51 protein-coding genes and 1 tRNA gene (1 of these 52 running past the window's edge) are annotated in these 56858 nt (G+C 65.1%); 30 read left to right on the top strand and 22 right to left on the bottom strand.

Translation table 11 applies throughout. The features are described from left to right. Positions 1-1045, bottom strand: the 5' portion of a protein-coding gene (locus tag KVP70_RS30155; RefSeq protein WP_217946075.1) for a KamA family radical SAM protein. Its footprint begins 437 nt before the window's first position; 1045 of the gene's 1482 nt are visible here — the first part of the coding sequence; the start codon lies at positions 1043-1045; its stop codon lies off the left edge, out of view. Between the two features lie 229 nt (positions 1046-1274). On the opposite strand from KVP70_RS30155, the gene KVP70_RS30150 reads away from it, so the two are divergent. Then, on the top strand, positions 1275-1748 hold the full coding sequence (locus tag KVP70_RS30150; protein WP_217946074.1) for a cache domain-containing protein: 474 nt from the start codon (positions 1275-1277) through the stop codon (positions 1746-1748). A 15-nt stretch (positions 1749-1763) separates the two neighbouring features. Continuing rightward, on the top strand, positions 1764-3422 hold the full coding sequence (locus tag KVP70_RS30145) for a methyl-accepting chemotaxis protein (RefSeq protein WP_217946073.1): 1659 nt from the start codon (positions 1764-1766) through the stop codon (positions 3420-3422). Here KVP70_RS30145 and KVP70_RS30140 read toward each other — a convergent pair. Continuing rightward, positions 3327-3896, bottom strand: coding sequence for a DNA-3-methyladenine glycosylase (locus KVP70_RS30140; RefSeq protein ID WP_217946072.1), 570 nt, complete (start codon positions 3894-3896; stop codon positions 3327-3329). The genes KVP70_RS30145 and KVP70_RS30140 overlap by 96 nt on opposite strands. A 226-nt stretch (positions 3897-4122) precedes the next feature. On the opposite strand from KVP70_RS30140, the gene KVP70_RS30135 reads away from it, so the two are divergent. The 4 genes from KVP70_RS30135 (at position 4123) to KVP70_RS30120 (ending at position 10229) form a co-directional block, all read left to right on the top strand. Next, on the top strand, positions 4123-4989 hold the full coding sequence (locus KVP70_RS30135; protein ID WP_217946071.1) for an HDOD domain-containing protein: 867 nt from the start codon (positions 4123-4125) through the stop codon (positions 4987-4989). Positions 4990-4996: 7 nt separating this feature from the next. After that, a complete protein-coding gene (locus tag KVP70_RS30130; RefSeq protein ID WP_217946070.1) occupies positions 4997-6214 on the top strand; it encodes a DUF2863 family protein in 1218 nt (405 codons plus the stop codon). A 122-nt stretch (positions 6215-6336) separates the two neighbouring features. Further along, the gene (locus tag KVP70_RS30125) at positions 6337-7521 is read left to right on the top strand and encodes a tetratricopeptide repeat protein (protein WP_217946069.1); all 1185 of its coding nucleotides are present in this window, start codon (positions 6337-6339) and stop codon (positions 7519-7521) included. 125 nt (positions 7522-7646) lie between these two features. Beyond that, positions 7647-10229 (top strand): BACON domain-containing protein, encoded by a 2583-nt coding sequence (locus KVP70_RS30120; protein WP_217946068.1) that lies wholly within the window; start codon positions 7647-7649, stop codon positions 10227-10229. A gap of 7 nt (positions 10230-10236) precedes the next feature. Here KVP70_RS30120 and KVP70_RS30115 read toward each other — a convergent pair whose 3' ends face one another. Continuing rightward, the gene (locus KVP70_RS30115) at positions 10237-10614 is read right to left on the bottom strand and encodes a Rossmann-fold NAD(P)-binding domain-containing protein (protein WP_217946067.1); all 378 of its coding nucleotides are present in this window, start codon (positions 10612-10614) and stop codon (positions 10237-10239) included. A 109-nt stretch (positions 10615-10723) separates the two neighbouring features. Between KVP70_RS30115 and KVP70_RS30110 the strand changes: the two genes are divergently transcribed. Genes KVP70_RS30110 through KVP70_RS30090 form a run of 5 tightly spaced genes read left to right on the top strand, consistent with a single transcriptional unit; the run spans position 10724 to position 13491 of the window. After that, positions 10724-11410: a GNAT family N-acetyltransferase gene (locus KVP70_RS30110; protein ID WP_217946066.1), complete on the top strand. Its 687-nt coding sequence runs from the start codon at positions 10724-10726 to the stop codon at positions 11408-11410. A 1-nt stretch (position 11411) separates the two neighbouring features. Continuing rightward, positions 11412-11963 carry a cysteine hydrolase family protein gene (locus KVP70_RS30105; protein WP_217946065.1) on the top strand — a complete coding sequence of 184 codons (552 nt, stop codon included), beginning with the start codon at positions 11412-11414 and terminating at the stop codon, positions 11961-11963. Positions 11964-11965: 2 nt separating this feature from the next. Continuing rightward, the gene (locus KVP70_RS30100) at positions 11966-12706 is read left to right on the top strand and encodes a metallophosphoesterase family protein (protein WP_217946064.1); all 741 of its coding nucleotides are present in this window, start codon (positions 11966-11968) and stop codon (positions 12704-12706) included. 54 nt (positions 12707-12760) lie between these two features. Continuing rightward, positions 12761-13063, top strand: coding sequence for a CopG family ribbon-helix-helix protein (locus tag KVP70_RS30095; protein ID WP_217946063.1), 303 nt, complete (start codon positions 12761-12763; stop codon positions 13061-13063). Further along, a complete protein-coding gene (locus tag KVP70_RS30090) occupies positions 13060-13491 on the top strand; it encodes a TA system VapC family ribonuclease toxin (protein ID WP_217946062.1) in 432 nt (143 codons plus the stop codon). Before KVP70_RS30095 ends, KVP70_RS30090 begins: the two co-directional genes overlap by 4 nt. A gap of 6 nt (positions 13492-13497) precedes the next feature. On the opposite strand, the gene KVP70_RS30085 is transcribed toward KVP70_RS30090, so the two are convergent. Further along, positions 13498-14004: a DNA-deoxyinosine glycosylase gene (locus KVP70_RS30085; protein ID WP_217946061.1), complete on the bottom strand. Its 507-nt coding sequence runs from the start codon at positions 14002-14004 to the stop codon at positions 13498-13500. 90 nt (positions 14005-14094) lie between these two features. On the opposite strand from KVP70_RS30085, the gene KVP70_RS30080 reads away from it, so the two are divergent. Beyond that, complete coding sequence (locus KVP70_RS30080) at positions 14095-14532, top strand: Mpo1 family 2-hydroxy fatty acid dioxygenase (protein ID WP_217946060.1); 438 nt, start codon at positions 14095-14097, stop codon at positions 14530-14532. On the opposite strand, the gene KVP70_RS30075 is transcribed toward KVP70_RS30080, so the two are convergent. Continuing rightward, a complete protein-coding gene (locus tag KVP70_RS30075) occupies positions 14529-14666 on the bottom strand; it encodes a hypothetical protein (RefSeq protein WP_217946059.1) in 138 nt (45 codons plus the stop codon). The two genes, KVP70_RS30080 and KVP70_RS30075, sit on opposite strands and share 4 nt — an antisense overlap. Positions 14667-14825: 159 nt before the next feature. Here KVP70_RS30075 and KVP70_RS30070 point away from each other — a divergent pair, with 159 nt between their 5' ends. The 3 genes from KVP70_RS30070 (at position 14826) to KVP70_RS30060 (ending at position 16480) form a co-directional block, all read left to right on the top strand. Continuing rightward, entirely contained in the window at positions 14826-15746 is a 921-nt protein-coding gene (locus KVP70_RS30070) for a DMT family transporter (protein WP_217946058.1), read from the top strand. Continuing rightward, positions 15746-16237 (top strand): GNAT family N-acetyltransferase, encoded by a 492-nt coding sequence (locus KVP70_RS30065; RefSeq protein ID WP_217946057.1) that lies wholly within the window; start codon positions 15746-15748, stop codon positions 16235-16237. The genes KVP70_RS30070 and KVP70_RS30065 overlap by 1 nt, the downstream gene beginning before the upstream one ends. A gap of 66 nt (positions 16238-16303) precedes the next feature. Beyond that, positions 16304-16480 (top strand): hypothetical protein, encoded by a 177-nt coding sequence (locus KVP70_RS30060; protein WP_217946056.1) that lies wholly within the window; start codon positions 16304-16306, stop codon positions 16478-16480. On the opposite strand, the gene KVP70_RS30055 is transcribed toward KVP70_RS30060, so the two are convergent. The 8 genes from KVP70_RS30055 to hutU form a co-directional block, all read right to left on the bottom strand. Continuing rightward, positions 16466-17995: a glycine betaine ABC transporter substrate-binding protein gene (locus KVP70_RS30055; protein WP_262311785.1), complete on the bottom strand. Its 1530-nt coding sequence runs from the start codon at positions 17993-17995 to the stop codon at positions 16466-16468. The two genes, KVP70_RS30060 and KVP70_RS30055, sit on opposite strands and share 15 nt — an antisense overlap. Before the next feature lie 39 nt (positions 17996-18034). Beyond that, complete coding sequence (locus KVP70_RS30050) at positions 18035-20701, bottom strand: zinc-dependent metalloprotease (protein ID WP_217946055.1); 2667 nt, start codon at positions 20699-20701, stop codon at positions 18035-18037. A gap of 84 nt (positions 20702-20785) precedes the next feature. After that, positions 20786-21997 carry an imidazolonepropionase gene (gene hutI / locus KVP70_RS30045; protein WP_217946054.1) on the bottom strand — a complete coding sequence of 404 codons (1212 nt, stop codon included), beginning with the start codon at positions 21995-21997 and terminating at the stop codon, positions 20786-20788. A 14-nt stretch (positions 21998-22011) separates the two neighbouring features. Beyond that, a complete protein-coding gene (locus KVP70_RS30040) occupies positions 22012-22587 on the bottom strand; it encodes a HutD/Ves family protein (protein ID WP_217946053.1) in 576 nt (191 codons plus the stop codon). Next, the gene (locus tag KVP70_RS30035; RefSeq protein WP_217946052.1) at positions 22584-23960 is read right to left on the bottom strand and encodes a formimidoylglutamate deiminase; all 1377 of its coding nucleotides are present in this window, start codon (positions 23958-23960) and stop codon (positions 22584-22586) included. Before KVP70_RS30035 ends, KVP70_RS30040 begins: the two co-directional genes overlap by 4 nt. Further along, entirely contained in the window at positions 23957-24745 is a 789-nt protein-coding gene (hutG, locus tag KVP70_RS30030; RefSeq protein WP_217946051.1) for an N-formylglutamate deformylase, read from the bottom strand. Before hutG ends, KVP70_RS30035 begins: the two co-directional genes overlap by 4 nt. An 11-nt stretch (positions 24746-24756) precedes the next feature. Continuing rightward, the gene (gene hutH, locus KVP70_RS30025; protein ID WP_217946050.1) at positions 24757-26301 is read right to left on the bottom strand and encodes a histidine ammonia-lyase; all 1545 of its coding nucleotides are present in this window, start codon (positions 26299-26301) and stop codon (positions 24757-24759) included. A gap of 13 nt (positions 26302-26314) precedes the next feature. Further along, positions 26315-28018, bottom strand: a complete 1704-nt coding sequence (gene hutU / locus KVP70_RS30020; protein WP_217946049.1) for a urocanate hydratase — start codon at positions 28016-28018, stop codon at positions 26315-26317. A gap of 215 nt (positions 28019-28233) precedes the next feature. On the opposite strand from hutU, the gene KVP70_RS30015 reads away from it, so the two are divergent. Then, positions 28234-29781, top strand: coding sequence for an RNA/DNA-binding domain-containing protein (locus tag KVP70_RS30015; RefSeq protein WP_217946048.1), 1548 nt, complete (start codon positions 28234-28236; stop codon positions 29779-29781). Here the strand turns inward: KVP70_RS30015 and KVP70_RS30010 are convergent. From KVP70_RS30010 to KVP70_RS30000, 3 genes are read right to left on the bottom strand one after another with little or no spacing between them, the layout of a single operon-like run. Beyond that, positions 29778-31472 (bottom strand): amidohydrolase, encoded by a 1695-nt coding sequence (locus KVP70_RS30010; protein ID WP_217946047.1) that lies wholly within the window; start codon positions 31470-31472, stop codon positions 29778-29780. The genes KVP70_RS30015 and KVP70_RS30010 overlap by 4 nt on opposite strands. A gap of 60 nt (positions 31473-31532) precedes the next feature. Then, the gene (locus tag KVP70_RS30005) at positions 31533-32696 is read right to left on the bottom strand and encodes a hypothetical protein (RefSeq protein ID WP_217946046.1); all 1164 of its coding nucleotides are present in this window, start codon (positions 32694-32696) and stop codon (positions 31533-31535) included. Positions 32697-32731: 35 nt separating this feature from the next. Further along, on the bottom strand, positions 32732-33163 hold the full coding sequence (locus KVP70_RS30000) for a type 2 periplasmic-binding domain-containing protein (protein WP_217946045.1): 432 nt from the start codon (positions 33161-33163) through the stop codon (positions 32732-32734). Between the two features lie 201 nt (positions 33164-33364). Between KVP70_RS30000 and msbA the strand changes: the two genes are divergently transcribed. Both msbA and KVP70_RS29990 read left to right on the top strand, forming a co-directional pair. Next, the gene (msbA, locus tag KVP70_RS29995) at positions 33365-35191 is read left to right on the top strand and encodes a lipid A export permease/ATP-binding protein MsbA (protein WP_217946044.1); all 1827 of its coding nucleotides are present in this window, start codon (positions 33365-33367) and stop codon (positions 35189-35191) included. A 241-nt stretch (positions 35192-35432) separates the two neighbouring features. After that, positions 35433-36530: a hypothetical protein gene (locus KVP70_RS29990; RefSeq protein WP_217946043.1), complete on the top strand. Its 1098-nt coding sequence runs from the start codon at positions 35433-35435 to the stop codon at positions 36528-36530. Between the two features lie 24 nt (positions 36531-36554). Here KVP70_RS29990 and KVP70_RS29985 read toward each other — a convergent pair whose 3' ends face one another. After that, positions 36555-37442, bottom strand: a complete 888-nt coding sequence (locus KVP70_RS29985; RefSeq protein ID WP_217946042.1) for a 2OG-Fe(II) oxygenase — start codon at positions 37440-37442, stop codon at positions 36555-36557. Then, entirely contained in the window at positions 37439-38533 is a 1095-nt protein-coding gene (ada, locus tag KVP70_RS29980) for a bifunctional DNA-binding transcriptional regulator/O6-methylguanine-DNA methyltransferase Ada (protein WP_217946041.1), read from the bottom strand. The genes KVP70_RS29985 and ada overlap by 4 nt, the downstream gene beginning before the upstream one ends. 149 nt (positions 38534-38682) lie before the next feature. Here ada and hutC point away from each other — a divergent pair, with 149 nt between their 5' ends. The 7 genes from hutC to KVP70_RS29945 all read left to right on the top strand — a co-directional run bounded on the left by hutC (position 38683) and on the right by KVP70_RS29945 (position 48434). Further along, a complete protein-coding gene (gene hutC / locus KVP70_RS29975) occupies positions 38683-39405 on the top strand; it encodes a histidine utilization transcriptional repressor HutC (RefSeq protein ID WP_217946040.1) in 723 nt (240 codons plus the stop codon). 104 nt (positions 39406-39509) lie between these two features. Beyond that, positions 39510-43796, top strand: a complete 4287-nt coding sequence (locus tag KVP70_RS29970) for a PAS domain S-box protein (protein WP_217946039.1) — start codon at positions 39510-39512, stop codon at positions 43794-43796. 9 nt (positions 43797-43805) lie between these two features. Continuing rightward, positions 43806-44222, top strand: a complete 417-nt coding sequence (locus KVP70_RS29965; RefSeq protein ID WP_217946038.1) for a response regulator — start codon at positions 43806-43808, stop codon at positions 44220-44222. A 215-nt stretch (positions 44223-44437) separates the two neighbouring features. Next, a complete protein-coding gene (trxA, locus tag KVP70_RS29960; protein ID WP_020701014.1) occupies positions 44438-44764 on the top strand; it encodes a thioredoxin TrxA in 327 nt (108 codons plus the stop codon). Between the two features lie 120 nt (positions 44765-44884). After that, a complete protein-coding gene (rho, locus tag KVP70_RS29955) occupies positions 44885-46147 on the top strand; it encodes a transcription termination factor Rho (protein ID WP_026334025.1) in 1263 nt (420 codons plus the stop codon). 178 nt (positions 46148-46325) lie between these two features. Continuing rightward, positions 46326-46595 (top strand): type B 50S ribosomal protein L31, encoded by a 270-nt coding sequence (locus KVP70_RS29950; protein ID WP_116991849.1) that lies wholly within the window; start codon positions 46326-46328, stop codon positions 46593-46595. Between the two features lie 114 nt (positions 46596-46709). Next, on the top strand, positions 46710-48434 hold the full coding sequence (locus KVP70_RS29945; RefSeq protein WP_217946037.1) for an ArnT family glycosyltransferase: 1725 nt from the start codon (positions 46710-46712) through the stop codon (positions 48432-48434). 153 nt (positions 48435-48587) lie between these two features. Here the strand turns inward: KVP70_RS29945 and KVP70_RS29940 are convergent, their stop codons facing one another. Both KVP70_RS29940 and KVP70_RS29935 read right to left on the bottom strand, forming a co-directional pair. Beyond that, positions 48588-48995 carry a hypothetical protein gene (locus tag KVP70_RS29940; RefSeq protein ID WP_217946036.1) on the bottom strand — a complete coding sequence of 136 codons (408 nt, stop codon included), beginning with the start codon at positions 48993-48995 and terminating at the stop codon, positions 48588-48590. Positions 48996-49057: 62 nt separating this feature from the next. Continuing rightward, positions 49058-49441 carry a gel scht gene (locus KVP70_RS29935; protein WP_217946035.1) on the bottom strand — a complete coding sequence of 128 codons (384 nt, stop codon included), beginning with the start codon at positions 49439-49441 and terminating at the stop codon, positions 49058-49060. A 366-nt stretch (positions 49442-49807) separates the two neighbouring features. Between KVP70_RS29935 and KVP70_RS29930 the strand changes: the two genes are divergently transcribed. From KVP70_RS29930 to KVP70_RS29910, 5 genes are all read left to right on the top strand, one after another. Next, on the top strand, positions 49808-51724 hold the full coding sequence (locus tag KVP70_RS29930; protein WP_217946034.1) for an AAA family ATPase: 1917 nt from the start codon (positions 49808-49810) through the stop codon (positions 51722-51724). Positions 51725-51782: 58 nt separating this feature from the next. After that, positions 51783-51867 (top strand) — tRNA-Leu (locus KVP70_RS29925). A 180-nt stretch (positions 51868-52047) separates the two neighbouring features. Further along, complete coding sequence (locus KVP70_RS29920) at positions 52048-53253, top strand: tyrosine-type recombinase/integrase (protein WP_217946033.1); 1206 nt, start codon at positions 52048-52050, stop codon at positions 53251-53253. A 525-nt stretch (positions 53254-53778) separates the two neighbouring features. Continuing rightward, complete coding sequence (locus KVP70_RS29915; RefSeq protein ID WP_217946032.1) at positions 53779-54714, top strand: type IV toxin-antitoxin system AbiEi family antitoxin domain-containing protein; 936 nt, start codon at positions 53779-53781, stop codon at positions 54712-54714. Further along, positions 54707-55594: a nucleotidyl transferase AbiEii/AbiGii toxin family protein gene (locus KVP70_RS29910; RefSeq protein ID WP_217946031.1), complete on the top strand. Its 888-nt coding sequence runs from the start codon at positions 54707-54709 to the stop codon at positions 55592-55594. Before KVP70_RS29915 ends, KVP70_RS29910 begins: the two co-directional genes overlap by 8 nt. A gap of 20 nt (positions 55595-55614) precedes the next feature. On the opposite strand, the gene KVP70_RS29905 is transcribed toward KVP70_RS29910, so the two are convergent. Next, a complete protein-coding gene (locus tag KVP70_RS29905) occupies positions 55615-56094 on the bottom strand; it encodes a DNA-primase RepB domain-containing protein (RefSeq protein ID WP_217946030.1) in 480 nt (159 codons plus the stop codon). A gap of 211 nt (positions 56095-56305) precedes the next feature. Beyond that, a complete protein-coding gene (locus tag KVP70_RS29900) occupies positions 56306-56506 on the bottom strand; it encodes a hypothetical protein (RefSeq protein WP_217946029.1) in 201 nt (66 codons plus the stop codon). Positions 56507-56858: the final 352 nt, after the last annotated feature.

The raw sequence follows: 56858 nt of genomic DNA, 5'->3' as shown, positions 1-56858 counted from the left end.
GCTGGAAATACTCGCGCGGCCCGGTGTCGCGCTCGACGAACATATAGTAGGGGATGGCCCCCAGCCGCACGCCGGTCTGCCACAGCTCGGCCCAGCTGCGCGGGTCTTCGTTGATGTGGCGGATCAGCGGCCCCTGCATGCGCAAGGTGGCGCCGGTGCCGACGATGCGCTTGACCGCCTGCTGCGCGATGGCCGGCCGCAGCTCCACCGCGTGGTTGTAGTGGCCCATGATGGCCATGTTCTTGCCGCTGCCGACCACCCGTTCGAACAGGCGCAGCAGGTCGTCGGCGTCGCGGTCGGTGACGAAGCGCTGCGGCCAGTACGCCACCGACTTGGTGCCGATGCGGATGTTCTGGATGTGCGCCAGGTCCGGCGCTAGCAAGGGCTCGATATACGCCTCCAGCGAGCGGGTGTTCATGATCAGCGGATCGCCGCCGGTGATCAGCACATCGGTCACCTCGGGATGCAGGCGCAGGTAGTCGGCCAGCTGGTGCGATTCCTTGGCGTCGAACTTCATGTCGTCCATGCCGACGAACTGCGGCCAGCGGAAGCAGAAGGTGCAGTAGGCGTGGCAGGTCTGGCCGGCGCTGGGGAAGAACAGCACCGTCTCCTTGTACTTGTGCTGCAAGCCTTTGAGCGGCGCGTCGTTCACGCGCGGCACGTTGTGCGTCATCTGCCCGGCCGGATGGGGGTTCATGCGCAGGCGGATGCGCCGCACCAGCTCCACCAGCGCCGGCTGGTTGGCGCGCCCCAGCACCAGCTCGCGCAGCTGCGCGTAGTCGTCCGGCGCCAGCATGTCGCGGTGCGGGAAAGTCAGGCGGAAGATCGGATCGTCCGGGATATTGCTCCAGTCGATCAGATGGTCCAGCACGTACTCGTTGGTGCGGAACGGCAGCACGTGCGACACCACCTGCACCGCTTCCTGCAAATCGGGCGTCAGCCATTCCCATTGGCGGGAATGGGGGATGGTCTGGCGGATGAAGGGCTTGAACTTGGGCGCCTGGGCGGCGGCGCTGTTCCAGGAGACTATCGGAGTGGAGGTCATCGCAGGTTCCTATCGCAATAAAAGGGGGGGCGGAAACTGCATGCTAGGCTCCCCGCCGAAATGGCGATTGCCGTAAATCAACTGACGCACGGAAATACATTTTTCCTTGACGCCGGACGCGTGCAAAATTGCCACACGGCCAGACTTTGCGCCATCGCAATTCCCGTCCTCTGCGCCGGCGTAAAGTTCATGGGAGCAAGCCTCCCCGCCCCCACCACAAGGACCCGCCATGAAACAGACCGCCACGCTGGCCGCCAGCGCCGCCATTGCCGCGATTGCCGCCACCCTGCTGCACGCCCCGGCCTTCGCCGCCGAGCCCACCGAAAAAGACGCCGTCGCCATCGTCGAGAAGAGCGCCGCCTTCCTCAAGGCCCACGGCAAGGACGAGTTGATCAAGAAGGTGGCCGCCAAGGACCCGGACTTCGTGCAGGGTTCGCTGTACGTCGACCTGCGCGACCTCAACAGCGGCATCGTGCTGGCCCACCCGTTCAACCCCTCCATCGTCGGCAAGGACCTGACCGACGTGCCCGACGCCAGCGGCAAGAAATACCGACGCGAGATCATCGAGCTGGCCGCCAAGAAAGGCCACGGCTGGGTCGACTACCAGTACAAGAATCCCGGCAGCGGCAAGATCGAACCCAAGACCACCTACATCCTGCGCGTCGGCGACGTGGTGCTGGAAGCGGGCATCTACAAAAAATAGCGGCGGGAGAGCACCATGCTGAGCAAACTGCGTATCGGTCCCAAACTGCTGCTGGCGCCCGGCCTGGTGCTGTTGCTGCTGATCGTCACGGCGGCCGCCGCCTACTACGGCATGGTGCGCCAGAACGCCTCGCTGGAAAACCTGGTGCAGGTGCGCGCCGCCCGCCTCAAGACCGCCGCCGACGTCACCGGCGAAACCCGCTACGCCCACGCCCACATCTACCAGCTGCTGGCCTGGGTCAACGGCAGCTTTTCCCAGCCCCGGCTGGACGCGCTGTCCAGGCAGATCAAGGCCGGCCACGCCGCCATCGAGACCCAGCTGCGCCAGCTCGACGCGCTGGCGGCGGCTGACGACAACGCCGCCGAACGCAAGATCGTCGAGCAGACGCTGCAATCGCTGGCGGCCTACCGCAAGGCCGTGCACGACACGATGGAGATGGCCAGCATCGACCAGAGCATCGCCACCAACGCCATGGCCCACGGCGAAAAGCAATTCCTGGCGCTGAACGAACAGCTGGCGCAGCTGTCGGCGCTGGAGAAAAACCTCAGCGAGCAGGCCTACGCGCGCGCGCGCGCCGAGTTCCACACCCTGGGCACCAGCATGGCGCTGATGGTGCTGCTGTCGATCGCGCTGTCGCTGGGGGTGACGATGGCGGTGCGCGGCGCCATGCTGCACGATATCCGCGCCATCGCCGACGTGGTGGTGGCGCTGGCGGCCGGCCGCCTGGTGGCCGGGCGCGGCGACAACCGCGGCCGCGACGAGATCGCCGACACCGCCCGCATGCTGGACCACACCATGCACAAGCTGACCCAGACCCTGACCGCCATCCTGGCGGCGGTGCAGGCGATCGACTGCGCCGCCCACGAAATCGCCAGCGGCAACCTCGACCTGTCGAGCCGCACCGAGATGCAGGCCGGCTCGCTGGAGGAAACCGCCAGCGCCATGGCCAGCCTGACCCGCGCGGTGCAGGACAACGCCGCCGGCGCCCAGCAAGCCTGCCAGCTGGCGGCCGGCGCCGCCGACCTGGCCCAGCACGGCGGCGCGGCGGTGCGCCAGGCGGTGCAGACCATGGCCTCGATCCGCGCCAGCTCGCGCCAGATCGTCGACATCATCGGCGTGATCGACAGCATCTCCTTCCAGACCAACATCCTGGCGCTCAACGCGGCGGTGGAGGCGGCGCGCGCCGGCGAGCAGGGCCGCGGCTTCGCCGTGGTGGCCAGCGAGGTGCGCACCCTGGCGCACCGCTCGGCCGCCGCCGCCAAGGAAATCAAGGCGCTGATCGCGGCCTCGGTGGCCACCATCGACAGCGGCAGCGCCTCGGTGCACCAGGCCGGCGAGCGGATGGAGGCCATCGTCGCCTCGGTGCAGCAGGTCAACGAGGTGATCGCCCGCATCAGCAAGGCCAGCGTCGAGCAGGCCCAGGGCATCGCCGAGGTCAACCAGGCGGTCGGCCAGATGGACGATGTGACGCAGCAGAACGCCGCGCTGGTCGAACAGGCCGCCGCCGCCGCCGCCAGCCTGCAGGAGCAGGCGGTGCAGCTGTCGCAGGCGGTGTCGGTGTTCAAGGTGGAGCCGCCGTCAGCGCATGGGCTTGCTCAAAAAACGCGAGCCGGCCAGGCCGAAGCGCCACGGCAGCTCCATCGCCTTGCGAATGCCGATGCGCGGGCCGGCTAGCACCTCGACCACGCCGCGCTCGGGCGCGAGCAAGGTGAACGGCGCCGCGTCCAGCGCCAGGTTGTTGTGGGCACGCGTGACGCCCAGCGCCTGGCACAGCCGCCCCGGCCCGGCGCACAGCAGGCGCTCGTCGTCCAGCCCGCGCCGTGCGCGCATCTGCGCCAGTCCGGCCAGCGGCTCCAGCGCGCGGATCAGCACGCCGGCGCCGTGGCCCTCCTCGCGGCAGACAAAATTCAAACACCAGTGCAAGCCGTGCGAACGGTAGACATAGCTGCGCCCCGGCGGCCCGAACATGGAAAAATTGCGCGGCGTCGGACCGTTGAAGCTGTGCGCGGCCGGCTCGCTGCGGTCGTAGGCCTCGGCCTCGACGATGCGCCCGCCGACGCCGTCCACCAGCAGGGTGACGCCGATCAAGCGCCGCGCCACCTCGGCCGAGGGCGCGTTGAAATCGATGCCTGCCAGATAGTTGTCCATGGCCATATTGTAAATGCCCGGAAACACATAACAAATGATTATCGAATCGCCGCAGTTAACGGAAATTAGCGACAAAATATGGCGGTCCCGGCAGAAATTCAGGATAAATTCACGCCCGCCGCGCGCGCTTGCGGCGATAATCGGGGTAAGCATGCCCAGCATGAGCGAGCACTCCTGGTTTATAGTGCTGTATTGCATCGCCCACCCCGTATCCCTGAAGAATACAATGACGACAGTTGCAGCCCCAGCCATGCCAGTTGAAAACGCGGTGGAAGAAGCGCTGATGCGCTCCATCCGTATTCCGCCACGGCCCAGCCTGCTCGTCGACCTGCAGCGCGAGCTGGCCCAGTCCGACCCGTCGCCGCGCCGCATCGCCCGCATCATCGGCAACGACGTCGGCATGTCCGGCGCCCTGCTCAAGCTGGCCAACTCGCCGTTCTTCGGCGCCGCGCGCAAGGCCAAGTCGGTCGAACAGGGCATCAATTTCCTCGGCATCAACCAGTGCGCGGCCCTGCTGACCGGCTTGCTGGCGCGCCAGGCCATCGACGGCAAGGAAGCCGACCTGAACGCGTTCTGGGAAATCTCGGCGCGCCGCGCCCAGGCCGTGGTGTTTTTCTCGCGCAAGCTGCGCATCGCCCCGCCGGACATCGCCCACACCTTCGGCCTGTTCTGCGACATCGGCGTGCCGCTGCTGATGAACCGCTTCGCCGACTATGCCGCCACCTACGCCGACGCCTGCGACAACGCCGAGCAAGCCTTCACCGCCATCGAGGACAGCCGCTACAGCACCAACCACGCCGCCATCGGCTGCCTGCTGGCGCGCAACTGGGGGCTGTCGCCGGACGTCTCCTGGGCCATCCTGCTGCACCACGACTACCGCGTGCTGGACGACCCGGCCACCGACGACGCCGTGCGCTCGCTGGTGGCGCTGGCGCTGCTGGCGGAAAAGGGCATCGCCCGCTTCCACGGCAGCAACCTGTCCTACGAGTGGGAAAAAGGCGGCGACCAGGCCTGCCGCCACCTCGGCCTGTCCGAGGATGAAACCGCCGACCTGCTCGACGAACTGCACGAAGCCTTCCACACCGAACGATAAATAAAAAATGCCAAAAAATAAGCGCCCCGTACCGCGCAAATCCGCGAACTCCCCGGAACTGAAAGACGAACAACAAACCACCGAATTGTGCGCGCTGGCGCTGGACCTGGCGGACGGCGAGTTCAACAATGACATCGTGGCCGACAGCACCCGCGCCGAGCTGGCCCAGAAGGCGCTGGACTTCCAGCGCCTGCTGCGCAAGCTGCTCAACCAGAGCAAGGACGAGGTGCTGTACGGCGCCATTGAGCTGGCGCGCGACGAATCGCGCGACGGCTACCGCTACCTGCGCAACGCCGTCGAGGAAGGCGCAGCCAGCGTGACGCTGCGCCGCGAAGGCGCGCCCGAGATGGAGATCGACGCCTTCGCCATTCCGGTGTTCGTCCACAGCCAGGGCGGGCTCGACCCGGCGTTCGACTTCCAGGACGGCGCCGCCTACGAGGCCCTGCTCGACAGCTTCACCGACGCCGGCCTGGAAAGCCCCAAGGCCAAGGTGGTGCTGGTCAGCCACGCCTACGACCTCGAGGAATTCGAACGGGTCAGCTACGGCCAGCTGCACACCATGGTGCGCGAGGCGGCGCAGTCGCTGACCGAGAAAAAGATCAGCGCCGCGCCGGCGCTGGAGCGCAGCATGGCGGCCGGCTGGTCGGCCACCGGCTTCGGCGCCGCCGACACCGCGGTCGAGCTGCGCTTCCTGCTCGGCTTTGCCATGAAGCGCGCCGACGACGCCTTCTACCAGGTGCCGGCCGGCGAGAAGGCGGCCGACGCCTACTTCGCCAAGCGCGCCGAGCGCTACCAGCAATGGACCGGACAGCACGCGCCGCTGGTGGCGCGCTGCCTGGGCCGCGGCCGCGGCGACGGTGAGCTGCGCCTGAACTTCCTGTACCAGGACCTGTTCTTCGGCGCCCGCGAACAGGGCCAGTCCGAATACGCGATGTTGCAACTGCTGTCGGCGCTCAACCAGGCCATCGGCGGCCGCGTGCCGGCCGAACTGAACGCCGTCATCGCGCCGTCCGACGTCGACGACGAGATGGTGCTGCGGGTCCAGCTGCGCGACGGTGAGGCCGTGCTGGCCAGCGGCGACAAGCCGCTCGACCTCGGCGCCGACCTGGAACTGGAGGTCGACGACCTGCGCGACGCCCTGGCCAGCATCGGCGTCAGCGCGCTGCAGGTGGCGCTGCGCTTCGACGCCGACGGCCAGCCGGTGGAGCCGCGCCCGCTGGCTTAAGCCGGCCGCAAATTCCCGTTTGACATCGCCCCACGAGCCGAGGATACTTTCCTCAAGCGGAACACAGAGTCCGCTGCCTGGTGCGGCGCCGGCTTGTGCTCCGCAGCAAAGGGAGACTCGTCATGAAAGCTTGGGCCCTGACCTTGAGCGCCGCGCTGCTGTGCGGCTGCGCCGGGCCGTCGCTGGCGCCGCGCGCCGCCGCGCCGATGGTATTCCACGATCAACTGTTCCAGCCGCCGGCGACGCCGGTCGACACCAGCCACGTGTTCGCCGTCAGCCCGGCGATGCGCGACTACCTGAACCACCAGATCGGCCACAGCCTGACGCGCAAGGACCCCCGCCGCGAGCTGTTCGACGCCCTCTACCGCAAGGACAAGCTGCAGCTCGAATACGATTCGGCCATCACCCGCGACGCCGCGCAAACCTTCGAGGCGCGCGCCGGCAACTGCCTGTCGCTGGCCATCATGACGGCCGCGCTGGCGCACGAGCTCAACCTGGTGGTGCAGTTCCAGCAGGTCGAGGTCGAAGAAAGCTGGAGCCGCGCCGGCAACCTGTATTTCGCCAGCAACCACGTCAACCTGGCGCTGGGCCGGCCGCGCCTGTCCCATGGCGAGATCTACAGCGTCGACATGTCGAGCGCGCTGACGGTGGACTTCATCCCCATCCCGCCCAAGGCGCGCGACAACACCCGGCCGCTGGAAGAGCGCACCATCATCGCCATGTACCTGAACAACCGCGCGGCCGAGCTGCTCTCGCAGGGCAAGCTGGACGAGGCCTACTGGACCGCCCGCAAGGCGGTCGAGCAGGACCCGGGCTTCCTCAACGCCTACAACACGCTGGCCGTGGTCTACCAGCACCACGGCGACCTGTCCGAGGCCGAGCTGGCGCTGCGCTACGCCTTGTCGCAGGCGCCCGACAACACCATCTTCCTGTCCAACCTGGTGCAGGCGCTGGCCGCCCAGGCCGGCCCGGACAAACAGGCCGAGGCGGACAGGCTGCGCCTGCGCCTGGCCCAGCTGGAACCCGACCCGCCCTTCCATTTCTTCAACCTGGGCCAAGCCGCCATGCAGGCCGGCGACTACCGCCGCGCGCGCGACCTGTTCGCGCGCGAGGTCGAGCGGGTGCCGGACTACCACGAGTTCCACTTCTGGCTGGCGCTGGCCAATTACCAGCTGGGCAATCTGCGCGAAGCCGACGCCCACATGGCCAAGGCGCTGGCCAACAGCACCACGCGCGGCGACCACGACCTGTATTCGGCCAAGCTGGACCGCATCCGCGCGTATGAGGCGCACTCGGCCGGCAAATAGGCGCGCGCGATGGTATTCTGGCCGGGGCGCGGCCGTGCGCGCGTGCGATGCTTGACACATAGTTGCAAATACGCAACAATTGTAAAATGTGTAAATCAAGCTGTGCTTACCCCAAGGATACCGCCATGCTGAGACCCAGGTCCGTCTACCTCCTGCCGCTGTTGCTGGCCGCCCTGCTGACCGGATGCGGCGGCGGTGGTGGTGGCGGCGGCGCCGATCCCTCCACCCCGGCCGTCTCGCCCGCCCTCAGCTTCAATCCCGACACCGTCCGCGCCAGCATCAACGCCGGCACCTCGACCACCCTCAACGTCATCGCCACCGTGGCCAGGCCGGCCGACCTGGCCAACGCCGCCGGCGTGCTCGCCAGCGTGGTCGACAACAACGGCGTGCTGCTGCCCAACGCCCAGCTGATACGCGACAGCGACACCCAGTACCACGCCGTGCTGCAGACCGCGCCATCGCTGGCGGCCGGCAGCTACAGCGGCAGCTTCACGGTGCGCCTGTGCCGCGACAGCGCCTGCGCCACGCAATTGCCCGGTTCGCCGATGCAACTGCCCTACAGCTTGCAGGTGGTGGCGGTCGGCCAGCTGGCCTTCAGCGCCACGCCGGCCGTCGCGCTGGGCGCCACCGCCCACATCGGCGCCGCCGCGCCGGCCGCGATCAACGTCGCCATCAGCAGCGAAGGGCGCGGCTGGACCGCCAGCAGCGGCGCCGCCTGGCTCAAGCCGGGCGCCGCGTCCGGCAGCGGCAACGCCACGCTCAGCGTCGCCTTCGACGCCACCGGCCTGGCCGTGGGCGACTACAGCACCACCCTGACCATCAGCGCCAGCGACGGCCAGAGCGCCACCCTGCCGGCCACGCTGTCGGTCCAGCCCAGCGGCCTGGTCACCGCCGGCAGCGTCACCTTCAACGCCATCAACGGCGCCCCGGTGCCGAACCAGGTGATCGCGCTCGACACCGACGACAAGAGCAGCGCCAGCTGGAGCGCCCTGGCCAACGGCGCCTGGCTGCGCGTCTCGCCCACCAGCGGCACCACGCCGTCCACCGCGGTGCTGACGGTCGATCCCACCATCGGCACGCTGGCCAGCGCCAGCTACAGCAGCAGCGTCACGCTGAGCGCCATCGGCCAGGCCAGCCGCTACCTGCCGGTCACGCTCAACCTGAGCCCGGCCACCCTGAGCGCGTCGCTCAACAGCATCACCCTGGGCGGCGCCTACGGCCGCGACTTCAGCGCCAGCCCGAGCCTGGCGCTGAGCCTGAACACCGTCACCAATGCCTGGCCCTGGTCGTTCGGCGCGCTGCCCACCTGGGCCGACGCCAGCGTCCTCGGCGGTGTGGTCAACCAGGCCGCCAGCAACGTCAGCTTCAGCGCGCTGCCGGCCAACGCCCCGGTCGGCGTCAGCTCGACGCTGGTCACCGCCACCGCCCGCGTCAACGGCGACCGCGTGGCGGCGCCGGTGCTGCTGACCATCAACAAGGACCAGCACAAGCTGCTGCCGTCGGAAACCGGGGTCGCCCTCAGCGCCACGCCGTCCTGGACCAGGCTGACCCGCACCCTGACCGTGCGCGACAACTACGGCAGCTTCGGCGGCATGAGCGCCAGCTCCAGCCAGGGCTGGCTGGTGGCCGGCGTCAGCGGCAACAAGCTGACGCTGACGGCCGACCCGACCACGCTGGGCGCGAACACGCTGAGCATCGCCACCGTCGCCCTGACCCCGCTCGATCCGGACGCCGGCGCGCCCGAGCCGATCCGGGTCGCCCTGTGGAAAGGCACGCGCACGCCGCAGGCCAACGCCAGCACCACGCTGAGCTACGCCAACGTGGCCACCGATCCGATCCGGCCCTATGCCTATCTGCACAACGGCGGCGCCTACATCGACATCTACAACCTCTACAACGGACAAAAGACCGGCACCATCACCGGCCTGGGCGCCAGCCTGGGCGACATGGCCACCAGCAGCAACGGCGACTATCTGTACCTGTTGAACCTGAGCAGCCACGCGCTGGTCACCATCGACCTCAACACCCAGACGGTGCTGTCGCAGATCGCGGTCGACGCCGATCAGGCCACCCGCCTCAAGGTGATACGCCCGAACGGCGTGGAGATGGTGGTGCTGAGCAACGGCGCCGCCTACCTGGCCGCCAACAACGCCCGTGTCAACCTGCCGCTCAGCGGCGGCGGCACGCTGGCCGCCAGCGGCGACGGCACCCGCCTGCTGCAGCAGGCCGAGAACGCCGCCGTGGTGGCCATCACCACCCTCAGCGTCGACTATGCCGCGCTCAACGGCGGCACCCTGTACCCGGCCAGGATTCCGGCCGCCAGCCACGCCAACACCGGCACGCTGGGCCAGGACATCGCCGTCAGCCCGGACGGCACGCGGATCTACACCGCCAACAGCGCGCCCAAGCTGTGCAGCATACTCAATCCGGTCGACCTGGGGGTGCTGGGCTATCTGGCGGCCGGCGACGGCACGCCCAATAACATCGAGCTCGGCAGCGATGGCCGCATCTATTGCGGCGCCGCCGTCAAGGCGGCCGCCAGCGATGTGTGGATGTACGATGCCAGCGGCAAGCTGCTGAACCAGTACAAGCTGGTCGGCAGCGGCAAGCTGTTGTTGCCGCGCCAACTGGCGGTGTCCGGCGACGGCCTGCTCTTGATCGGCATCACCGACGATGGCGTGGCCACCATCGTCCCGGTGGGGCCGTAAGGACGGCTCAGTAGCCGGTGCTGCGGCCGGCGATGACCGGCAGCTCGTCGTCGCTGGTCATGGCCCAGATCAGGCGGGCGATGGTTTCCGAGGCGATCACCGTGTGGTGATTGCCCTGCGCCATCAGCTTTTCGCGGATCTCGCGCCGCACGGCGGGGATGCCGGTCAGGTCGAACAGGATGTCGACGCCGCCGCCCAGGGCGACAATCTGGTCCAGCGTCAGCACCGCCAGGCCGGCGTCGAGCGCCAGCTGGCGGCCCGGCGTATCGCCGCTCTCGGCCACGCCCACCAGCTCCACGCCGCGCTCGCGGCGGCCCAGCATATTGCGCAGGAAGGCCGAACCGATACGGCCCAGGCCGATGATGGCGATTTTCTGATTATCCATTGTGTCCCCAGCTAAGTTGAACTGCGATTGATATCCCTGTCAAATCTGTGTTAAAAAGAAAGTGTATTTAAAGCAAGCATAACCACGCTCCCTCGACAAGGCAAGCTGCATGGAACGCAACGACCTGCTGGACCACATTTTTTGGCACACCCTGACCGGCGCCCACGCGCGCCACGCCGACGGCGGCGGCGGCGCGCGCCGCTACACCCAGGGCTTTTCCCCCATCGTCGCCTTCGCCGATCCGGCCCGGCCGGACTTCGCCGCGCTGGCGGCGGTGTGCGATCCGGGCGAGCCGTTCTACTGCGACAGCTGGAACGGCGCCGCCCCGCCCGGCTGGAAGATAGACGCCGAGAGCACCATGTTCCGCATGGTCTGGCGCGGCGCCATGCCGGCCGCCGATCCGGCCCCGGACGCCCAAGCGCTGGGCCCGCGGCACGCGGCGCAGGCGCTGGAGCTGGCCCTGCTCTGCAAGCCGGGCCCGTTCGGCCTGCGCACCATCGAGCTGGGCGACTACTTCGGCTGCTTCGACGGCGAGCGGCTGATGGCCATGGCCGGCGAACGCCTGCGCGCGCCGGGACTGTGCGAAATCAGCGGCGTCTGCACCCATCCCGACTACCAGGGCCGGGGGCTGGCGAAAAAACTGATCCTCAAGCTGGTGCGCCGCCACCTGCAGCGCGGCGACACCTCCTTCCTGCACGTCATGCGCAGCAATGACGCGCACCAACTCTACCTGCGCATGGGCTTCGAGGATTACCTGGAGTCGGTGGTGCGGGTGATCTCCCGCGAGGAATCCTGAGATGCGGGCCTTGATCATCATCGACATGCAGCAAGGCATGGCCAACCCCGCCGCCGGCGCGCGCAACAACCCCGACGCCGAGCGCCACATCGCCGCCCTGCTGGACGCCTGGCGCGCGGCCGGCGCGCCGGTGGTCCACGTGCGCCACCTGTCGCGCACGCCGGGTTCGCCGTTCTGGCCGGGCCAGCCGGGCGCGGAATTCCAGCCGCGCCTGGCGCCGCTGGCGCACGAACACGTGGTGGAAAAGAACGTGCCGGACTGCTTCGTCAACAGTGGGCTGGAGCGCTGGCTGCGGGTGCGCGGCATCGATCGCCTGGTGCTGGCGGGCGTGAGCACCAACAACTCGGTGGAGTCCAGCGCCCGCAGCGCCGGCAACCTCGGCTTCGCCACCCAGGTGGTGGCCGACGCCTGCTACGCCTACGCCAAGAACGACTACGCGGGCGCGCCTCGCAGCGCCGACGATGTACACTACATGGCATTGTCCAACCTCGATGGCGAGTACGCCGCCATCGTCGATACCGCCTCGTTGTTAGGCACATTCAAGGATAGCTAGTCATGCGCATCGCCATCGTCTCCGACATCCACGGCAACCTGGCCGCACTGGAAGCGGTGGCGGCCGACATCCGCCACCAGGGCGTGGACGCGGTGGTCAACCTGGGCGACAGCCTGTCCGGCCCGCTGTTGCCGCTGGAAACGGCACGCTACCTGATGATGCAGGACTGGACCCACCTGGCCGGCAACCACGAGCGGCAGATCCTCGAACTGCACGCCGGCTCCGGCGCGGCCGACGCCTACGCGCGCGCGCAACTGACGCCGCGCGAACTGGCGTGGATCGCCACCCTGCGGCCGGCGCTGCAATACAGCGAAGACGTTTTCTTGTGCCACGGCACGCCCACCAGCGACCTCACCGGCCTGCTGGAAACGGCCGAGCGCCATGCCGGCGCCGCCGACATCGAACAGCGCCTCGGCCAGGTCGACGCCAGCCTGGTCGCCTGCGGCCACACGCACGTGCCGCGCAGCGTGCGCAGCGCGCGCGGCCAGCTGATCGTCAATCCGGGCAGCGTCGGCCAGCCGGCCTATGCCGACGACCACCCGTATCCGCACGCCATCGAATCCGGCTCGCCCGACGCCCGCTACGCCATCGTCGAGCGCCGCCAGCAGCAGTGGCAGGCGCAGCTGATCAGCATCCCCTACGACCACCGCAGCATGGCCGAACTGGCCTGCGCCAACGGCCGCGAGGACTGGGCCGTGGCGCTGATGACTGGCTATGTCTCTACATCAAAGCCGGCAGCTTGAGTCACTCCGCCGACGGTGCTACCCTGTTGACACACCATTGCCGGATCAGCTGCCATGTCGACCACTACCCTGAAACTCCCTGACGAATTGAAGCAGAAAGCAGTCGCCGCCGCGCAAGACCTGGGCGTGACGCCGCACGCCTTCATGGTTGACGCGATTCGTCAGGCAACGGAGGCGGCTGAGCAGCGCAAGCAATTCGTGGAGGAGACCAGATCGACGCGCATCCGACAGGCACTTCAACCGCCGGCATCCAGTTATACAGTACGCAATGGTGTGCCGCTGCTCCGACCACAAACGGGAACCATGCCGGTTACACTTGAAATGGTCAACAAATTGCGCGATGAGATCCCAGGATGACATACCTGCTTGACGTAAATGTCCTGATTGCACTAATGGACCCTGGCCACGTCCAGCACGACATTGCGCACGAGTGGTTCGCGAGGGATGGGATGAGCGCTTGGGCCACCTGCCCCATCACCGAAAACGGTGCAATGCGCATTATTGGTCACGCTAGCTATCCCAACTCACCAGGGAATCCGGCCGCTGTAGCGCCATTATTGCGGACCATGCGCTCGCTCGACGGGCATGTATTTTGGAGTGATGACATCAGTCTGCTGGACGAAGAAAAAGTCGATACGACTCACCTGCTCAATTCGACGCAAACTACAGATAGTTATCTGCTCGCGCTGGCGCAAGCCCATGGCGGTCAACTGGCGACATTGGACCGCCGCCTTGTCGTCGCTGCAGTTCATGGCGGGGCCGGCGCTCTTTGCCTGATCGGCTAATGGCCGTCAGGACTGAAGCAGCATTTCCCACTGCTCAAGCTTTTGTGCCAATGTCAGCGAGGCATGTGCGGGAGATGTCGAGGGCAGCACCAATGTCCGGTAACCCTCGGCCGCGAACTGCGGTGCGAACTTGCCGGAGGTCTGGCCGTTGAAGCCCACCGTTTCCAGTTGCGGGCACAGCTCGCGCAGGCGGGCGAAGTCGTTGGCGGCCGGCTTGCGGATGGCGGAGTCGAGGCTGCCCTCGCGCTGGCAGGCGCCCAGCACATCCCACAGGCCGAAGCCGTGCGCCAGCAGGCGCGGCAGGCGCTCCTCGTACGGCAACTGGGCCAGCGGCTCGCCGGTCAGCGCCGACAGAATCGGCCACAGCAGGTTGCGCGGATGCGCGTAATACTGCTGCGCCGCCAGCGAGGCGGCGCCGGGAAAGCTGCCCAGCACCAGGATGCGGGTGCGCGCGTCGAGCACCGGCGCGAGACCGGTCAGTGCGGGGCGGAGGGGATCTGTCGCATTGAGCATGGCCGCATTGTACCCAAGCGTCGCCACGCCGCGTTTCAGGTGTAGAATTTACCGACGGCACGACCGTACTAAAAAAAACCGGAGACACCCATGTCGCAACCCCGCACCATCGATACGCTGCTGGCCCAGTACAGCGAAAGCCACCTCAACCCCGTCAACGAAGTGATCCACTTCATCTGCGTGCCGATCATCGTCTTCACTCTGCTGGGCTTGCTGTGGGCGGCGCACCCCCTGCTGGCGGTGGCGGTCACGCTGGCCTCGCTGGCCTACTACTTCAAGCTGTCGAAACCGTTCGCGGTGGGCATGCTGCTGATGACCACGCTGATGCTGGCCCTGCTGGCCGCCCTGCCCGACCGCGCCATCCTGCCGCTGTCGCTGGCGATCTTCGTGCTGGCGTGGATAGGACAATTCATCGGCCACAAGATCGAAGGCAAGAAGCCGTCGTTTTTCGACGACCTGCGCTTCCTGCTGATCGGACCGCTGTTTGTGCTGGGATTTTTGTACCGCCGGATGAAACTGGCGTATTAATGAAAACCTGAAAACGCCAACAAAGTCTGGGCGGCGCTCTGCATCTCTTCGTCGGCCAGCAACAGCACCAGCGCGGTACTGACCGCGACATAGCCCAGCAAGCCGACGACCTTGATTTGCAGCGCGGTACTCATGCCGCTCTCCCTTGATTGATGTGTCAATCCATCATACTTGCATTTTCAACAAAATGCTCAAGATTTACGCAGCGATACAAACAAATCCGCCGATCTGTTGCGCCGCAACAAAATCATAGCCGCTAGGCAAGGGATCGTCCGGGCGGCTATACTCGTCCGATGTCCTCTCCACTCCTGTTCATCATTGCCTGCCTGATCTGGGGCTCCACGTTCTTCGCCATCACGCTGCAACTGGGCGAGGTCGCGCCCGCCGTGTCGGTGGTCTACCGTTTCGCGCTGTCGGCGGCGGTGCTGTTCGCCTGGTGCCTGGCGCGCGGCGACAAGCTGCTGATGCCCTGGCGCACCCAGCGCTGGATGTTCCTGCAAGGCTGCGCCACCTTCGGCCTGAGCTACATCTGCACCTACACCTCCGAGCAATACCTGGTCTCCGGCCTGGTCGCCGTGCTGTTCGCGCTGATGGTGTTCTGGAACCCCATCCTAAACCGCATGGCCTTCGGCACCCCGATCAGCTGGCGCACCTGGAGCGCCGGCGCGGTCGCCATCTGCGGCGTCACGCTGCTGTTTTTCGAGGCTATCCGCGGCGCCTGGAGCGAGATCCTGTCCGGCGGCAACGGCCACTTTCTGCTCGGCCTGGGCCTGGCGCTGACCGCTACCATCGCCAGCTCGGTCGGCAACGTGGTCGTCATCAAAGTGCGCGAGCAATCGTCCAACGTGCTGCTGACGATGGCCTGGTCGATGCTGTGGGGCAGCCTGCTGGTGGCCCTGTGGGTGCTGCTCAGCGGCCAGTCCTTCACCGTGCCGGCCGGCCTGCCGTACTGGGGCGGGCTGCTCTACCTGTCGCTGTTCGGCTCGGTGATCGCCTTCGCCGCCTACTTCACGCTGATCCACCGCATCGGCTCGCACAAGGCGGTGTATATCGGCGTCGTCACGCCGGTCATTTCCGTGCTGCTGTCGATCCAGCTGGAGCACTTCCGCCCCGGACCGCTGCAATGGGCCGGCATGGTATTGTGCCTGTCCAGCGTCGCCTGGGCGCTGCAATCCGATTCCCCTTCCACCACAGAAAGCATAGTCGAAGCCTGATGAGCACCTCCAACCTGACCATACGCCCGGCCCAGCCGGCAGACGTCGCCGCCATTTTCGGCATGATTTACGAGCTGGCCGTGTTTGAAAAACTGGAACACATGGTCGTCGCCAACGAAGCCATGCTGCACGACAGCCTGTTCTGCGACAAGCCGGTGTGCGAAGCGATCGTCGGCGAGACCGACGGCGTCGTCGTCACCTTCGCCTTGTTCTTCCACAACTTCTCCACCTTCCTGTGCAAGAAAGGCCTGTACCTGGAAGACTTGTACGTCAAGCAAAGCGCGCGCGGCAAGGGCTACGGCAAGCAGATGCTGGTGGCGCTGGCGCAACTGGCGGTGGAGCGCGACTGCGGCCGCTTCGAATGGTCGGTGCTGGACTGGAACAGCAACGCCATCAAGCTGTACGAAAGCATGGGCGCCTCGCTGCTGCCGGAATGGCGCATCTGCCGCGTCACCGGCGAGGCGCTGACGCAGATGTCTCAAGGGGCTTGATCTAGCGCAAAGCATGGCGTGGTCATGCTTGCAGAATGAATGTCAAACCTATCGCAGGAGACAGTCATGCCCAAATTGCCGCCCCTGGCCACCACGGTCTACAAAGCTTGGCTGCGCGCCCGGCTGGAACGCCACACGCAGGCGCTGGAAGCCATCGCCGCCCAGCGCGAGAACGATTTCCTCGCCGAGCGCCTGCTGCACAAGGAAATGGTGCTGCTGCGCTCCAAGCTACATTCGCTGTGACGGCGCCCGGTTGGCCAGCCGCTCCAACAGCTCGAACGCGGCCTGCGTCAACAGCGCCAGCAGCGCCGCCGGTATCGCCCCGGCCAGCAGCATGGCGTTATCGTTGAGCGCCAGGCCGATGGTGATGCGTTCGCCGTAACCGCCGGCGCCGATGAAGGCGGCGATGGTCGCCGTCCCCACGCTCATCACCGCCGCCGTCTTCACGCCGGCCAGGATCACCGGCAAGGCCAGCGGCAACTCCACCTGCAGCAGCCGCTGCATCGGCCGCAAGCCTAGCGCCTGCGCCGCCAGCCGCAAGCCGGCCGGCACCTGCAACAAGCCGGTGCAGGTGTTGCGCACGATGGGCAGCAGCGCATATACCACCAATGCCACCAGCGCCGGTGCCGTGCCTATCATGCCCAGCAAGGGTATCAGCAGCGCCAGCAAGGCCAGCGAGGGCACCGTTTGCAGCACGCCCGTCAAACCCAGCACCACCTGCCGCAGGCGCGGCAACGCCGCCGCCAGCACGCCCAGCGGAATGCCGACCACGCACGCCAGCAGCACCGCCACCAACACCAGCGTCACATGCTGGCGCGTCAGCGGCCACAGGTCCTTGTCGAAGATCTTGGCCAGCAGGCCCTCACGTACCGGCGCGGGCTGGCCGGCGGCTGCGGATGGCGCGCCGGCCGCCAGCGGCTGGTGCGCGGCCAGCCAGTCGCGCGCAACGCTGGCGAAATTCTGGCCGTCGATTTCGGCGGCGGCGTTCATCGCGATCATGTCGGCCGCGCTGATGCGGCCCTCCAGCTGCGTGATCGCCTTCCACGCGGCCGGGAAGCGCTGGGCGGCGTCGAGCCGGTACAGCAGCACCGCGTCGTAGCGCGCGAAGTAGGCGCGGTCGTCCTCCAGCACGCGCAGGCCGTACTGGCGGATCTTGGCGTCGGTGGAGTAGATGTCGATCACGTCGACCTGGCGCTGCATCAGCGCCTCGTAGGCGATGCCGTGGTCCAGGCCCTCCGGCCGCTGAGGCAGGCCGTAGCGCTTGGCCAGGCCCGGCCAGCCGTCGGCGCGGCCGATGAATTCATGCGACAGGCCGAAGCGCAGGCGCGGCTGCGCGGCCAGCTCGCTCAGCTTCGTCAACCCGTCGGCGCCGCCGCGCATCGCCAGCGCATAGGTGTTGTTGAAGCCCAGCGGCGCCGCCACGCCCAACCCCATGGGCGCCAGTTCACGACGGATCTGCTCCAGCGGCGCGGCCTGCGTGTGCTTGAGGATTTCCAGGTCGATGGTGCCGAGGTACTCGGGATAGACGTCGATGCGGCCGGCCTGCAAAGCCGCCAGCACGATGGCGGTGTTGCCCAGGCCTTGCAGGTGCTCGACCTTGGCGTTGGGTTCAGCTTGCGCGGCGGTCTGCGTCAGCACCTCGCCCAGGATATAGGATTCGGTGAAGCGCTTCGAACCCACATGCAGCGTATCGGCCGGTGCGGCGCACGCCGCGCCGGCCCACAACAGGGCCAGCCAAACTAGCAATCGTCCTTGCACACGCTCTCCGAAATGATGGTCAATCCAGAGAGCTTACCATCAAGCGCCCGTGCGCAACATGGCCGCCTTCAAGGCCTGGCTCAGCGTTTCATACGACTCCGCCAGGTGCGCCTTGGCCTCGCGGCTCATCTGCTTTGCCATCGCGCCGCGGATATCGCGTTGCAGCGCCAGCGCGTTCTCGCGTTGCAGGCTACGCGCGTCGGCCGGCGTGGCGGGCGATGCGCGCAGCAGGATCGCGGTCAGCCGCTTCAAATGCTCACGCTGAAGATTGCGGCGCATGCCGTTGATGTCCTTGCCGGTTTTCAGCTCGCTCCATACCGCGTCCTGCACGGTGGTGTACAACTCGTCGAGGCTGAGCGCCTGTTTGCGGTCGTCCAGCTTTTCCTGCGAATCGAGCAGGCGCACCGCCACCGCGTCGGACATCAACTGGTCCAGCGCGCCGGACTGCAAGAACAGCACGCGGCCGCTGACCGACACGTCGGCTCGTCCGCGCGATTCAAAATGGTCCGCTCCCAGGCGGCTGATCATGGCCGGCGAGAACTGGAAGCTGTCCGACTTGAACAGGCTGGTGGTCAGCATCTGCAAGGCGGCCCGCTGGCGCGCCAGCGGCACCGGAGTGAAGGTGGCGCGGCCGGTGCCGGCGTGGTCGCGCAGATAGGTCACGCCGCCCACGTACTTGACCACCACCGGCATGGTGCGCGCAAACTGCTGGAAGCCATAGTCGAAACTGCGGCGCAGCGTCTCATAACTCTCGCCCGGTTTCAGCGTGCGGTTTTGCAGGCGGTCCCACAGCTCGCGCGAGATCGCCAGGCGGCGCTGGAAGTAAGCCAGCGGATCGCTGCCCAGGTCGAACATATTGACATCGGGATCGGAGTTGAATCCGCCCGCATCCCGGTCGGCGCCGAAGGCCAGCAGCGGCTCGTTCGAGCGCGCGGCGATCTTCGCCAGCTCCTCCTTCTCCTGCGCCGGCTCGATGGTCTTGTAGGCGTACTCGATGGCCCAGTAATCGTAAGGCCCCAATGTCGACGCCACGTACTCGCCCTGCGTCTCGCCCTTGAGCGACAGGTTGAACGGTGTGTAGTCCATCACCGATCCCGCCAGTCCGTTCTTCTTCGTGAACTCGAGGTCCTGCAACTGCTTCATGCTGTAGACGGTCGACGAGCGGAAGTTGTGGCTCAAACCCAGCGTGTGGCCGATCTCGTGCATCATCAGCGCGCGCACATAGGCTTGCGCCAGCGCTTCCGCCTCCGGGCTGTCCATCGCCAGCTCGCCGCGCGCCTCCAACAGGCCCATGGCGAAGCCCATCTCCGAGGCCGACTCCATCACGTAGTTGCAGTGTTCCTGCTGTCCCGGCATCGACAACGGCGCCTGCAGCGGCATGCTGTCGTTGCCGACGATGCTGCTGCGCGCGCCGCGCGCGAACACGTCGGGCATGGCGACATCCGCATCGAGTATCTCGCCGCTGCGCGGATCGACCTGGCTCGGCCCGATGGCGACGGCGACATCCGTGCCGACGTACCAGCGCACCGACGCATGGCGCGCATCCATCGTATCGAAGCGGTCCTTCTCGGTCTGCTGCTTGACGACGATGGCGTTCTTGAAGCCGATCCGCTCGAACGCATCGTTCCAGGCCAGGATGCCCTGCTTCACCGACTCGCGGTACTTCTCCGGAATGTTCGCATCGAGCCAGTAGACGATGGGCTGCTTCGGTTCCGACAGCGGCTGCGCCGGGTCCTGCTTTTCCAGGCGCCAGCGCTGCACCACGTGCCGTGCCGTGGTCGGCGTCACATCGTCCGAATAGTCGTGCGTGGTGTAGGCGAAGTGGCCGATGCGGTCGTCCGCGACACGGCCATGCATGGGCTGCGCCGGCAGCGGCATGAAGCTGTAGTAGAAGCCGAGGAACATGCTGCGCGGGTCCGGCAGCGTGGTCGGCGGACTGGCGATAGCGGCCGGCACCGGCGTGGCCGGCGTCACCACCGGCGGCGCCGCGATGCGCGGCACGTAGAAGTGGGCGTTGACCTGGAAGCCGGTCATGGACTCGTCGGAACGGACGGTCAGGAAGCTGCTGTTGCGCGCATCCATCGCGTACGGCATGCGGAAGGCCGCTTCCAGCCGGGTGGTGAAGCTCGGGATATCGCCAAACAGCAGGATATTGGCCTCCACCAGGATCGCGTGGCTCTGCGGATGCGGACTGCTGGCCACCGGCGCGATCGCCAGCAGGCTGTCGGAGAACGCCTGCGACACCGCCAGCGCCTGCGGCGTGCCGGCCTTGGCGCCGTAGTCGGTATTCTTGGCGATCATCTGCACCAGGTTGCCGATGCGGTGGAACACCACCACCTGGCTCAGTCCCATCTGGCTGCCGTAGATACCGCGCTCACCTATCCCGTTCGGCATGTTCACGGTCATGAAGATCGGACGATCGAACTGGTCGGGCCGCAACTCGATCCAGACCTTTTCCTCTCGCTGGTACAGGTTCAGGAAGCCCTGCACATGGGCGGCGCCGCGCACCACGTCGGCGTAAGGCCTGGGCGCGGAGGCTGCCGCTGCGGCGGCGGCCAGCGCGGCGGCCGGCGGCACAGGCGCGCTGGCGGTGACGGGTGCTTCAGGTGTGTGGGGGACCGGCGCGGGCGGCACCGGCTCCTGGGCCAGTGCCTGCGCGCCGAGCGTCAGCAAGACGGCGGCGCGGAGAGAATTCAAGGCAAACATGGATATCCTGTTACGTTAGAAAAGGCATCCCGGTACTGTAACCGAAACAATAACTAACGAAACAGAATTTCCCGAGGCTCCCCTCTAAACCTGAGGTGCGCGCAACACGCCCCCATTGACCACGCCCCGGCAGGGATTGAGGCCGATGGCGTAGGACAGGTCGGCCGGGCGGGCGATGCGCCACAGCGCGAAGTCGGCGCGCTTGCCCACTTCCAGGCTGCCGATCTGCTGCGCGCGTCCCAGCGCACGGGCGGCGTGCAGGGTGCAGCCGGCCAGCGCCTCCAATGGCGTCAAGCGCCACAGCGTGCAGACCATATTCATCGCCAGCAGCAGGGACGTCATCGGCGAGGTGCCGGGATTGCAGTCGGTGGCCACGGCCATCGCCACGCCGGCCGCGCGCATGGCGGCCACCGGCGGCGGCGTGGTGTCGCGCAGGAAGTAGTAGGCGCCGGGCAGCAGCACCGCCACGGTGCCGACGGCGGCCATCGCCGCGATGCCGGCCTCGGTCAGGTGCTCCAGATGGTCGGCGGACAAGCCGTGGTAGCGCGCCACCAGCTCCGCGCCGCGCTGGTCGGACAGCTGCTCCGCGTGCAGCTTGACCGGCAGGCCCTGCGCGCGCGCCGCCTGGAACACGCGCTCCGTCTGCTCGTGCGAGAAGCCGATGCGTTCGCAGAAGGCGTCGACCGCGTCGACCAGGCCTTCGGCGGCTAGCGGCGCGATCATCGCGCACACTTCGGTGACGTAGTCGTCGGCGCGGCCGGCGAACTCCGGCGGCACGGCGTGCGCGCCCAGGAAGGTGGCGGCGACGCTGACCGGCAGCTCGCGGCCGATGCGGCGCGCCACGCGCAGCATGTTCGCTTCCGATTCCAGCGTCAGGCCGTAGCCCGATTTAATCTCCAGCGTGGTCACGCCCTCGGCCAGCAGGCTGCACACGCGCGGCAGGCTTTGCCGCAGCAGCTCGTCCTCGGACGCGGCGCGGGTGGCGCGCACGGTGGACATGATGCCGCCGCCAGCGCGGGCGATGTCCTCGTAGGTGGCGCCGTTGAGGCGCGCCTCGAATTCGTCGCTGCGGTTGCCGGCGTGGACGATGTGGGTGTGGCAGTCGATCAGGCCAGGCGTCAGCCAGCAGCCGCCGCCATCATGCACGGTGACGGCCAGCACGCCCGGCGGCATCTCCGCCTGGGGCCCCAGCCACACGATCTTGCCATCCGTGACGGCGATGGCGGCATCGCGGATCTCACCGTAACCATCGGCCATCGTGGCCAAGTGCACGTTCGTAAACAACACATCCCACATGCTTGGAACTTTCTTTAATTGTTGATGATGTCGACCACGAACACCGTTGCGCGCTGGGCCTCCATCGACCATTCCTGTTCGGCCTCCAGCACCAGCAGGTCGTAGCGCACCATGGCGATGCGTTCGCGCGCGCTGCTCACCGTCAGGCTCTCGCCGTCGGCCAAGAACAGCAGCGTGGTGCCGCTGCGGCGCTTGAGCTGCTCGACGCCATCGACCAGGAACGATTCGATCCGGTGGCGGCAGCGGCCACGCCGCGACATCACGTTGAAGTCGGTGGTCAGGCCGCCGGTGACGGTGGCGTGCACCGCCGCCTCGCCGTCGAATTCGATCAGCGGTTCGCTGGGGCTGAGCACAAAACGCTCGTCGCCGAAGTCCAGCAGCACGCCGTCGCCGTCGACCAGCGCCAGCGAACGGTCGATGCCGGGGAAGCTGGAAAAAGGCCCGCTCTGGGAGATGGTCGCCAGGCTGACGCGCCAGTCGAATTCATCGAAGCCGGCGCCGGCGGGCGAGACGGCGATTTCCGTCGTGCTGCCGCCGCCGTTCTTCCACGGCGCGGGCCGCAGGCTTGCATACTGGATTAGCTGGGTCATCGGAACTCCCTCAGTTCGGCCAAGGTCTGCTTGAAGCGCGCAGCGATCGCCTGCTGCGCAACGTGCTGCTGATTGCGTACCACCCACTGGCCGCCGACCATGACGTCCTTGACCAGATTGTCATTACCGCAGAAGACGAAGCTGCCGAGCACCTCGTCCAGCGCCAATCCATACAAATTCGGGTGCTGGTCATCCAGCACGATCATATCGGCGCGGCGGCCCGGCGCCAACGCGCCCACCGGCCGTCCGCTGGCCTGCGCGCCACCCTGCAAGGCGCCCTGCCACAGGAAGTCGCCGACATGGCGCTGCTGCGCCGACACCGCGATATTGCGGCGCTGGTGTTGCAGGCGCTGGCCATATTCCAGCCAGCGCAATTCTTCCACCGCGCTTTGCGAAATGTGGCTGTCGCTGCCGATGCCGAACCGTCCGCCCGCCGCCAGGAACTCCTCCAGCGGGAACAGGCCGTCGCCCAGGTTGGCCTCCGTGGTCGGACACAGCCCCGCCACGGCGCCGCTCTGCGCGATGTTGTCCACCTCGTCGCGCATCAAATGCGTCGCGTGGATCAGGCACCAGCGTTGATCGACTTTCACCTGGTCCAGCAGCCACTGCACCGGGCGGCGTCCGCTCCAGTCCAGCGATTGCTGCACTTCCTGCTTCTGCTCCGCGATGTGGATGTGCACCGGACGGTCGTCCGGCAGCGTCACCAGCACCTCGTTAATCTGCGCCACCGAGGCCGCGCGCAGCGAATGCGGCGCCACGCCCACTTCGGTTTGCCCGTCGCGCAGGGGCTCCAGCGCCTCGATCACCCGCAGCACATCCTGCGGATCGGTCTTGAAACGCTGCTGCTCCGGCTTCAAGACGCTTTCGCCGAAGCCGGAATAACTATACAACACTGGCAGCAAGGTGATGCCGATTCCCGCCAACCGTGCGGCGGCGATGACACGTTCCGCCGTTTCCGCCGGGCGCGGATACATGGCGCCGTCCGGCGCGCGCTGCACGTAATGGAACTCGCACATCGACGTGTAGCCGTGGCGCAGGCATTCGGAAAACAGCTGGGCCGCGATGGCCTCGATATGCTCGGGCGTGATGTTGCGGGCGAAGCGGTACATCAGGTCGCGCCAGGTCCAGAAGCTGTCCTTGGTTTCCCCGGCCTTTTCCGTGCGGCCGCCCAGCGCCCGCTGGAAGCTGTGCGAATGCAGGTTGATCATGCCCGGCAAGACGTACTCCACCACCGGCGCGATCAGCTGCGCGCCGGCCGGCGCGACCACGCCGGCATCGACGCGGACGATGGCGCCGTCCGCATCCCACTCGACCAGCACATCCTTGCGCCAGCCCTCCGGCAGCAGCGCGTTGCGCGCGAACAGCCGGTTCATGCGCGCCCCCAGTCGGCGGCGGCCTGCGTCATTTGCCGCAACACGCCTTTTACCTGCTGCGCGCGGTCCGCGCGGTAGCCGTACGGCGCTTCCTCATCCATGTACGTCGACTGGCACATCTCCAGCTGAATCGCGTGCACATTGTTGGCCGGCTGGCCGTAGTGGCGCGTGATATGCCCGCCCTTGAAGCGGCCGTTGACGGCCACGCTGTACTGCTGCTGCGCCTGCGCGCGCGCCACGATGGCGTCGCTCAGGCCCGGCGCGCAGCTCTTGCCGTCGGCCGTGCCGAAGTTCAGGTCCGGCAGCTTGCCCTCGAAGAAGCGCGGCACCACCGACGCGATCGAATGCGCGTCCCACAGCACCACGCGGCCGTGCAGCGCCAGCAGCCGGTCCAGCTCCGCGCGCAATTGATCGTGATACGGCTTCCAGTAAGCGGCCAGGCGGCGCTGTACCTCGGCCTCGCTCGGCGTATGGCCTTCGCGGTACAGCGGCTCACGGTGGAAGGTGTCGACCGGGCACAGGCCGGTCGTATCCTGGCCCGGATACAGGTTGGTGTTTTCCGGCGGCCGGTTCAGATCGATGACGTAGCGCGACCAGCGCGCCGACAAGGTCGACGCCCCCATCTCGCCGAGGAACTCGTACAGGCGCACCAGATGCCAATCCGTGTCCTGCTTGTCGACGGCGGCCGGCGTCATCGCCGCCGCCACGTCGTCGGGGATATCGGTGCCCACGTGCGGCATGGACACCAGCAAGGGAATACTGCCTGCTTTGAACTGATAGTCCATGACGCCTCCTCTTATGGATGCAAGGACGTGAACAAACCTTTGCACGACGCGCTCAACTCGCCGCGCATGACCATGCCCTTGGCCGCTTCGATATCCGGCGCGAAGAAGCGGTCGGCGTCGAAGAACGGCACCTTCTGGCGCAGCTGCGCATGCACGTGCTCCAGATGCGGCGAGGTTTTCAGCGGGCGATGGAAGTCGATGCCCTGCGCTGCGGCCAGCAGCTCGATGCCGATGATGACGGCGGTATTGTGCGCCATGTCGTCCAGCCGGCGCGCCGCGTAGGTGGCCATGCTGACGTGGTCTTCCTGGTTGGCCGAGGTCGGGATCGAATCGACGCTGCCTGGATGGGCCAGCGACTTGTTCTCCGACGCCAGCGCGGCGGCGGTGACGTGGGCGATCATGAAGCCCGAGTTCACGCCCGGATCGCGCACCAGGAACGGCGGCAGGCCGGACAAGGTGGCGTCGATCAGCAGCGCGATGCGGCGTTCGGAAATCGCGCCGATTTCGGCGATCGCCAGCGCCAGCGTGTCGGCGGCGAAGGCCACCGGCTCGGCGTGGAAGTTGCCGCCCGAGACCACCACCGACAGCTCGCCGTCCTTGAACAGCAGCGGATTGTCGGTGACGGCGTTGGCTTCGATCAGCAAGGTGCGGGCGGCGTTGTTGATAATGTCCCAGCAGGCGCCCATCACCTGCGGCTGGCAGCGCAGGCAGTACGGGTCTTGCACGCGCTCGTCGCCGACCAGGTGCGAGGCGCGGATCGCGCTGTTGCTCACCAGTTGACGATAGATCGAGGCGGCGGCGATCTGGCCCGGCTGGCCGCGCACTTCATGCACGCGGGCGTCGAACGGCGAATCGGAACCCTTGGCCGCGTCCAGCGACAGCGCGCCGGACACCATGCCCGCTTCCAGCAGGCGCTCGGCCATGAACAGGCCATGCAGCGCCAGCGCGGTCGACACCTGGGTGCCGTTGATCAGCGCCAGGCCTTCCTTCGCGGCCAGCACCACCGGCGCGATGTTGGCGGCTTTCAGCGCGTCGGCGGCAGGCATGATTTCACCGTTGACGCGCACGTCGCCCACGCCCAGCATCGCCAGCGTCATGTGCGACAGCGGCGCCAGGTCGCCCGAGGCGCCGACCGACCCCTTGGCCGGAATGGCGGGCATGATGCCGGCGTTGTACAGCGCGATCAGCGTGTCGATGATCAAAGGACGCACGCCGGAGTAGCCGCGCGCCAGGCTGCCGATCTTCATCAGCAGGATCAGGCGGCAGACGGCGTCCGACAGCAGGTCTCCGGTGCCGACCGAGTGCGACAGGATCAGGTTGCGCTGCAGCTGTTCCAGCTTCTCGTCCGGGATGCGGGTCTTGGCCAGCAGGCCGAAGCCGGTGTTGATGCCGTAGGCGGCGTCACCCTTGGCGACGATGGCGCGCACGGCGGCGGCGGAGGCTTCGATGACCGGGTAGGCTTCGGCGGCCAGCGCCAGCGGACCGGCGGCGCTCCACACGGCGCGCAGTTCGGTCAGGGTCATCGCGCCCGGTTTCAGGGTCAGTGCATTTTTCATAGAGGTTCTCAAATTATTTAATCATTGGGAGGTTCAAGCCGTTGCGCTTGGCGCAGGCGATGGCCGTCTCGTATCCCGCATCGGCGTGACGCATCACGCCCGAACCGCTGTCGTTGACCAGCACGCGCGCCAGGCGCTTGGCGGCGGCGTCGGTGCCGTCGGCCACGATCACCACGCCGGAGTGCTGCGAATATCCCATGCCCACGCCGCCGCCGTGGTGCAGCGACACCCAGGTCGCGCCGCCGGCGGTGTTGAGCAGCGCGTTCAGCAGCGGCCAGTCGGAGACGGCGTCGGTGCCGTCCTTCATGCTTTCGGTTTCGCGGTTAGGGCTGGCGACGGAGCCGGTGTCCAGATGGTCGCGGCCGATGACGATCGGCGCTTTCAGTTCGCCGTTGCGCACCATCTCGTTAAAGGCCAGGCCGGCGATGTGACGCTCGCCCAGGCCCAGCCAGCAGATGCGCGCCGGCAAGCCCTGGAAGGCGATGCGCTCACGCGCCATGTCCAGCCAGCGGTGCACGTTGGCGTGGTGCGGGAACAGCTCCTTGATCTTGGCGTCGGTCTTGTAGATGTCTTCCGGATCGCCGGACAGCGCCACCCAGCGGAACGGGCCACGGCCTTCGCAGAACTGCGGGCGGATATAGGCCGGCACGAAGCCAGGGAAATCGAAGGCGTTCTTGACGCCGTGGTCGAACGCCACCTGGCGGATGTTGTTGCCGTAGTCGACGACCTTGGCGCCCAGGGTCAGGAAGTCCAGCATCGCCTGCACGTGGACTGCGCAACCAGCGGTGGCGGCGGCCTTCAGTTCCTCGTGGCGCGCGGCGTCGTGCTGCGCGGCCTTCCACTGCTCGACGGTCCAGCCCTGCGGCAGGTAGCCGTTGATCAGGTCATGCGCGGAGGTCTGGTCGGTGACGATGTCCGGGACGACGCCGCCGGCCTTGGCGCGGCGCACCAGCTCCGGCAGCACGTCGGCCGCGTTGCCCAGCAGGCCGATGGAGATGGCGTCGCCATTGGCCTTGTGCAGTTTGATCATCTCCAGCGCCTCGTCAATGCTGGCGGCCTGTTTGTCGAGGTAGCGGGTGCGCAGGCGGAAGTCGATGCTGCTCTGCTGGCACTCGACGGTCAGCGACACGGCGCCGGCCATGGTGGCGGCCAGCGGCTGCGCGCCGCCCATGCCGCCCAGGCCCGCGGTCAATACCCAGCGGCCTTTGAGGTCGCCGCCGAAATGCTGGCGGCCCGCCTCGGCGAAGGTCTCGAAGGTGCCCTGCACGATGCCCTGGGTGCCGATGTAGATCCACGAGCCGGCCGTCATCTGGCCGTACATGAACAGGCCTTTGCGGTCCAGTTCATTGAAGTGTTCCCAGTTGGCCCACTTCGGCACCAGGTTGGAGTTCGCGATCAGCACGCGCGGCGCGTCTGCGTGGGTTTCGAACACGCCGACCGGCTTGCCGGACTGGATCAGCAGGGTTTGATTGTCTTCCAGCTCGCGCAGCGAGGCCAGGATCTGGTCGTAGCATTCCCAGTTGCGGGCCGCGCGGCCGATGCCGCCGTAGACCACCAGATGCTTGGGATTTTCCGCCACTTCCTTGTCCAGATTGTTCTGGATCATGCGGTAGGCCGCCTCGGCGCCCCAGTTTTTACAGGTACGCTCCGGTCCGCGGGGGGCGCGGATTTCGCGGCTGGCGTCAAAACGTGGATCGCTGTCTAAATGGGTCGTCATGGTGGCTCCTGCTCCTGAGTGAGTGGGACCGGCCAAGCGCGCAACAACGCACGCAGGGCCAGCGCATCCTCAAAGGATAAGTTGTATATACAACCAAGTCAATCAGTTTTTAAGCGGTGCGGAGGGAACGAATAGTTCCTGAGCTTGTCAAATATGTCATCAGTGCTTGATATCTTGCCAGCATACGCCGGCGCATGCTCACCGGGAGCTTCGATATGGTTGCCTTGCCGATCAACCTGCAGAATCTGTTGCGCCATCGCACAGTGGAAAGCGAACGCATTGAGTACAAGGCGGCATGGAACCCGGATGCGATTATCCGCACCCTCTGCGCCTTCGCCAACGACTTCGAAAATCTCGGCGGCGGCTACATCATCATCGGCCAGGACTGCGACGCCGAAGGCCGGCCGATAACACCGCCCCTCGGATTGGTCGAGAGTCAGATCGACAAAATCCAGCGGGAATTGCTGGGCGCATGCCAGCAGATACGCCCGCCCTATTTCCCCAGTCTGAGCATCTGCGACGTCGATGATCGCAAGCTGATCGTGCTTCATGCGCCCGGCGGCATGCACCGTCCTTACAAGGCGCCGGCTTCGGTATCGGCCCGTCACAAGAGCTGGCATTACTACATCCGGCGATACAGCAGCACGGTTGAAGCACGCGGCGATTGCGAACAGGAGCTGTTGAACCTGACTGCCAACGTGCCGTTCGACGACCGGATCGCACAGCAGGCGAAGGTCAGCGACCTCTCCAAGCCTTTGATGCTGGCCTATCTTCAGGAAGTGGGCAGCGCGCTGGCGGACTACGCGGACCGGCTCTCAATCGAAGAACTGGGACGCCAGATGAACGTGGTGGATGGCCCGAGCGAATGTCCTTGGCCCAAGAACGTCGGCCTGATGTTCTTTAGCGAGACGCCAGACCGGTTCTTTCCGTACACGCAAATCGATGTGGTCTGGTTCCCGGATGGCCCGGGCGGAGATCATTTTGATGAAAAGATCTTCAAGGGTCCCTTGGCACGAATTACCCGCGAGGCCTTGGGCTACATTGAGCGCAATTATTTGCACCAGACTGTCCTGAAACATCCAGACCGCGCCGAAGCGACCCGTGTATGGAATTTCCCTTACCCGGCCATAGAAGAAGCGGTAGTCAATGCCGTCTATCATCGCTCGTATCAGGATCGGGAGCCGATTGAAGTACGCATCATGCGTGATGAAATACTGGTACTAAGCTACCCAGGACCGGACCGGTCGATAAAACTGGCGGACTGGATCGCCGGACATGCTATGTGCCACCGCTACCGGAACCGGCGCATCGGAGAGTTCCTGAAAGAACTTGGCCTGACCGAGGGGCGCTCCACCGGCGTCCCCAAAATCTTAAAAGCCATGGCAGCGAATGGTTCGCCACCGCCGCAGTTTGACACCGACGACGATCGCAGCGGGTGTCTGGTCAGGCTGCCGGTTCACAAACTGGCTCTGTGGCCCATTGATCAGTCCGGTACCCCGCAAGTCACCCCGGAAGTCACCCCGGAAGTCACCCCGGAAGTCGGACGCCTGATCAAGCTACTGATAGGCGAATGGCCACGCCTGGAATTACAGCAGGCGCTAGGACTGAAGGATGACGACCATTTCCGCATAGCCTATTTGCTACCCGCCATGCAGGCGGGGCTGGTGCAGATGAAGTTCCCGGACAAACCCCGCAGCAGCAAGCAGCGATACCACCTGACCCCGGCGGGGCAGCAATGGCTTAAGCAACACGCCGACGATTAATCCGGCCGTTTATCCTTTTTGTACACCCGCTTGCCGCCCATCCAGGTCTGCAGCACCTGCGTCTTGCCGATCTGCTCGGCCGGCACCTTGAACAGGTCGCGGTCGATCAGGATGAAGTCGGCCCACTTGCCCGGCTCCAGCGTGCCGATGACGTTTTCCTGGTGCGCCGCGTAGGCCGCGTCCAGCGTGAAGCAGCGGAACGCCTCGGTCAGCGTCATCGCCTGGTTCTTGTACCAGCCGCCGGCCGGCACGCCGGCGTTGTTCTGCCGCGTGACCGCCGCATGCAAGCCCTCGAACGGATTCGGCGACTCCACCGGGAAATCCGAGCCGCAGGCGATGCGCGAGCCCTGTTCGAGGAAGGTGCGCCACGCATACGCGCCCTTGATGCGCTCATGCCCCACGCGCTGCTCGGCCATGTTCTGGTCCGAGGTCGCATGGGTCGGCTGCATCGACGGGATGATGCCCAGCGCCTTGAAGCGCGGGATGTCCTCCAGCGCCACCACCTGCGCATGCTCGATGCGGTGGCGCAGTTCGACGTTGTTGTATTTCGGGATCAGCTGTGCGTAGGCGTCGAGGATCTGGCGGTTGCCGGCGTCGCCGATGGCGTGCACGTTGACCTGGTAGCCGGCCTTCATGGCCTTGTTCATCTTGGCCAGCATCTCGGCGTTCGGATAGAACAGCAAGCCCCTGGTCGACGGCATGTCGCTGTACGGCGCCAGCAAGGCCGCGCCGCGGCTGCCCAGCGCGCCGTCCGAGTACAGCTTGACGGCGGCCAGCGCGTACACATCGTTGCCATAGGATTTGAGCGGACCTTCCTTCGACAGCTCGTCGAAATCGGCCGTGGTGTCGCCGATCATCGCGTACACGCGCGTGGTCAGCCTGCCGTGGTCGGCGTAGTCGCGATACAGGTCGTCCTGCACCACCTTGATGCCGGCGTCGTGCACGCTGGTCAGGCCGGCCTTGGCCAAGGCGGACAGCGCGTTGTCCAGCATGCCGCGCGCCTCGTTGGGCGTGGGCAGCGGCACCACTTTGGCGACCAGCTCCATCGCCGCGTCCACCAGCACGCCGCTAGGCTTGCCGGCGGCGTCACGTTCGATCTTGCCGCCGTTCGGGTCCGGCGTATCCCGGGTGATGCCGGCCATTTCCAGCGCCTTGGTGTTGACCCAGATGGCGTGGCCGTCGACCCGATGCAGCAGCACCGGCCGGTCGCCCACCACCGCATCGAGTTCGGCGGCGGTTGGGAAGCGGCCCAGCTTCCACACCTCCTGGTTCCAGCCGAAGCCCACCACCCAGGCGTGCTTCGGGTGCGAACGGCCGAACTCCGCCACCGCGCGCACCGCCCCGCCCAGCGTGGTGGCGCTGAACAGCTCCACGCCGGAAGCGATTTCACCCAGCTCGAACACATGGCCGTGAGCGTCGATCAGGCCTGGCAGCAGGGTCTTGCCCTGCGCGTCGATGTGCTCCGCCTTCGGCAGCCGGATCGCCGTCTCGCGCTCGCTGCCCACCGCGACGATGCGGCCCAGGTCATCGAAGGCCAGCGAACTGAATCGCTGCAAGGTGCCGGCCGCGTTCAGCGTATAGCCGTTGGCGTGGTCGATGATGGTGTCGGCCTGCGCCAGCGGCAGGACGGTGGACAGGGCCAGGCTGACGGCGGCGGCCAGCGGGGCGGGCGAAAACTGGGATGTGCGCATCGAAACTCTCCATTCAGAAGCAAGAACAGAGTGTAGCGCACAACCCGCCGAACGCAACGTCTAGAACAGCCCTTGCAGCGACACCGACAACAGGCGCGAGTCGCCGAAGAACGGATAGCTGTAGTGCGACTTGTCCTTGCTGACGTCGTACTGCACCTTGAGCGCGGTGTTCTTGCGGAAATCCCAGCGCAGCGACAGGTACTGCGTGTTGCGCGCCTCGATAGGCTCGTTGATGGTGCTGTAGCGCGAGAAGGTGTACATCGGCGTCCACGCCTCGTACTGGTAGCCGACGGCGACCAGCGCGTACTTGTAGACGTTGTTGAGCCCCTTGCCGAGGTCGACCTGCTCGTAGCGATCCAGCTCGGACTTGACCAACCAGTTCTTGTAGTCGACGTTGGCCGACAGTCCGGCGATGCGGGTGCTCTGGCCATCGACGAAGAACACCTTGCCCGCAGGGCTGTCCTGCCAGGTCGAGTCCTTGTAGTGCATCAGCATGGCGCGCACGTCGAAGATGCCGTTGTTGGCCGATACGTAGCCGCCCACCATGCTCTTCCACGATTCATGGGTCGGCGTGGCGTAGTAGATCTGGGTGTCGTAAGTGTCATTGTGCTGGGTGTAGCCGCCGGCCCACATGTGGAAGGTGGCGGCCCAGTCGGATTGCCCCAGCTGCGTGCGGTAGCTGGCGTTGGCGCCCTGGTAGGCGTAGATCGGCCAGCCGTAGACGTCCGGCGCCGGCCGCACCCACGGGTAGGCATAGCCGATGTACAGGTAATCGCTGTAGTAGTACAGCGGAATGCGGAACTGGCCGGCCTGGAAGGTCCAGGCGGAATCGGCGGACGGCTGCCAGGTCAGGTAGGCCCAGTCCAGCGTCGGCTTCAGGCCGTGGCCGGGATTGTGCGCCCGCACCAGCACCTGCGCCGTGGCCGACAAGGTCGGCGAGAACTCCTTCTTCAACTGGAAGCCGACCGACGACTCCTGGTTGAACTGCCAGCCCTCGCTGCGTTCGTAGATGGCCGCGTATTCCCAGTTCTGCACCGTGCAGGGGCATTTCCACTGCATGTAGTCCCACGGCGCGCCGCTGCCCTGGGCTTTGCCGCTCAGCACGCGCGCGCCGGTCAGGTTGTAGAAGCCGGTCAGCTTGAGCGTGCCGTCGTCGGTCAGGTCGGTGGCGCCGGCCAGGCCGGCCAGCGTGGCCAGTGCCAGCGCTATCAGTGTTTTTTTCATTGGGCAGACTCCAGTAAAGGGAAGGACACGCCAGTTCATGGAACGATCGCCACGACCTTGACCGTGTCGTCCACCGCCGATTTTTCGATATAGCCGATGGCGTTGACGTTGTCGGCCACCGCTTTCTTGACTTCGGCACTGCTCTTGTATTCCTTGGGGGGCTTGCCCTTGGCGGCGAAGACGATCTTGGACCAGATGGCTTCGACCTGGGCCGGCGACTTCTCCAGCACTTTTTTACAGAACTCGGCGCGCAGCGGCGAGTTTTCCGGCTGTTCCACCGGCGTGAACTGCACCGAGCCGCCAAGGAAGAATTGCGCCGCCTGCGACGGGAACATGCGGGTGGCCGGGTTTTGCGGATTGACGATGATGACCAGTTCGGCCTGCGCGGACAACGATGTGCCGCCCAGCAGCGCTGTCGCCAGCACCAGCGCCAGGCGCCGCCGGGGAATGAGCAAATGCAGATCCATATCACCTCTCTGAAAAGTACATGAGGAAACTATCGCAGTGCGAATTCATTCTAGTCCTTAGTTTTTTTGCACTACAGTAATTTTCGACAGGTAAAGGTTTTTCTAAGCGGGATGTGTTTCGATTGAACAACGCGGTAGCTTGCGTTCGCGGCCGGGCAAGCCGGTTACAATGCAGTCTTTGCCGCCCAATAAGCACCTCTCGTGTCCAGCCGACTACTTTACTTACGCCTGCTCAAGCAGTTCAGCCCCTACGCCTGGATCGGCGTCGTCACCCTGTTCGCGGTCGGCCTGGCCGCCGCCACCGACGTGATGCTGATCCAACAGTTGCAAAATGTAGTAGACGCGTTGGCTCCCAGCCACAACCTGGCCGCCGTCCGTCCCAGCGCCGGCCTGTTGGCCGAAGTGCAGGGCTGGCTGAAGCATTTGCTGCCGCACGATCCGGTCAACGCGGCGCTGTGGTCGATCCCGGCGGTGATCTTCGGGCTGGCCGTGATGCGCATGTTTTCCAGCTTCGCCGGCGAATACGGCGCCGCGTGGCTGAGCAGCCGGGTGCAAGCCAATCTGCGCGAGCTGATGTTCGCCCGCATCATGCGCCTGCCGAACGGCTATTTCGATCTATCCTCCACCGGCACCACGCTGTCGCGCGTGGCCTTCGACGCCGCCCAGGTGGCGCAGGCCGGCCTCACCGTGGTCAACGTCGCGGTGCGCGATTCGGTCGCCACCATCGGCTACCTGGCCACGCTGTTCATCGTCGACTGGCAGCTGGCCCTGTTCTGCCTTGGCCTGCTGCCGATGGTGGCCATCATCGTCACCTTCGCCGGGCGCCGCATGCGCCACCTGAGCAAGAGCGCGCAGGCGGCCATGGGCTACCTGACCAATGTGCTTGACGAAAGCATCAGCGGCCAGCGCGTGGTCAAGATCTTCGGCGGCCAGAAGTACGAGCAGGCCCGCTTCGACGGCGTGGTCAAGCTCAATCGCCAGCTGGCCGTCAAGCACGCGGCGACGTCGGCGCTCAACTCCGGCATCATCATGCTGCTGATCGGCACCACGCTGTCGTCGGTGATCTACTTCGCGCTGCTGCGCGCGCAAGCCGGCGCGCTGACGCCGGGCGCCTTCGTGGCGTTCATGTCGTCGCTGATGGCGATGCAGTCGCCGATCAAGAACCTGACCAAGATTAACGAACCGATGCAGCGCGGCCTGGCCGCCGCCGAATCCGTGTTCGGCCTGATCGACACCGAGGCCGAAGCCGACACCGGCACCAGGAAAGTCGAGCGCGCCGTCGGCCGCCTGGCGCTGGAGGAAGTCAGCTTCCACTACGGCGCCGACGCCGACGCCAGGCCGGCGCTGGACCGGGTGTCGCTCGATATCGCCGCCGGCGAGACGGTGGCCCTGGTGGGCAGCTCTGGCAGCGGCAAGACCACGCTGGCCGGCCTGCTGCCGCGCTTCTACGATGTCAGCGGCGGCAGCATCAAGCTCGATGGCGTCGACCTGCGCGACTACACCATGGCGTCGCTGCGCCAGCAGATCGCGCTGGTCAGCCAGGACGTGGTGCTGTTCAACGACACGCTGGCGGCCAATATCGCTTACGGCGATCCGGAGCCGTCGATGCAGCGCATCGAGGCGGCGGCGCGCGCCGCCCATGCACACGAATTCATTGAGCGCCAGCCCAACGGCTACCTCACCTCGGTCGGCGAGAACGGCCTGCGGCTGTCGGGCGGCCAGCGCCAGCGCCTGGCGATCGCGCGCGCGCTGTACAAGAACGCGCCTATCCTGATCCTGGACGAGGCCACCAGCGCGCTGGACACGGAATCGGAACGCCTGGTGCAGGCGGCGCTGGAAGTGCTGATGCAGGGCCGCACCACGGTGGTCATCGCGCACCGCCTGTCGACCATCGAGAACGCCGACCGCATCGTGGTGCTGGACGGCGGCCGCATCGCCGAAGTGGGCAGCCACGAGGCGCTGCTGGCGCAGCACGGCATCTACGCGCGCCTGTACCAGACGCAGAAGAGCGTGCAAGCCGTCGCCTGAGAAAGACTGTTACAATTTAGATATTCTTTCTTTTTATGCATTGCATATGCGCAGCCACAGCTCATCCCCGCCATACCCCACAGTCCGCCCGCGATGGCCGGCAGCCACCATCATCGCCGTGGCCGCGCTGGCGTCAACCGCCGCATCTCCCCGGCTCTGCGCTGCCGACCACCCGTCCCCGCGCAGCGTCAAGGAAGTCTATCTGCAAGACCGCAGCGGCTCCCTATTGACGCCGCGCGCCATGGCGGCAACCGCAGATGCCGGCGTCATCGTGTCCGGCGGATCGTCCGCCAGCAAACAGGCCTGGGCGTTCAAGCTGAATGCCGCCAACCAGCAGGAGTGGAGTTATTTCCGACCAGCACCGGATCAGGAACGCAAGACCGTCGAACAGGGCTACGATCCCGCCATGTTCCAGGGCATCGTCAACATGGCGGACGGCAGCGTCTTCCTGTGCGCCAGCACGCCGTTCAGCCGCGGCGCCATCCCCAGCCTGTTCCTGACCCACCTTGACAGCGGCGGACACCTGCTCAGCGAGCGTCCTATCGAATCGAACCACCTCAGGGGTGGACGCCCGTACAACCTGGTCTCCTGCTCAGCCTGGCGCGACGGCATCGCGCTGGTGGCCTTTGAATCGCATTGGCCCCCGCCCGATGTACCGGGCGGCGTCGCCGGCGCCAGCTACCTGGTGTTGTTCTTCAACCAGGCCGGAGAGCTGCAATGGGAGCGGGCGATAACGCCGCTGCGCAATGACTTCATCCCCGATCCCGACGGCATGCTGCTCACGCCCATGCCGGGCGGCTTGCTGGTCTCGGCCACCAACAACATCGATACCGAAATCATCAAGCTCGATGCCGGCGGCGCCATTGCCGTCCAGCGCCAGCTGAAGGACATCTATCTACCGGTGCGAGGCAGATCCCCCGGCGGCGCCCCCAAGCTTTACGGTTCGTCGACACGCGACGACAGCCAGCCCCACGCGGTGCTCTCGCTAAACGACGACCTGTCCGTGGCGTCGGTCGTGCAAGGCCCGCGGCCGAAGAACTTCGCCGCCAGGGTGGTGTATGAAACCGCCGATGGCTCCCTGATGCTGTTCGGTGCCGATATCCCCTTGCGCGCCAGCGTCCGCTACGTCGCGCCCGATTTGCGCAGCGAGTCCGCGCTGCCTCCCGATCTCGGGCCGTCGCTGGACTTCGGCTCTATCTACACCGCTTGTACCCGCAACAACGGGCGGGAGTTCGTCTACGCCATGCCCAGCCGCCCCGATGGGGGAGCCTGGAGAGGCGAGGCAAGTCCGAACAAGGGTGAGACAGGCGCAGTTGTTTATTCCATTTCAGGCCGCTAGCCGGACGGCAGACGTGCTCCGTGTTCAGGTCGCGTCGTGAAAGATCAGTCCCAGCGTATGTCTTGAGCCGGCGCGTATCCGGCTCACGCCATGCCGCATGGCGACCCGGTAGACCCCGCGCGCGCCCTGCGCCGGCCGGTGGTTGACCGGGAAGATCACCATGTCGCCGCGCTTGAGCGGCACCACCTCCACCCGCGACTGCATGCGCGGGCGCTGCTCGGTCAGCACGAGCTCCCCTCCTTCGAAGTCCTTGCCCGGTTGGCTCAGCAAGATCGCCGCCTGCAGCGGGAACACGTGCTCGCCGTACAGGTCCTGGTGCAGGCAGTTGTAGTCGCCGGCGCCGTATTGCAGCATCAGCGGCGTCGGACGCTGCTGGCCGGCGGCGTGGCAGCGCGCCAGGAAGTCGGCATGCTCGGGCGGGAAGCGGGCTTCCATGTCCATCAGCTCGTGCCAGCGGTTGGCGATGTCGGCCAGCGGGCCATACAGCGATTGCCGCAGCGCCGAGATCATCGACGGCAGCGGATAGCGGAAGTACTGGTACTCGCCGCTGCCAAAGCCGTGCTGCGCCATCACCACCCGGCTGCGGAACAGCGACGCTTGCCGATACTGCGCCGCCGTGGCGACGCATTCATCGGCGCCCAGCATGCCGGGGACGATGGCGTAGCCGTGCGCGTTCAGCTCATCGGCGATGGCCTGCCAGTCCAACCCCGCCACGTGCACCGCGATGCCGGCCGCCGCGCCAACCGCCTTGCGGGCGTTGGCCAGCGCCAGCGCGTTGGCGGCGGCTTGAGCGGCAGCGTCGGCATCGGCCGGGATGGCGCCGTCGGCGGGCGGCGCCACGCTCACCGGCAACGTCTTGCGCGGTTTGCGCTCGGCCGCTCCGCCGCCGAAATCGAACTCACCATTCTTCATTTGCCCGCCTCCCGGTCCAGCAGCGCGGCCTTGCGGTCTACACCCCAGCGGTAGCCGGAGAGCGAGCCATCATTGCGCACCACGCGGTGACACGGTATCGCCACCGCCAGCGCGTTCGCCGCGCACGCTCCCGCCACCGCGCGCGCGCCCTTCGGCACGCCGACCAACTCCGCCAGTTCCGCGTAGCTGACCGTGCGCCCGGCCGGGATCTCGCGCAGCACCTGCCACACGCGCTGCTGGAAGGCGGTGCCGCGCACGTCGAGCGGCAGGTCCAGGCCGATCTCCGGCCGCTCCACCATGCCGACCACGCGCGACACCACCTGCTCATATTCCGGCTCGGCGCCGATCAGCTCCGCCTTCGGAAAACGGTCCTGCAGATCGCGCACCAGCACATCGGGATCGTCGTCGATCAAAATCGCGCAGATGCCCTGCTCCGTGCTGGCCACCAGGATCGCGCCCAGCGAACAGGCGCCGATGGCGAAGCGGATCTGCGCGCCGCGTCCGCCGGCGCGGAAGGCGGTCGGCGTCATGCCCAGCAGCGACGGCGACTGCGCGTAGAAGCGCCCGCTGGAATTGTAGCCGGCCGCGTACATCGCGTCCGTCACCGTGGCCTGCTGCGCCAGCCCGTCCTGCATGCGGCGCGCCCGCTGGGCGTTGGCGTAGGCCTTGGGCGTAATCCCCGTCACCGCCTTGAACATGCGGTGGAAATGGAAGCGGCTCACGCCCACCGCTGTCGCCAGGCTGTCCAGGTCCGGGGCCTCCTCAGCCGCGTCGATCAGGCGGCAGGCCTGCGCCACGATGGCGGCCTGGCGCTCGGCCAGCGGCGGCTGGTCCGGCTTGCAGCGCAGGCAGGGACGGAAGCCGGCCTGCTCGGCCGCCTCGCGGCTGTCGTGGAAGGCCACGTTCTTGCGCAAGGCCGGGCGGGCGCCGCACGACGGCCGGCAGTACACGCCGGTGCTGCGCACCGAATACCAGAATTCACCGTCGGCGCCGGCGTCGCGCTGCCGCACGGCGGCCCAGCGCAGTTCGTCGCCCTGGTAGGCGGCCCGCGTCACTTCTTTGTTTGCTGTCTTGCCCATCTCAGACTCCATGATCGGATAAGGAATGCAGCCATCCTATCCAGCGCCGCGCCGCGACGCACTCCGGCTCTTGCTTTTGAATTCCAGATTGTACGTCGGGCCGGCACGCGATGCTAAAATGTCCTGATGCCGCCAGCCAGGCGCGCCCTCGGAGAAACCGTTTGGACGAACAAGCCCTGCAAGACACTACCCCCATATTCCAGCGCATCAAGGATTACCTGGTGGCGCAGATCGCCGCCGGCACCTGGAAGGAAGGCGACGTGATCCCGTCCGAGCAGGCGCTGGTCAAGCAGTTCGGCGTGTCGCGCATGACCGTCAACCGCGCCGTGCGCGAGCTGACCGCCGACCAGGTCCTGACCCGCCGCCAGGGCTCCGGCACCTACGTCGCGCAGCAGAAGTACCAGGCCACGCTGCTGGAAATCAAATCCATCGCCGACGAGATCCGCGCCCGCGGCCACGCCCACCGCAGCAGCCTGCATCAGCTGGAGCGGGTCAAGGCCAGCGAGTTGATGGCCAAGCAGTTCGAGCTGCCGGCCGGCCACCTGCTGTTCCATTCGGTGATCGTGCACTTCGAGAACGGCGTGCCGATCCAGGTCGAGGACCGCTGGGCCAATCCGCTGTGCGCGCCGGACTACATGGAGCAGGACTACGCCGCCATCACCCCCAACGAATACCTGATGAAATCGGCCCCGCTGCAAGGCGCCAGCTACAGCATCGAAGCGCTGGCCGCCCCGCGCGACATCGCCGAGATGCTGGCCATCGACACCAAACAAGCCTGCCTGGTGCTCAAGCGCCAGACCCGCTCCAACGGCCAGGTCGCCTCGATCGCCACCATGTGGCACCCCGGCCACCGCTACCAGTTCGCCGGCAGCTTTGCGCAGTAGGAGTTCCTTTACAACTTAGTCGCCTACAGGCCAGCCGTCGATGCTATAGTTGCCCGGCCACAGCATAAATACCAGCAACGCCTTGCGGATTGAAAGGGAAGCTCTTGTTGCACCGCCGTCCCAGGTCCGGCCGGACCCTCTTCTGGCGCCGTCTGCCACGCAGCCTGACGGCGGTTGCGCTCGTGCTGGCCGGCAGCCTGGCTGGCGCGCAGGCGGCGGAGAAGGTCAGCATCCAGCTCAAATGGATGCACCAGTTCCAGTTCGCCGGCTACTACGCGGCCCAGGACCAGGGTTACTACCGCGACGTCGGCCTCGACGTCACGCTGCTGGAAGCCCGCCCCGGCGTCGATCCCATCCAGTCCGTGCTCGACGGCCGCGCCCAGTACGGCGTCGGCAACACCTCGCTGCTGGTGGCGCGCGGACGCGGCCAGCCGCTGGTGGTGCTGGCCTCGATCTTCCAGCACTCGGCCAGCGCGCTGCTGGTGCGCCACGGCGGCGACGGCAAGCCGCGGCCCTGGCCCGGCAGCCGCGTGATGCTGGCGCCGAACAACGAAGAACTGCTGATCTTCCTCAAGAAACTCGGCGTGCGCTCCGACAGCCTGGTGCCGGCCGTGCACAGCTTCAATACCGAGGACCTGCTCGAAGGCCGGGTCGACGCCATGTCGATCTACATCACCGAAGCGCCGTATCTGCTCGAACGCAACAACATCGGCTACGAGATCCTGTCGGCGCGCTCGCTGGGCGACGACTTCTACGGCGACCTGCTGTACACCACCGAAAGCGAACTGCGCGAACACCCGCTGCGCGCCCAGGCGCTGCGCGACGCCACCCTGCGCGGCTGGCGCTACGCGATGGCGCATCCGGGCGAGATCGCCGACCTGATACGGGCCCGCTATCCCGAGCGCCACAGCCGCGAGCACCTGATGTACGAGGCCCAGCACCTCGCGCCGCTGCTGGAACAGGGCTTGATCGAACTCGGTTACAGCAACCCCGAACGCTGGCGCGCCATCGCCCGCGCCTACATCGAGCAGGGCATGCTGCCGGCCGAGTTCAAGCTGGACGGCTTCCTGTACCAGCCGCAGGCCAGCGACCGCCTGCTGCGCTACACCGGCGCGCTGGCGGCCGCGCTGCTGCTGCTGTTGACGGCGGCCGGCCTGTGGCGCCTGCGGCGGCAGGCGGCGGCGCTGCGCACGGCGCGCGCGGAACTGGGCGACGCCGAGCGCATCGCCAGCTTCGCGCTGGAGAGCACCGGCGAGGGCATGTGGGAATGGCGGCTCGACACCGGCACGCTGATGCTGTCGCCGCGCTACGGCGCGCTGCTGGGCTACGGCGCCGGCGAATTCGCGCCGACGCTGGCGCAGTGGCTGGTCCACGTGCATCCGGACGACCAGGCGCGCGTCGAGCGCAACATCCAGGACTGCCTGGCCACCAGCCCGGAACCGAACACCCAGATCGTCAGCGAGCACCGCATGCGCACCAAGGACGGCGGCTGGATCTGGGTGCTGGCGCGCGGCATGATCATCGAGCGCGACGCCGCCGGCCGGCCGCTGCGCGCCACCGGCACCATGGCCGACATCAGCGAGCGCGCCGCCGCCGAGGAGGCGCGCATGTGCGCGGTGGTCGACGCCACGCCGGGCGCCATGCTGATCGCCGACAAGAGCGGCCGGGTGCGCTACGCCAATCCGGCCTGCGCCCGCAGCTTCGGCTACGAGGGCACGATGGCCGGGCGCTCGGTCGAGCAGCTGGCGCCGGAGGCCATGCGCAGCAACGGCCGCACGCGCGAGCTGTTCTCGCGCCCCAACCTGCCGGGCCGGGTGCTGAGCGCGATCCGCGCCGACGGCGGCAGCTTCCCGGCGATGGTGCACATCGCGCCGGTGATGCTGGCCGGGCAGGAGCTGGTGGTGATGGCGCTGCGCGACATGACCCAGCGCCAGCGCGCCGAGGAGGCGCTGCACGCCAGCTCCGAGCGCTACCGCCTGATCGTGCAGACCGCCGCCGAAGGCATCTGGATGACCGGCGCCGACGACCGCACCAGCTTCGTCAACCCCACCATGGCGCGCATGCTGGACTACGACGTCGAGCAGATGCTGGGCCGCGCCATGACCGACTTCATGGACGACGACGGCCACGCGCTGCTCAAGCAGCACCTGCAGCGGCGCCTGGCCGGCGAGGCCTGCCAGGGCGACGTCTGCTTCCTGCGGCGCGACGCCAGCGTGGTGTGGTGCCTGCTGTCGACCACCGTCATCAACTCCGACGCCGGCCACTACGCCGGCACCCTGGCGATGCTGACCGATATCACCGAACGGCGCCGCGCCGACAGCGCGCTGCGCGGCTCCGGCCAGCGGCTGGCGTCGATCTTCAACACCGTCACCAACGGCCTGGTGATGATCGACGGCGACGGCGCTGTCCTGGAAAGCAACGCCGCCGCCGCGCACATGCTGGCGCACGCGCTGGAGGCCGACGGCGGCCGCCTGTGGCGCGGCGTGCGCGAGGACGGCACGCCGTTCGATGCCGCCAGCCATCCGGTGCAGCAGGCCATCGTCACCGGCGTCTCGGTGCGCGACGTGGTGATGGGCGTGAGCCTGGCCGGCGGCGACGTGCTGTGGCTGTCGGTCAACGCCGAGCCCATCCCCGACGAGCGCGGCCTGGTGCCGCTGGTGGTGGCCAGCCTGACCGACATCACCGACCGCAAGCGCGGCGAGGACCAGCTGCGCGAACTGAACGAACACCTGGAGGAACGGGTGGCGATCCGCACCGATGAACTGAACCAGGCCCGCATGCTGGCCGAGGAAGCCAGCCAGACCAAGGGCCAGTTCCTGGCCAATATGAGCCACGAGATCCGCACGCCGATGAACGGCGTGATCGGCATGGCCTACCTGGCGCTCAAGACCGACCTCGATCCGCGCCAGCGCGACTACCTGGAAAAGATCCGCTTCGCCGGCGAGCACCTGCTGGGCATCATCGACGACATCCTCGACATCTCCAAGATCGAGGCGGGCAAGCTGGAAATCGAGCAGGTCGACTTCGCGCTCGACCACGTGATCCAGACCCTGACCACGGTGGTGGCGCCGAAGGCGGCCAGCCGCGACCTGGAACTGGTGTTCGACCTCGACCCCACGCTGCCCAAGGTGCTGCGCGGCGATCCGCTGCGCCTGGGCCAGGTGCTGATCAACTACGCCAACAACGCCATCAAGTTCAGCGAGAAGGGCCGGATCGAGGTGCGGGTGCGCCAGGTGGTGGGCGACGCCAACGGCTGCCTGCTGCGCTTCGAGGTGAGCGACTGCGGCATCGGCCTGTCGGAGGCCGAGATCGACAAGCTGTTCCAGTCGTTCCAGCAGGCCGACACCTCGACCACGCGCGAATACGGCGGCACCGGCCTGGGCCTGTCGATTTGCAAGCAACTGGCGCAGCTGATGGGCGGCGATGTCGGCGTGCGCAGCCGGCCGGGCCTGGGCAGCACCTTCTGGTTCACCGCGCGGCTCGGGATCAGCAGCGCGACCGTGCCGGCGCTGATCGACCGCGTCAAGGACGCCGCCGCCGAGCTGCTGGCGTCCTCGCGCAGCGCGGCGGTGATGGCGGCGTTGAAGAACGCCCGCATCCTGCTGGTCGAGGACAACACCTTCAACCAGCAGATCGCGCTGGAGATGCTGGAGGAAGTCGGCTCATCGGTGTGCCTGGCCGCCAACGGCATGGAGGCGCTGGAGCTGCTGCGCCAGACCGTGTTCGACTGCGTGCTGATGGACGTGCAGATGCCGCTGATGGACGGCCTGGAAACCACGCGCCGCATCCGCGCCGACCCCGGCCTGGCCGACCTGCGGGTGCTGGCGATGACCGCCACCGCCACCAACGAGGACCGGGTGCGCTGCATCGAGGCCGGCATGGACGACTTCATCTCCAAGCCGATCCAGCCGGCGCTGATGTACCAGACCATCGCCAACTGGCTGCCCGAGCGCAGCGGCGACGACGCCGCGCGCGCGGCGCCGGCCGTGGCGCAGCGTCCGCTGTTCAAGACCACGCTGGGCGGCGACCCGGCGGTGATCGATTTGTCGATCCTGGCCAAGCTGCTGGGCTATCATCCCCACAAGGTGCGCAAGTTCGCCTTCAAGTTCCTGCAAAACACCCAGGACGGCCTGGGCCAGCTGGAGCAGGCGCTGCAACGGGGCGACCTGGCGCGGGTGCGCGAACTGGGCCACCGCCTGAAGTCGCCGGCGCGCACCGTCGGCGCGCTGGGCATGGGCGAGCTGATGCTGGAGATCGAGCAGTTGCCGGCCGACGCCGCGCCCGAGCGGGCGGCGCAGCGGGCGCGCGCCATCCTCGCGCAGCTGTGGCCGCTGCTGGAACAGATCACCGAACAAATCATGACCAACACCACTTTCGCCGACGATAACTAGGGCAAGACAATGCGGGTACTGCTGCTGGATGACGACAAATTCATGCTGGACGTGCTGGCCGACATGCTCGCCGGCCTCGGGCCGCACCAGGTGCTGTGCGAGACCGACGGCCGCCGCGCGCTGGTGGAGCTGCGCCTGCGCCCGCCGGAGTTGCTGATTTGCGACTTGAGCATGCCGGTGATGGACGGCATCGACTTCCTGCGCCTTGCGGCGGCGCAGCAATACGGCGGCTGCGTGGTGCTGTTGTCGGGCGTGGACGGCGCCGTGCTGAAAACCGCGGCCCGCCTGGCCGAGGCGCAGGGACTGGCGATCCTGGACGCCTGCGCCAAGCCGCTGGCGATCGACACCCTGGTCGCGCTGATGGCCCACGCCGCGGCACGCTGCCAGGCCCAGCCGGGGCCACGGTTGGACAACAATGGCAAATAGTTTAGATGGTTTTGACAATCTGCCGCACATTTCTAAAAAATGGGTTATTATTTACGCCATCCCCGCCTGCCGACCTTGTTGCCATCCCTTCCAAGACATTGAATTCGCGCAATTGGCCACCATCTGCTGCCTGTAACCGGCAACGTTGAAGGCACGCGAACAACATGGCATGTCGCAGGCGTTATTGACCCCAACAGACCTCGATAGAGGAATATATGAGCGAAAACATCAAACACATCACCGACAGTTCTTTTGACGCCGACGTCCTGAAATCCGACCGCCCGGTGCTGGTCGACTTCTGGGCCGAATGGTGCGGTCCCTGCAAGAGCATCGCCCCGATCCTGGAAGAAGTGGCCAAGGAATACGACGGCAAGATCCTGATCGCCAAGATGGACGTCGACGCCAACCAGGCGGTGCCTGCCAAGTTCGGCATCCGCGGCATCCCGACCCTGATCTTGTTCAAGAACGGCGTCGCCGCCGCGCAAAAGGTTGGCGCAATGGCAAAAGGCCAGCTGACCTCTTTCATCGACAGCAATATCTAAGTAAGATAGTATTACGCTGGACAAAAACGGTGCCGCGCCCGCGGCGCCGTTTCATAACAGAGACAACCACGCAGTTCCCTCCCCTACCTTTACTTTCCCGTCACGGGACACTCAACACATATGCATCTATCTGAATTAAAGGCCTTACACGTCTCGGCATTGCTGGAGATGGCCATCGGTCTTGATATCGACAACGCGGCGCGTCTGCGCAAGCAGGAACTGATGTTTGCGATCCTGAAAAAGCGCGCCAAGACCGGCGAACAGATTTTCGGCGACGGCGCCCTGGAAGTGCTGCCGGACGGCTTCGGCTTCCTGCGCTCGCCCGACGCCAGCTACATGGCGTCCACCGACGACATCTACATTTCCCCGTCGCAGATCCGCCGCTTCAACCTGCACACCGGCGATTCGATCGAGGGCGAAGTGCGCACCCCCAAGGATGGCGAGCGCTACTTCGCGCTGGTCAAGGTCGACAAGGTCAACGGCGAATCGCCGGAAGCCTCGAAGCACCGCATATTGTTTGAGAACCTGACGCCGCTGCACCCGAACGAGCCACTGCGCCTGGAACGTGACATCAACGGCAGCGAGAACATCACCGGCCGCATCATCGACCTGATCGCGCCGATCGGCAAGGGCCAGCGCGGCCTGCTGGTGGCGTCGCCGAAGTCCGGCAAATCGGTGGTGCTGCAGCACATCGCGCACGCGATCACCGCCAACCATCCGGACTGCACGCTGATCGTGCTGCTGATCGACGAACGTCCGGAAGAAGTGACCGAGATGCAACGCTCGGTGCGCGGCGAAGTGGTCGCCTCGACCTTCGACGAACCGGCCACCCGCCACGTGCAGGTCGCCGAGATGGTGCTGGAAAAAGCCAAGCGCCTGGTCGAGATGAAGAAGGACGTGATCATCCTGCTGGACTCGATCACCCGCCTGGCGCGCGCCTACAACACCGTGATCCCTGCCTCCGGCAAGGTGCTGACCGGTGGTGTGGACGCCAACGCGCTGCAACGTCCGAAGCGCTTCTTCGGCGCCGCCCGCAACATCGAGGAAGGCGGCTCGCTGACCATCATCGCCACCGCGCTGATCGAAACCGGTTCGCGCATGGACGACGTGATCTACGAGGAATTCAAGGGTACCGGCAATATGGAGGTGCACCTGGAGCGCCGCCTGGCCGAGAAGCGCGTCTACCCGGCGATCAACCTGAACAAATCGGGTACCCGCCGCGAGGAACTGCTGATCAAGCCGGACCAGCTGCAGAAGATCTGGATCCTGCGCAAGCTGCTGTACTCGATGGACGAGATCGAAGCGATGGAGTTCATCCTCGACAAGATGAAGGCCACCAAAAATAATGGTGAGTTCTTCGACATGATGCGCCGTGGTGGTTAATTAACCCCGTAGCAATCATGCAAAACAGGCAACCTCCGTGGTTGCCTGTTTGCGTTAACGCCGGTATAATCGCCGATCGCATTAACTTTAACTCTGGCAAGTGAGCGGCAATCGGGTCAAGAGGCTGGACCGACCGACGAAGTGCTGTTTGGCTACCTAACTAACCGAAGGCTTCAAAATGAAACCAGAAATCCATCCAGAATACCGCGAAGTTGTGTTCCACGACCTGTCGTGCGACTTCAAATTCGTTACCCGTTCGACCATCCAGACCCGCGAAAAGATCGAGCACAACGGTAAAGAATACCCGCTGATCAAGATCGAGGTGTCGGCTGAATCGCACCCGTTCTACACCGGCAAGCACAAGATCGTCGACACCGCTGGCCGCGTTGAGAAATTCCGCCAGAAATTCGGCGCAGTTGGCTCGAAGACCCAAGTCGCACAAGGCTGATTTTCGCCGCGATGAACAAAAAAGCAGCCTCTGGCTGCTTTTTTTGTTTGTCGGCCTCGCCGGCCGGCCGTTTTCCTTCATACTCCCGTTCACCTCTCACTTGCATACCGATCGATGAAGCCAGTCCGTCTTCCCGCCGCCGCTACCCTGGCACTGCCGCGCTGGGCGCTGTTCGCCCTGGGCCTGCTGTACATCCTGCCTGGCCTGATCGGCCGCGACCCATGGAAGAACGACGACGCCGCCAGCTTCGGCATCATGTGGACCATGGCGCACGGCACTTGGCAGGACTGGCTGTGGCCCAACATCGCCGGCCTGTCGATGCCGGACGAGGGGCCGCTGGCGTTCTGGCTGGGCGCGCTAGGGATCAAGCTGTTCGGCTGGCTGATGGGCGACGTGCTGGCGGCCCGCATGGGCACCGTCGGCGTGTTCCTGGTGGGCGTGCTGTCGCTGTGGTACGCCACCTTTAACCTGGGGCGCCGCCAGGATGCGCAACCGCTGCGCCTGGCCTTCGGCGGCCAGCCCGAACCGGACGACTTCGGCCGCACCCTGGCCGACGCCGCCGTGCTGCTCTACCTCGGCTGCCTGGGCCTGCTGCTGCACAGCCACGAGACCACCTCCGAGGCGCTGCAAGTGTCGCTGGTGGCGCTGCTGCTGTACCGCACCGTGCGCTACGTGGAAGGCCCGTCGCTGCGCAACGCCGCCCTCAGCGGCCTGGCGGTCGGCCTGCTGACGCTGACGCGCGGCTGGGTCACGCCGGTGTTCCTCATGCTGGCCCTGTTCGCCTGCACCCGTTTCCTCGACCAGCCCGCCATCCGCGCGATGCGCGACCTGGGCGCCACCATCGCCGTCGGCGGCGCCGTGACCGCGCTGTGGCTGCTGCCGGCGCAGCTGCTGCAACCCTACCACCAGCTGCCGCTGAACGCCTGGCTGGCCTGGAACCTGGACCTGTTCGGTCTGCCGAGCGCGCTGTCGCTCAAATTTTTCTTCCGCGTCGGCGTCTGGTTCTTCTGGCCGGCGTGGCCGTTCGCCGGCTGGGCCGTGTGGGCCTGGCGCCGCCAGCGCCGCGCGCTGCACATCGTGGTGCCGCTGGCCTTCGTCACCATGGGCGCGCTGCTGACCTTGTTCAACGGCCAGCCCGAGCAGGGACAATTGCTGGTGCTGCTGCCGCCGCTGGCCATCATGGCCGCGTTCGGCCTGCTGACCATGAAGCGCGGCGCCATCAACGCCATCGACTGGTTCTCGGTGATGGCGCTGACCCTGTGCGCGGCCGTGATCTGGCTGTTCTGGATCGCCAAGCTGACCGGCTGGCCGGCCAAGGCCGCCAAGAACGCGCTCAAGCTGGTGCCGGGCTTCCACCCCGAGCTGGGCTGGATCGCGCTGCTGGTGGCGCTGGCCGCCACCGCCGGCTGGTTCGCGCTGGTGCACTGGCGCATCTCGCGCCAGCCGGCCGTGCTGTGGCGCGCCGTGGTGCTGTCGTCCGGCGGCCTGATCCTGATCTGGATTTTGCTGATGACCTTGTTCCTGCCCGACGTCAACTACAGCAAGAGCTACGCCAGCGTGGCGCACCAGATCGCCGAGAAGCTGCCGGCCGGCGCGCGCTGCATCGAATCCAATGTCGGCCCGGCCCAGCGCGCCTCGTTCGCCTACTACGCCCAGTTGCCGTTTGCCGGCGTCGAAGGCGGCCACTGCGACCTGCTGCTGCTGCAAGACAGCATCAAGCTGCGCGACGAACGCGAGATCCCGGCGCGCTACCGCGACCAGCAATGGCGTTTGCTGTGGGAAGGCCGGCGTCCGGCCGACCGCGACGAGCGTTTCCGCCTGTATCGCCGCGCTGAGTAGTGCAGGGAATGGGGTGGCCGCTACGGCCGGAGGAGTGCTGCGGGGCTGCGCCTGGCGGCGCTCAGTGCCGGCCGGGCTGGTCGTCCAGCCCGACCCGGCACTGCCCGGGATGTGGCGCGACGGGTGCGGGACCCTGCGCCGATATACCCGTCATCAACGCTTGGCCATGACGATGGTGTTGGCCGGCAGCTGCGCCGTCATCGGCAGGCGTTCGTAGTTGCTGACGGTGAGCGTGTCGCCGTCGTCGCCGAACACCATGCGCGAACCATTGCGGGTGATGAATTCCGCCGGCCCCACCGCAAAGATTTCCATCCGCGCCTGGCCCTGGATCTCGGTGTAGAAACGGCCGACCTGGCGCGTGAAGCGGATGGTGTCGCCGTTACTGAGCTGGTAGGCGGACTGGTAGTCGGCGAACTCGCGCGGCTCCATGTGGTAGCGCGTGGCGCTGATCTTCACGCTTTCACTGGCGGACTCGGCGGAGGCGGAGGCCGGTGCGGCGGACGCCTCGGCGGCGATGGACAAAGCAGCGGCTACAGCCAGGCTCAACAGAGTGGTCTTCATGGTCTTGCTCCAATCAATTTTTTAGGATGGGCAGCGTGCCCGGTATGCTCGGTCGCGCAGGCTTAGCGGCGCGCCATGACGATGGTGTCGCCGGTGGCCTGGGCCAGTGGCAGGCGGCCGAAGTTGGCCACGCCGACGTTGCTGGCTTCATCGCTGAATTCAAAGCGGGTGCCGGCGTCGCTGATGAACTGGTCCTTGGCGATCGGATAGATTTCCACGCGCTGGCCCTTGTCGAGCTGGGCGTAGAAGTGGGCCTGGCGCTGGCTGAATTTCAGGACCTGGCCGTTGGTCAACTGATACGCATTTTTGTAGTCCGCAAAGTCTTCCTGCATCATGTGAATGCGCTTGTGGTCGCCCTTGATCTGGACGCTGGTATCGTCCGCATGGGCGGCTGGAATGGCGGCGAAGGCCAGTGCGGCGACGAGGCCGAAGAGTGTGGTTTTCATGGTGTGCTCCGTAAGATGATTGAGTCGTTAAAACTGCCGGGGAGCCACCGCTGCATTTTTCGGATCAGCGGTAGACAGATGCAGATTAACAAAGACTTTGCACAAGATCAGGCGGATGCGACGAGCGGTCAATCCGCGTGCGTCAAACGTAAAAAACCGCGATGAACGGCGGCGCCCCGGCGCTGTTGCAAGCCGCGCCTTTCTTTCAGCTGAGCTGATACAAACCTCCACCGTCCCGTTATAGTTCTAGGGCAACATACGGCAGCGCCACGCCTCGCGCGCCGTCAACAGCAGCCTCGGCTGCCGCGCCCCATCCTCGCGCTCCAGCCCGATATCCGCCACACCGCCTTAGCCTGGATAGCACCCATGATTACTTTGTACAAATTGCAAGCAGCCCTGCGCAACAACTACGTGCGCGCGGGGCTGGCCCTGTTGGCCATCGCCGTGGCGATCCTGCTCGGCTGGCGCGCCGACGTGCCGCAGGACACGCAGCCGGTGCTGCGCTCGCAGGACATCGCGCAAATCACCGCGCTGCCGGGCCAGCGCCAGCGGCTGGAATACCTGCTGGTGGCGGCGCCGCTGTCGGAGGCGCCGCGCTATGTGTTCAAGCTGCGCGGCGATCCGCTGCTGTATGTGGTCAAGGTGCCGGCCACCACGCACCTGAGCCTGGAGCGCGAAGTGCTGCTGCGGCACAACCTGCCCTACGCCATCGCGCGCGACGACTACCTGGCCTCGCACCGCGCGGTGCTGCAGGACGAGGACGACAGCCGGCTGGCGCGCGCGGGCAGCTGGCTGCAGCGCCACGCGGTCGATCTGCTGCTGCTCGGCCTGGTGCTGTTCGTGCTGCGCCACGGCCTGCCCGGCAGCGGCGTGTCGGCCACCGTGCTGACCCCGGACCAGCTGAGCGGCAGCATGGACGACCTGATCGGCATGGAGGATATCAAGCAGGAAGTGCTGCACCTGGAAGACATGATCCGCAACCGCGCCGTGTATCGCGAGCACGATATCGACAAGCCCTTCAACGTCATGCTGACCGGGCCGGCCGGCACCGGCAAGACCAAGCTGGCCGGCTACCTGGCCAAGCGCCTGAACGTGCCGCTGATCCAGGCCTCGGCCTCGGCGCTGGAGTCCGGCTACATCGGCGGCGGCGCCAAGGCCTTGCATGCATTACATCGCAAGGCTTGCGCGCGCGGCAGCTGTATCATTTTCCTCGACGAAGCCCAGGGCCTGTTCATGCCGCGCGGACGGGGCGACAAGAAATGGGAGGACGACACCGCCAACACGCTGCTGGGCCTGCTCGACGGCGTGCGCAGCGAGCAGGGCGCGGGCGTGATCTGGGTGGTGGCCTCCAACTTCGACGACGCCGGCTCGGCGATGGACGAGGCGATGCTGCGCCGCTTCTCGGTCAAGATCAATTTCCGCCTGCCCAACAAGGCCGAACGGCGCGAACTGCTGCGCGCCTTCCTGGCGCGCAAGGCCGACGGCTGCGTGGCCTGGGACCGGCTCGACCTCGGCCAGGTGGCCGAGATCACCGCCAACCTCAGCCCAGCGCTGCTGCAGACCGTGGTCGACCGCGCCAGCATGATCGCCATCCAGGAACACGCGGCCATCGACACCGGGCTGATGTTCCGCGCCTTCGAGCGCGCCACCATCGGCCTGACCGACCGCGCCACCAGCGCCGAGAAGACGCGCCAGCGCGAACGGGTGGCGCTGCACGAGCTGGGCCACTTCTTCATGCAGATCGACCCATGGCTGCGCCAGGGCCTGACGCTGGCGCAGATCAAGGAGCGCTCGCCGCTGCTCAAGATCAGCACCGAGTCGGTGTCCAAGCTGGGCGCGCTGGGCTATGTGCTGTCGGCCTCGGACGACGTCGCCCTGCGCACGCTGGAAGAGCTGGAGCGCGACGTGATCCAGCTGTACGGCGGGGTCGCCGCCGAGGAATTGTTCTACGGCGCGCGCGGCATTTCGGTCGGCAGCCAGAACGACATCCAGAAAGCCACGTCCATGCTGGACATGATGGTCAACCAGCTGTCGATGTATTCGCGGTCCAAGCTGGACTACAGCCAGTTCCAGCACCGGGAGCGCGACCTCGACCAAGTGCAGGCCAAGGCCGACGAGCTGTACACCTACACGCTGGGCGCGATCGCCGACTACCGCGGCGCGATCAGCGGACTGAAGGAGGTGTTGATGGACCAGTACGTGCTGTCCAAGGACGCCGTCTTCGCGCTGCTGGAGGAGCAGCCGGGCCTGGCACCGGCCGGCGCCAATCTTGCACAAATATAAAAATTCCGCGCCATGGCTTGCGGCTTGCTGGCAAATCAGTGATAATGCGGGTCGCGTTGCCGGGATGGCGGAATAGGTAGACGCACGGGACTCAAAATCCCGCGCCGCAAGGCGTGCCGGTTCGATTCCGGCTCCCGGCACCAACAGTTACACTCAAAGCAACTCCAAGTATCTCAAAACCCGCCCATCTCCCTATGACGGCGGGTTTTTTATTGGCTCAGCCTGTCGCTTGACAAATCGCATACATTCTTGAATTTGACGGTATGTCGCCCGGTACTTTTGCTAGAGTACCGAGAAATACCGTCACACGACGGGAGGCGGCGATGGCGCTCACGGACACGTTCATAAAGGCCCTGAAGCTCACCAAAGGGACCACGGACAAGTACACGGACGGGGAAGGCATGTATCTCCTCGTCAATTCAGCCGGTAAATACTGGCGCATGGATTATCGGTTTCTCGACCGACGCAAGACGCTGGCCCTCGGCGTCTATCCGCACACCTCCCTCGCCAAGGCCCGACAAAAACGCGCCGACGCCAAGGTTCAGCTCGCGGAGGGCATAGACCCCGGCGCCGTCAAACGCCTCGAAAAGCTGCGGCGCTCCGAAATCGCCAATCAGACCTTTGAGTCCGTCGCCCGCACTTGGCTGAAAAAGACAAAGGCCAGCCGCGCAGAGAGCACCCAGGAAAAAATCACCGGCTGGTTGGAAGGCAACGCATTTCCCTACATCGGGCGACTACCGATCTCTGCGATCAAGCCGCGTGACGTGCTTCTGGCAGTCCAGCGTATGGAAGCGCGCGGCGCGGTCGAGTCCGCTCATCGCGTGCGACAAGTCTGCGGCCAGGTATTCCGGTTCGCCGTCGCCAGCGGCCTCATAGAGCGCGATGTCACCGCAGACCTCAAAGGAGCCCTCGCCACGCCCAAGAAGGGCAACTACGCGGCCATCACAGAGCCCGAGCAAGTTGCGGGCCTCATGCGGTCTATATACGGCTATGACGGCCATCCCTACGCAGCAGCGGCCCTTAAGCTGGCCGCGCTGCTGTTTGTACGTCCAGGGGAGCTGCGTTGGGCCGAATGGACTGAATTTGATTTTGATACGGCCCTATGGCGTATCCCAGGTTCGAAGATGAAAATGAAAGTGGACCATATCGTCCCCCTTTCCACACAGGCGCTAACAATTCTCCAGGAGCTCGAACCCATGACCGGCCATGGCAAGTTCGTTTTCCCCAGCATCCGCACCAATGAACGCTGCATGAGCGAAAACACCGTCAATGCCGCGTTGCGCAGCATGGGATACACAAAAGAGGTGATGACAGGTCACGGCTTCCGGGCAATGGCACGCACCATCCTCGATGAAGTGCTTGGCGAGCGTGTCGACCTCATCGAACACCAACTGGCGCATGCGGTCATCGATCCCAACGGACGAGCCTACAACCGCACCGCGCACCTACCGGCTAGAAAGCAAATGATGCAGCGTTGGGCAAATTATTTGGATGGAATCCGGAATGAGACTCCGGAAAGGCCAAGGTAACACGAAAATTGCGATTTCACACCAATCCCGCTGCAAGGTTCTGGTTTGTCTTGCAATCATATTAGCTGTAAAAATTCTGCCAGCTACCAGCTAGAATGCGTCCTTAGGACGCATTCTAGCTGGTGGAATGAGGGATTTCAAGAATTTCCTTAGAAGCCAAGGCCAAATTCCCACTTGACGATTTCAAAATAACATGATAAGGTAAGGCGCATGTCCTTAGGACATGCGCCTTACCTAGCCAACACTATTTTCAATATGGGTCGCCCCCCCCCCATTCATCCCAATAGGCCTTGCCCGCACCACCGGCTGCCAAATCTAGTTATGCGGGCAGTGCAAATTATGACGTAAAACTATGGCACTACACGGTGTACAATGCGTCCTCAGGACGCATTGTACACCGCCCCGCAGCAAATTTCTCAAAGTGCCATAAGGATTGACAAAACACTTTTTACATGGTATAAGAGTGCTTCACGTCCTAAGGACGTGAAGCACTCTTAGGACGTGTATTTTGTAGAGGTGAATTTCATGGAAAAACAACTTTCCGTTGTAGCAGCGCTTACTCAGTGGTTGCTAAAGGAACATCGCTCACCCGTAGTCTCTCTGTATGACATTGGTGTGGCCACCATGAAAATTTATCAGACACGAGAGTATGGTGGTCAAAAAATAAAAAATATACGGACAACTATTCCTCGACGTGAATCTGTCTTCAGTTCGCGCAAAGAGTTGCTCGATTTAGGGATTATCGAAGAAAAACGAGAGCTGCCAAACGGTTGTTTCTTATCAGCATCCTCTTCATTTCAAGAGGGAATGGACCTCGCTTGTGGTATTGACCCGTTTTGCTACGTTTCTCATCTATCTGCAATGGAACACCATGGCCTAACCGATAGGTTCTCGAAGACTACATTCATCACTACTGTTCCCGCCCAGCAATGGAAAGTAAGAGCGCAAGACAAAATGAAACGAGACCTGGGCGAAGATCTTTTTTTAACATATATCGAAGCTGGTTTTCCTGCGCTATCAAAACATATAATTACGTCACTGAATAGGAGCCCTGTTAGTGTTCTTTCCACAAAATTTGCAGACCAAGGTTCTTATGTGAATTTATCTGATCGGCCGGTAAGAATTTCTAGCATAGGAAGAACTTTTATTGACATGCTTAGGAAACCCGATTTATGTGGCGGAATGCGACATGTAATAGATGTTTACAAGGAACATGCATTATCTTACCTTCCATTGATAACGAGCGAAGTGGATCGCAATGGGGATAAAATCGAAAAAGTTCGTGCAGGATATATACTGGAGGAATTGTGCAAAATAGAAAACAACTCAACGATTAATGGTTGGATTGCATTTGCACAACGTGGTGGTTCAAGAGTTCTTGACCCTAGTGAAGAATACTGGTCAACATTTTCCGAAAAATGGTGTCTGTCAATAAACGTACCAGGTATAAGCGATGAATGATTTTGAACTCTGGATTTCCTCAGCGAAAACGCTGTCGGAAAAAAATTTTAGAAGCGTCGTCCATATCATCCTGAATGCAATCTCATCTCAGCATGAACTACAAACTGAAATGGTAATGAAGGGTGGCATCCTTATGGCAATAGCCTACCATACCGGCCGATACACCAGAGATATAGACTTCTCCACAAGCAGACACTATTCCGAATTTCAAGATGGACAAGCCAATTTTATTGAAAACATTGGAAACGCGATCAAGCTGTCCTCAGCCCAACTACCGTACGATTTTTCCTGCGCAATTCAGTCCAGTGAAGTTAGGCCAGGGATTCTTGGGAACTTCCAGACATTGCACTTAACCGTCGGTTATGCCCCGAAAAATAATGCGAAAGCAATGAAGAGATTAAATGATGGGCAAGCAAGTCAGGTTGTAAAAATCGATTACAGCTTCAACGAATTGGTAGGAGATTTAGGATTAATCGATGTTGGTGGAGAAGAGCATTTACAAACATACGGTCTACTGACACTAATCGCAGAAAAATATAGGGCACTCATTCAGCAGGGTAGCGGAACAGGCAAACGTGTACGCGGCTCATCAAGAGGCCAAGACATATTTGATTTACATTCCTTACTTGCGCAATCACCTCCATCAAAAAATGCCCAGGAACACTTAGTTCAGTTGCTAATTGAGAAGGCGCACTCCCGCGAAGTCACAGCCTCCCGTTCCTCCATGGCAGACCCAGCTGTTTTCGACAAATCGAAGGATCGATACGAGGCACTCAAACACGAAATAGACGGCGAACTTCCTGACTTCGATGAGGCATTTTCATTTGTCCAGAGCTTCTATGAACTGATGCCCTGGCCTCAAGCGCAGACTACAACCTAGTAGCCACCTCAAGGAGCACTTCACCGCTCCGACCCACGAGATCGACTACGCTGCCGATCTCGCTGAGACTCTTGAACCTTCGCTTGCTCCTGCTCTATCTCAATTAAATACACTGGGGCCGCCGACGCTATCCGGCCATCGCACTCTGTCACCAAGACGATCGGATGCCGTCCACTAGCCCGTTGCACCTGCTGGTTGGTGAATTCTGCCAGCCGCCCGTCAGCGCGGCTGATGGCATTCCCCCCGTGACGATCAGCCCCTTGCACCAGCAGGTCTGCCGCCCGCCCGCGCAATGGCTCAGCCCACGCATCCTGTGACAGTTTCACCCATGCCTGGTATTGCTCAGGCCCCGTCTCCACGACCATTGCCGGGGCAAAGCCCCGTTCACGCAACGCCTGCACATCCTTCTTTTTCAGACCACCCAGCAGCACCAGACCATGCTTACCATCCGGTCGAATCCAGACATCGTAGCCTCGCTCAGTCACGTGTGCTTGAGCCACGCGATGCTGTTGACCACTTCCTCCTTGCGCCAGCGGCGTTCCTCTTGCTTGCCCTACGTCGCGTCCACCAACGTCACCACGAAACGATCCACGCCCATCGCCGTCATTTGCCTTTGCGCGGCTTCAGCGCTGCGATCTCTGGCCGCAGTAGCTCAGCTACCGCCTTTGCGTCCAGCGTGTACTGCCCCCTCGGCGCTGGCGCCAGCCAAAGTCAGAATACGCTCACGAGCTGCCCCGTCGTTATTCCCGTCAGCAAAGCCAGCAGGTAGTGGCTCACTTCCATCCGCTGCCCCGCCTGGTCCAGTCGCTCGGCTGCTCTCTCGGCCGCTATCATCGCCTTGCGCCAGGACGTGATCGCCGTCTCCACCTGTGCCCGGAATTGTTCGCCCTGCTCCCGGCTGTAGTGCTGCATTTAACGTCGAAGGCATTTCGCTTTTATGATCGGCGAATCGTTGCATCGCCCTCATCAGGGGGGCAGACTCCCGCTCAGCCATAACCGCGTTCGGCGTGACATCAGCCCTACCAAGCTCCGAACGATTTTTCCGGCCACCAACAGTCCGCGATTTGACTAACTTGATGGATTACTGTATAAAAACACAGTTAATTCCAGCTCAGCAGCCCGAGCTATCATAAAAAAGGCTCAATGCCGTTCCGTGTGGAATTTGACATCGGGTAACATGTCGGTTACATCCACTTTCTGAGTTCACGAGTCCCCGATGAGTATTGGCGTCGAAACCCTGTTCACCACCGCGCTGGGCCTGCAA

It is taken from the genome of Duganella violaceipulchra, from assembly GCF_019166075.1.
Classification (GTDB): domain Bacteria; phylum Pseudomonadota; class Gammaproteobacteria; order Burkholderiales; family Burkholderiaceae_D; genus Rugamonas; species Rugamonas violaceipulchra.
This window is presented reverse-complemented; position numbering and strand designations above follow the sequence as displayed.

What these genes read in the sequence shown, in the direction of transcription:
- KVP70_RS30150 (WP_217946074.1), top strand. Translation starts at nt 1,275, where the DNA reads ATGAAACAGACCGCCACGCTGGCCGCCAGCGCCGCCATTGCCGCGATT.
- KVP70_RS30145 (WP_217946073.1), top strand. Translation starts at nt 1,764, where the DNA reads ATGCTGAGCAAACTGCGTATCGGTCCCAAACTGCTGCTGGCGCCCGGC.
- KVP70_RS30140 (WP_217946072.1), bottom strand. Translation starts at nt 3,896, where the DNA reads ATGGACAACTATCTGGCAGGCATCGATTTCAACGCGCCCTCGGCCGAG.
- KVP70_RS30135 (WP_217946071.1), top strand. Translation starts at nt 4,123, where the DNA reads ATGACGACAGTTGCAGCCCCAGCCATGCCAGTTGAAAACGCGGTGGAA.
- KVP70_RS30130 (WP_217946070.1), top strand. Translation starts at nt 4,997, where the DNA reads ATGCCAAAAAATAAGCGCCCCGTACCGCGCAAATCCGCGAACTCCCCG.
- KVP70_RS30125 (WP_217946069.1), top strand. Translation starts at nt 6,337, where the DNA reads ATGAAAGCTTGGGCCCTGACCTTGAGCGCCGCGCTGCTGTGCGGCTGC.
- KVP70_RS30120 (WP_217946068.1), top strand. Translation starts at nt 7,647, where the DNA reads ATGCTGAGACCCAGGTCCGTCTACCTCCTGCCGCTGTTGCTGGCCGCC.
- KVP70_RS30115 (WP_217946067.1), bottom strand. Translation starts at nt 10,614, where the DNA reads ATGGATAATCAGAAAATCGCCATCATCGGCCTGGGCCGTATCGGTTCG.
- KVP70_RS30110 (WP_217946066.1), top strand. Translation starts at nt 10,724, where the DNA reads ATGGAACGCAACGACCTGCTGGACCACATTTTTTGGCACACCCTGACC.
- KVP70_RS30105 (WP_217946065.1), top strand. Translation starts at nt 11,412, where the DNA reads ATGCGGGCCTTGATCATCATCGACATGCAGCAAGGCATGGCCAACCCC.
- KVP70_RS30100 (WP_217946064.1), top strand. Translation starts at nt 11,966, where the DNA reads ATGCGCATCGCCATCGTCTCCGACATCCACGGCAACCTGGCCGCACTG.
- KVP70_RS30095 (WP_217946063.1), top strand. Translation starts at nt 12,761, where the DNA reads ATGTCGACCACTACCCTGAAACTCCCTGACGAATTGAAGCAGAAAGCA.
- KVP70_RS30090 (WP_217946062.1), top strand. Translation starts at nt 13,060, where the DNA reads ATGACATACCTGCTTGACGTAAATGTCCTGATTGCACTAATGGACCCT.
- KVP70_RS30085 (WP_217946061.1), bottom strand. Translation starts at nt 14,004, where the DNA reads ATGCTCAATGCGACAGATCCCCTCCGCCCCGCACTGACCGGTCTCGCG.
- KVP70_RS30080 (WP_217946060.1), top strand. Translation starts at nt 14,095, where the DNA reads ATGTCGCAACCCCGCACCATCGATACGCTGCTGGCCCAGTACAGCGAA.
- KVP70_RS30075 (WP_217946059.1), bottom strand. Translation starts at nt 14,666, where the DNA reads ATGAGTACCGCGCTGCAAATCAAGGTCGTCGGCTTGCTGGGCTATGTC.
- KVP70_RS30070 (WP_217946058.1), top strand. Translation starts at nt 14,826, where the DNA reads ATGTCCTCTCCACTCCTGTTCATCATTGCCTGCCTGATCTGGGGCTCC.
- KVP70_RS30065 (WP_217946057.1), top strand. Translation starts at nt 15,746, where the DNA reads ATGAGCACCTCCAACCTGACCATACGCCCGGCCCAGCCGGCAGACGTC.
- KVP70_RS30060 (WP_217946056.1), top strand. Translation starts at nt 16,304, where the DNA reads ATGCCCAAATTGCCGCCCCTGGCCACCACGGTCTACAAAGCTTGGCTG.
- KVP70_RS30050 (WP_217946055.1), bottom strand. Translation starts at nt 20,701, where the DNA reads ATGTTTGCCTTGAATTCTCTCCGCGCCGCCGTCTTGCTGACGCTCGGC.
- hutI (WP_217946054.1), bottom strand. Translation starts at nt 21,997, where the DNA reads ATGTGGGATGTGTTGTTTACGAACGTGCACTTGGCCACGATGGCCGAT.
- KVP70_RS30040 (WP_217946053.1), bottom strand. Translation starts at nt 22,587, where the DNA reads ATGACCCAGCTAATCCAGTATGCAAGCCTGCGGCCCGCGCCGTGGAAG.
- KVP70_RS30035 (WP_217946052.1), bottom strand. Translation starts at nt 23,960, where the DNA reads ATGAACCGGCTGTTCGCGCGCAACGCGCTGCTGCCGGAGGGCTGGCGC.
- hutG (WP_217946051.1), bottom strand. Translation starts at nt 24,745, where the DNA reads ATGGACTATCAGTTCAAAGCAGGCAGTATTCCCTTGCTGGTGTCCATG.
- hutH (WP_217946050.1), bottom strand. Translation starts at nt 26,301, where the DNA reads ATGAAAAATGCACTGACCCTGAAACCGGGCGCGATGACCCTGACCGAA.
- hutU (WP_217946049.1), bottom strand. Translation starts at nt 28,018, where the DNA reads ATGACGACCCATTTAGACAGCGATCCACGTTTTGACGCCAGCCGCGAA.
- KVP70_RS30015 (WP_217946048.1), top strand. Translation starts at nt 28,234, where the DNA reads ATGGTTGCCTTGCCGATCAACCTGCAGAATCTGTTGCGCCATCGCACA.
- KVP70_RS30010 (WP_217946047.1), bottom strand. Translation starts at nt 31,472, where the DNA reads ATGCGCACATCCCAGTTTTCGCCCGCCCCGCTGGCCGCCGCCGTCAGC.
- KVP70_RS30005 (WP_217946046.1), bottom strand. Translation starts at nt 32,696, where the DNA reads ATGAAAAAAACACTGATAGCGCTGGCACTGGCCACGCTGGCCGGCCTG.
- KVP70_RS30000 (WP_217946045.1), bottom strand. Translation starts at nt 33,163, where the DNA reads ATGGATCTGCATTTGCTCATTCCCCGGCGGCGCCTGGCGCTGGTGCTG.
- KVP70_RS29990 (WP_217946043.1), top strand. Translation starts at nt 35,433, where the DNA reads ATGGCGGCAACCGCAGATGCCGGCGTCATCGTGTCCGGCGGATCGTCC.
- KVP70_RS29985 (WP_217946042.1), bottom strand. Translation starts at nt 37,442, where the DNA reads ATGAAGAATGGTGAGTTCGATTTCGGCGGCGGAGCGGCCGAGCGCAAA.
- ada (WP_217946041.1), bottom strand. Translation starts at nt 38,533, where the DNA reads ATGGAGTCTGAGATGGGCAAGACAGCAAACAAAGAAGTGACGCGGGCC.
- KVP70_RS29965 (WP_217946038.1), top strand. Translation starts at nt 43,806, where the DNA reads ATGCGGGTACTGCTGCTGGATGACGACAAATTCATGCTGGACGTGCTG.
- trxA (WP_020701014.1), top strand. Translation starts at nt 44,438, where the DNA reads ATGAGCGAAAACATCAAACACATCACCGACAGTTCTTTTGACGCCGAC.
- rho (WP_026334025.1), top strand. Translation starts at nt 44,885, where the DNA reads ATGCATCTATCTGAATTAAAGGCCTTACACGTCTCGGCATTGCTGGAG.
- KVP70_RS29950 (WP_116991849.1), top strand. Translation starts at nt 46,326, where the DNA reads ATGAAACCAGAAATCCATCCAGAATACCGCGAAGTTGTGTTCCACGAC.
- KVP70_RS29945 (WP_217946037.1), top strand. Translation starts at nt 46,710, where the DNA reads ATGAAGCCAGTCCGTCTTCCCGCCGCCGCTACCCTGGCACTGCCGCGC.
- KVP70_RS29940 (WP_217946036.1), bottom strand. Translation starts at nt 48,995, where the DNA reads ATGAAGACCACTCTGTTGAGCCTGGCTGTAGCCGCTGCTTTGTCCATC.
- KVP70_RS29935 (WP_217946035.1), bottom strand. Translation starts at nt 49,441, where the DNA reads ATGAAAACCACACTCTTCGGCCTCGTCGCCGCACTGGCCTTCGCCGCC.
- KVP70_RS29930 (WP_217946034.1), top strand. Translation starts at nt 49,808, where the DNA reads ATGATTACTTTGTACAAATTGCAAGCAGCCCTGCGCAACAACTACGTG.
- KVP70_RS29920 (WP_217946033.1), top strand. Translation starts at nt 52,048, where the DNA reads ATGGCGCTCACGGACACGTTCATAAAGGCCCTGAAGCTCACCAAAGGG.
- KVP70_RS29915 (WP_217946032.1), top strand. Translation starts at nt 53,779, where the DNA reads ATGGAAAAACAACTTTCCGTTGTAGCAGCGCTTACTCAGTGGTTGCTA.
- KVP70_RS29910 (WP_217946031.1), top strand. Translation starts at nt 54,707, where the DNA reads ATGAATGATTTTGAACTCTGGATTTCCTCAGCGAAAACGCTGTCGGAA.
- KVP70_RS29900 (WP_217946029.1), bottom strand. Translation starts at nt 56,506, where the DNA reads ATGCAGCACTACAGCCGGGAGCAGGGCGAACAATTCCGGGCACAGGTG.